Source organism: Marinomonas sp. 5E14-1, assembly GCF_039939215.1.
In the GTDB taxonomy this organism is placed as follows: domain Bacteria; phylum Pseudomonadota; class Gammaproteobacteria; order Pseudomonadales; family Marinomonadaceae; genus Marinomonas.
This window is the reverse complement of record NZ_JBDXMW010000015.1, coordinates 1-57,671: the sequence shown is the minus strand read 5'-3', so window position 1 is coordinate 57,671 and position 57,671 is coordinate 1. Positions and strand designations below refer to the sequence as shown.

55 protein-coding genes and 1 pseudogene are annotated in these 57,671 nt (G+C 41.3%); 18 read left to right on the top strand and 38 right to left on the bottom strand.

Annotation, left to right across the window (positions count from 1 at the left end):
* Window position 1 precedes the first annotated feature (1 nt).
* The 3 genes from ABFY09_RS13125 to ABFY09_RS13115 are packed head-to-tail and all read left to right on the top strand — an operon-like array spanning window position 2 to window position 1,028.
* Window positions 2-361: a DsrE family protein gene (locus ABFY09_RS13125; RefSeq protein ID WP_347984766.1), complete on the top strand. Its 360-nt coding sequence runs from the start codon at window positions 2-4 to the stop codon at window positions 359-361.
* 2 nt (window positions 362-363) lie between these two features.
* On the top strand, window positions 364-651 hold the full coding sequence (locus ABFY09_RS13120) for a DsrH/TusB family sulfur metabolism protein (protein WP_347984765.1): 288 nt from the start codon (window positions 364-366) through the stop codon (window positions 649-651).
* Between the two features lie 56 nt (window positions 652-707).
* The gene (locus ABFY09_RS13115) at window positions 708-1,028 is read left to right on the top strand and encodes a TusE/DsrC/DsvC family sulfur relay protein (RefSeq protein WP_347984764.1); all 321 of its coding nucleotides are present in this window, start codon (window positions 708-710) and stop codon (window positions 1,026-1,028) included.
* A gap of 19 nt (window positions 1,029-1,047) precedes the next feature.
* Here ABFY09_RS13115 and cobA read toward each other — a convergent pair whose 3' ends face one another.
* The 7 genes from cobA to ABFY09_RS13080 all read right to left on the bottom strand — a co-directional run bounded on the left by cobA (window position 1,048) and on the right by ABFY09_RS13080 (window position 9,435).
* On the bottom strand, window positions 1,048-1,791 hold the full coding sequence (cobA, locus tag ABFY09_RS13110) for a uroporphyrinogen-III C-methyltransferase (protein WP_347984763.1): 744 nt from the start codon (window positions 1,789-1,791) through the stop codon (window positions 1,048-1,050).
* A gap of 74 nt (window positions 1,792-1,865) precedes the next feature.
* Complete coding sequence (serS, locus tag ABFY09_RS13105) at window positions 1,866-3,167, bottom strand: serine--tRNA ligase (RefSeq protein WP_347984762.1); 1,302 nt, start codon at window positions 3,165-3,167, stop codon at window positions 1,866-1,868.
* 89 nt (window positions 3,168-3,256) lie between these two features.
* Window positions 3,257-3,628, bottom strand: coding sequence for a fluoride efflux transporter CrcB (gene crcB / locus ABFY09_RS13100; RefSeq protein ID WP_347984761.1), 372 nt, complete (start codon window positions 3,626-3,628; stop codon window positions 3,257-3,259).
* 41 nt (window positions 3,629-3,669) lie between these two features.
* Entirely contained in the window at window positions 3,670-5,001 is a 1,332-nt protein-coding gene (locus ABFY09_RS13095) for a replication-associated recombination protein A (RefSeq protein ID WP_347984760.1), read from the bottom strand.
* The gene (lolA, locus tag ABFY09_RS13090; protein WP_347984759.1) at window positions 5,001-5,630 is read right to left on the bottom strand and encodes an outer membrane lipoprotein chaperone LolA; all 630 of its coding nucleotides are present in this window, start codon (window positions 5,628-5,630) and stop codon (window positions 5,001-5,003) included. Before lolA ends, ABFY09_RS13095 begins: the two co-directional genes overlap by 1 nt.
* Window positions 5,631-5,674: 44 nt before the next feature.
* On the bottom strand, window positions 5,675-8,434 hold the full coding sequence (locus ABFY09_RS13085; protein WP_347984758.1) for a DNA translocase FtsK 4TM domain-containing protein: 2,760 nt from the start codon (window positions 8,432-8,434) through the stop codon (window positions 5,675-5,677).
* Between the two features lie 152 nt (window positions 8,435-8,586).
* Window positions 8,587-9,435: a hypothetical protein gene (locus ABFY09_RS13080; RefSeq protein WP_347984757.1), complete on the bottom strand. Its 849-nt coding sequence runs from the start codon at window positions 9,433-9,435 to the stop codon at window positions 8,587-8,589.
* Window positions 9,436-9,965: 530 nt separating this feature from the next.
* On the opposite strand from ABFY09_RS13080, the gene aat reads away from it, so the two are divergent.
* Window positions 9,966-10,709: a leucyl/phenylalanyl-tRNA--protein transferase gene (gene aat / locus ABFY09_RS13075; RefSeq protein WP_347984756.1), complete on the top strand. Its 744-nt coding sequence runs from the start codon at window positions 9,966-9,968 to the stop codon at window positions 10,707-10,709.
* Window positions 10,710-10,934: 225 nt separating this feature from the next.
* On the top strand, window positions 10,935-11,153 hold the full coding sequence (gene infA / locus ABFY09_RS13070) for a translation initiation factor IF-1 (protein WP_148831492.1): 219 nt from the start codon (window positions 10,935-10,937) through the stop codon (window positions 11,151-11,153).
* Window positions 11,154-11,267: 114 nt separating this feature from the next.
* On the opposite strand, the gene clpA is transcribed toward infA, so the two are convergent.
* Both clpA and clpS read right to left on the bottom strand, forming a co-directional pair.
* Window positions 11,268-13,520 (bottom strand): ATP-dependent Clp protease ATP-binding subunit ClpA, encoded by a 2,253-nt coding sequence (gene clpA, locus ABFY09_RS13065; protein ID WP_347984755.1) that lies wholly within the window; start codon window positions 13,518-13,520, stop codon window positions 11,268-11,270.
* Window positions 13,521-13,540: 20 nt separating this feature from the next.
* Window positions 13,541-13,891, bottom strand: a complete 351-nt coding sequence (clpS, locus tag ABFY09_RS13060) for an ATP-dependent Clp protease adapter ClpS (protein ID WP_347984754.1) — start codon at window positions 13,889-13,891, stop codon at window positions 13,541-13,543.
* A 244-nt stretch (window positions 13,892-14,135) separates the two neighbouring features.
* Here clpS and ABFY09_RS13055 point away from each other — a divergent pair, with 244 nt between their 5' ends.
* The 9 genes from ABFY09_RS13055 to ABFY09_RS13015 all read left to right on the top strand — a co-directional run bounded on the left by ABFY09_RS13055 (window position 14,136) and on the right by ABFY09_RS13015 (window position 23,445).
* Window positions 14,136-14,384 carry a cold shock domain-containing protein gene (locus tag ABFY09_RS13055; RefSeq protein WP_347984753.1) on the top strand — a complete coding sequence of 83 codons (249 nt, stop codon included), beginning with the start codon at window positions 14,136-14,138 and terminating at the stop codon, window positions 14,382-14,384.
* 150 nt (window positions 14,385-14,534) lie between these two features.
* Window positions 14,535-15,260, top strand: a complete 726-nt coding sequence (locus ABFY09_RS13050; RefSeq protein ID WP_347984752.1) for a pseudouridine synthase — start codon at window positions 14,535-14,537, stop codon at window positions 15,258-15,260.
* Window positions 15,196-15,606, top strand: coding sequence for an NUDIX domain-containing protein (locus ABFY09_RS13045; protein ID WP_347984751.1), 411 nt, complete (start codon window positions 15,196-15,198; stop codon window positions 15,604-15,606). The genes ABFY09_RS13050 and ABFY09_RS13045 overlap by 65 nt, the downstream gene beginning before the upstream one ends.
* Window positions 15,607-15,943: 337 nt before the next feature.
* Complete coding sequence (mnmA, locus tag ABFY09_RS13040) at window positions 15,944-17,065, top strand: tRNA 2-thiouridine(34) synthase MnmA (protein WP_347984750.1); 1,122 nt, start codon at window positions 15,944-15,946, stop codon at window positions 17,063-17,065.
* A 12-nt stretch (window positions 17,066-17,077) separates the two neighbouring features.
* Window positions 17,078-17,707 carry a high frequency lysogenization protein HflD gene (gene hflD, locus ABFY09_RS13035; protein ID WP_347984749.1) on the top strand — a complete coding sequence of 210 codons (630 nt, stop codon included), beginning with the start codon at window positions 17,078-17,080 and terminating at the stop codon, window positions 17,705-17,707.
* A 235-nt stretch (window positions 17,708-17,942) separates the two neighbouring features.
* Window positions 17,943-20,162, top strand: coding sequence for an NADP-dependent isocitrate dehydrogenase (locus ABFY09_RS13030; RefSeq protein ID WP_347984748.1), 2,220 nt, complete (start codon window positions 17,943-17,945; stop codon window positions 20,160-20,162).
* A gap of 184 nt (window positions 20,163-20,346) precedes the next feature.
* Window positions 20,347-21,720 carry an adenylosuccinate lyase gene (gene purB, locus ABFY09_RS13025; RefSeq protein ID WP_347984747.1) on the top strand — a complete coding sequence of 458 codons (1,374 nt, stop codon included), beginning with the start codon at window positions 20,347-20,349 and terminating at the stop codon, window positions 21,718-21,720.
* A gap of 102 nt (window positions 21,721-21,822) precedes the next feature.
* Entirely contained in the window at window positions 21,823-23,013 is a 1,191-nt protein-coding gene (locus ABFY09_RS13020) for a cupin domain-containing protein (RefSeq protein WP_347984746.1), read from the top strand.
* Window positions 23,014-23,028: 15 nt separating this feature from the next.
* Complete coding sequence (locus tag ABFY09_RS13015) at window positions 23,029-23,445, top strand: GNAT family N-acetyltransferase (RefSeq protein WP_347984745.1); 417 nt, start codon at window positions 23,029-23,031, stop codon at window positions 23,443-23,445.
* A gap of 98 nt (window positions 23,446-23,543) precedes the next feature.
* Here ABFY09_RS13015 and ABFY09_RS13010 read toward each other — a convergent pair whose 3' ends face one another.
* Complete coding sequence (locus ABFY09_RS13010; RefSeq protein ID WP_347984744.1) at window positions 23,544-24,164, bottom strand: FKBP-type peptidyl-prolyl cis-trans isomerase; 621 nt, start codon at window positions 24,162-24,164, stop codon at window positions 23,544-23,546.
* Window positions 24,165-24,352: 188 nt separating this feature from the next.
* Here ABFY09_RS13010 and ABFY09_RS13005 point away from each other — a divergent pair, with 188 nt between their 5' ends.
* Window positions 24,353-24,574, top strand: a complete 222-nt coding sequence (locus tag ABFY09_RS13005; protein WP_347984743.1) for a hypothetical protein — start codon at window positions 24,353-24,355, stop codon at window positions 24,572-24,574.
* A gap of 108 nt (window positions 24,575-24,682) precedes the next feature.
* On the top strand, window positions 24,683-26,674 hold the full coding sequence (locus ABFY09_RS13000; protein WP_347984742.1) for a DNA topoisomerase III: 1,992 nt from the start codon (window positions 24,683-24,685) through the stop codon (window positions 26,672-26,674).
* 19 nt (window positions 26,675-26,693) lie between these two features.
* On the opposite strand, the gene ABFY09_RS12995 is transcribed toward ABFY09_RS13000, so the two are convergent.
* The 9 genes and pseudogenes from ABFY09_RS12995 to folM form a co-directional block, all read right to left on the bottom strand.
* The gene (locus tag ABFY09_RS12995) at window positions 26,694-27,311 is read right to left on the bottom strand and encodes a LysE family translocator (RefSeq protein ID WP_347984741.1); all 618 of its coding nucleotides are present in this window, start codon (window positions 27,309-27,311) and stop codon (window positions 26,694-26,696) included.
* A 40-nt stretch (window positions 27,312-27,351) separates the two neighbouring features.
* Window positions 27,352-28,131: a hypothetical protein gene (locus tag ABFY09_RS12990; protein ID WP_347984740.1), complete on the bottom strand. Its 780-nt coding sequence runs from the start codon at window positions 28,129-28,131 to the stop codon at window positions 27,352-27,354.
* Between the two features lie 275 nt (window positions 28,132-28,406).
* Window positions 28,407-29,981 carry an inorganic phosphate transporter gene (locus tag ABFY09_RS12985; RefSeq protein ID WP_347984739.1) on the bottom strand — a complete coding sequence of 525 codons (1,575 nt, stop codon included), beginning with the start codon at window positions 29,979-29,981 and terminating at the stop codon, window positions 28,407-28,409.
* A gap of 256 nt (window positions 29,982-30,237) precedes the next feature.
* Window positions 30,238-31,620, bottom strand: a complete 1,383-nt coding sequence (locus ABFY09_RS12980; protein ID WP_347984738.1) for an L-serine ammonia-lyase — start codon at window positions 31,618-31,620, stop codon at window positions 30,238-30,240.
* Between the two features lie 215 nt (window positions 31,621-31,835).
* Window positions 31,836-32,062: pseudogene (locus tag ABFY09_RS12975) on the bottom strand (aldehyde dehydrogenase); the annotation flags it as partial.
* A 37-nt stretch (window positions 32,063-32,099) separates the two neighbouring features.
* On the bottom strand, window positions 32,100-33,308 hold the full coding sequence (locus ABFY09_RS12970) for an MFS transporter (protein ID WP_347984737.1): 1,209 nt from the start codon (window positions 33,306-33,308) through the stop codon (window positions 32,100-32,102).
* 191 nt (window positions 33,309-33,499) lie between these two features.
* Window positions 33,500-33,775, bottom strand: a complete 276-nt coding sequence (locus ABFY09_RS12965) for a hypothetical protein (RefSeq protein WP_347984736.1) — start codon at window positions 33,773-33,775, stop codon at window positions 33,500-33,502.
* Window positions 33,776-33,856: 81 nt separating this feature from the next.
* Window positions 33,857-34,534, bottom strand: a complete 678-nt coding sequence (folE, locus tag ABFY09_RS12960; RefSeq protein WP_317004817.1) for a GTP cyclohydrolase I FolE — start codon at window positions 34,532-34,534, stop codon at window positions 33,857-33,859.
* A gap of 71 nt (window positions 34,535-34,605) precedes the next feature.
* The gene (folM, locus tag ABFY09_RS12955; protein WP_347984735.1) at window positions 34,606-35,316 is read right to left on the bottom strand and encodes a dihydromonapterin reductase; all 711 of its coding nucleotides are present in this window, start codon (window positions 35,314-35,316) and stop codon (window positions 34,606-34,608) included.
* A 319-nt stretch (window positions 35,317-35,635) separates the two neighbouring features.
* Between folM and ABFY09_RS12950 the strand changes: the two genes are divergently transcribed.
* Window positions 35,636-36,556, top strand: a complete 921-nt coding sequence (locus ABFY09_RS12950; protein ID WP_347984734.1) for a dienelactone hydrolase family protein — start codon at window positions 35,636-35,638, stop codon at window positions 36,554-36,556.
* A 37-nt stretch (window positions 36,557-36,593) separates the two neighbouring features.
* Here the strand turns inward: ABFY09_RS12950 and ABFY09_RS12945 are convergent, their stop codons facing one another.
* The 9 genes from ABFY09_RS12945 to ABFY09_RS12905 all read right to left on the bottom strand — a co-directional run bounded on the left by ABFY09_RS12945 (window position 36,594) and on the right by ABFY09_RS12905 (window position 47,892).
* On the bottom strand, window positions 36,594-37,685 hold the full coding sequence (locus tag ABFY09_RS12945) for an MJ1255/VC2487 family glycosyltransferase (RefSeq protein WP_347984733.1): 1,092 nt from the start codon (window positions 37,683-37,685) through the stop codon (window positions 36,594-36,596).
* Window positions 37,682-38,197 carry a phosphatase PAP2 family protein gene (locus ABFY09_RS12940; protein WP_347984732.1) on the bottom strand — a complete coding sequence of 172 codons (516 nt, stop codon included), beginning with the start codon at window positions 38,195-38,197 and terminating at the stop codon, window positions 37,682-37,684. Before ABFY09_RS12940 ends, ABFY09_RS12945 begins: the two co-directional genes overlap by 4 nt.
* A 168-nt stretch (window positions 38,198-38,365) precedes the next feature.
* On the bottom strand, window positions 38,366-38,935 hold the full coding sequence (locus tag ABFY09_RS12935) for a hypothetical protein (RefSeq protein WP_347984731.1): 570 nt from the start codon (window positions 38,933-38,935) through the stop codon (window positions 38,366-38,368).
* Window positions 38,936-39,031: 96 nt separating this feature from the next.
* Window positions 39,032-40,015, bottom strand: a complete 984-nt coding sequence (locus ABFY09_RS12930; RefSeq protein WP_347984730.1) for a phospholipase A — start codon at window positions 40,013-40,015, stop codon at window positions 39,032-39,034.
* Between the two features lie 57 nt (window positions 40,016-40,072).
* Window positions 40,073-40,423 (bottom strand): 5-carboxymethyl-2-hydroxymuconate Delta-isomerase, encoded by a 351-nt coding sequence (locus tag ABFY09_RS12925; protein ID WP_347984729.1) that lies wholly within the window; start codon window positions 40,421-40,423, stop codon window positions 40,073-40,075.
* A gap of 76 nt (window positions 40,424-40,499) precedes the next feature.
* The gene (locus ABFY09_RS12920) at window positions 40,500-41,435 is read right to left on the bottom strand and encodes a glyoxylate/hydroxypyruvate reductase A (protein WP_347984728.1); all 936 of its coding nucleotides are present in this window, start codon (window positions 41,433-41,435) and stop codon (window positions 40,500-40,502) included.
* A gap of 112 nt (window positions 41,436-41,547) precedes the next feature.
* Window positions 41,548-43,116: an FMN-binding glutamate synthase family protein gene (locus ABFY09_RS12915; RefSeq protein WP_347984727.1), complete on the bottom strand. Its 1,569-nt coding sequence runs from the start codon at window positions 43,114-43,116 to the stop codon at window positions 41,548-41,550.
* A gap of 89 nt (window positions 43,117-43,205) precedes the next feature.
* Window positions 43,206-45,593, bottom strand: coding sequence for an EAL domain-containing protein (locus ABFY09_RS12910; protein WP_347984726.1), 2,388 nt, complete (start codon window positions 45,591-45,593; stop codon window positions 43,206-43,208).
* Window positions 45,594-45,987: 394 nt separating this feature from the next.
* A complete protein-coding gene (locus tag ABFY09_RS12905; RefSeq protein WP_347984725.1) occupies window positions 45,988-47,892 on the bottom strand; it encodes a PhoX family phosphatase in 1,905 nt (634 codons plus the stop codon).
* A gap of 243 nt (window positions 47,893-48,135) precedes the next feature.
* Between ABFY09_RS12905 and ABFY09_RS12900 the strand changes: the two genes are divergently transcribed.
* On the top strand, window positions 48,136-49,773 hold the full coding sequence (locus tag ABFY09_RS12900; RefSeq protein WP_347984724.1) for a methyl-accepting chemotaxis protein: 1,638 nt from the start codon (window positions 48,136-48,138) through the stop codon (window positions 49,771-49,773).
* A 93-nt stretch (window positions 49,774-49,866) separates the two neighbouring features.
* Here ABFY09_RS12900 and ykgO read toward each other — a convergent pair whose 3' ends face one another.
* The 10 genes from ykgO to ABFY09_RS12850 all read right to left on the bottom strand — a co-directional run bounded on the left by ykgO (window position 49,867) and on the right by ABFY09_RS12850 (window position 56,828).
* Complete coding sequence (ykgO, locus tag ABFY09_RS12895) at window positions 49,867-50,007, bottom strand: type B 50S ribosomal protein L36 (protein ID WP_347984723.1); 141 nt, start codon at window positions 50,005-50,007, stop codon at window positions 49,867-49,869.
* A 12-nt stretch (window positions 50,008-50,019) separates the two neighbouring features.
* On the bottom strand, window positions 50,020-50,265 hold the full coding sequence (locus ABFY09_RS12890) for a type B 50S ribosomal protein L31 (protein WP_317002938.1): 246 nt from the start codon (window positions 50,263-50,265) through the stop codon (window positions 50,020-50,022).
* A gap of 204 nt (window positions 50,266-50,469) precedes the next feature.
* Window positions 50,470-52,056, bottom strand: coding sequence for an ABC-F family ATPase (locus tag ABFY09_RS12885; RefSeq protein ID WP_347984722.1), 1,587 nt, complete (start codon window positions 52,054-52,056; stop codon window positions 50,470-50,472).
* 340 nt (window positions 52,057-52,396) lie between these two features.
* The gene (locus ABFY09_RS12880; RefSeq protein WP_347984721.1) at window positions 52,397-52,588 is read right to left on the bottom strand and encodes a hypothetical protein; all 192 of its coding nucleotides are present in this window, start codon (window positions 52,586-52,588) and stop codon (window positions 52,397-52,399) included.
* A 52-nt stretch (window positions 52,589-52,640) separates the two neighbouring features.
* A complete protein-coding gene (locus tag ABFY09_RS12875; protein WP_347984720.1) occupies window positions 52,641-52,979 on the bottom strand; it encodes a thioredoxin family protein in 339 nt (112 codons plus the stop codon).
* A complete protein-coding gene (locus ABFY09_RS12870) occupies window positions 52,976-53,263 on the bottom strand; it encodes a YkgJ family cysteine cluster protein (protein ID WP_347984719.1) in 288 nt (95 codons plus the stop codon). The genes ABFY09_RS12875 and ABFY09_RS12870 overlap by 4 nt, the downstream gene beginning before the upstream one ends.
* 15 nt (window positions 53,264-53,278) lie before the next feature.
* Window positions 53,279-54,367: an amidohydrolase family protein gene (locus tag ABFY09_RS12865; protein WP_347984718.1), complete on the bottom strand. Its 1,089-nt coding sequence runs from the start codon at window positions 54,365-54,367 to the stop codon at window positions 53,279-53,281.
* 247 nt (window positions 54,368-54,614) lie between these two features.
* Window positions 54,615-55,493 carry a porin gene (locus tag ABFY09_RS12860; protein ID WP_347984717.1) on the bottom strand — a complete coding sequence of 293 codons (879 nt, stop codon included), beginning with the start codon at window positions 55,491-55,493 and terminating at the stop codon, window positions 54,615-54,617.
* 412 nt (window positions 55,494-55,905) lie between these two features.
* Window positions 55,906-56,457, bottom strand: coding sequence for a DUF2058 domain-containing protein (locus tag ABFY09_RS12855; protein ID WP_347984716.1), 552 nt, complete (start codon window positions 56,455-56,457; stop codon window positions 55,906-55,908).
* A gap of 161 nt (window positions 56,458-56,618) precedes the next feature.
* On the bottom strand, window positions 56,619-56,828 hold the full coding sequence (locus ABFY09_RS12850; protein ID WP_024024079.1) for a cold-shock protein: 210 nt from the start codon (window positions 56,826-56,828) through the stop codon (window positions 56,619-56,621).
* Between the last annotated feature and the right edge of the window lie 843 nt (window positions 56,829-57,671).

Here is a 57,671-nt window from a genome sequence, read left to right as displayed (position 1 = left end):
AATGAAAAAGACTCTCATTCACTTAAGCAGCAGCCCTTATTCTAATTTATCATGTAAAGAAGGCTTGGATCTGGCGCTGGTTCTCGCCACATTCGAACAAGAAGTGGATATTTTCTTGTCTGGCGCAGCTCTTTCTCTGCTTAATACTGCTCAAACTCCCACAGCTGAACAAGGTAAAAACCTGCACAAGTTATTAGCCGGTTTGGAATTTTACGACATTGAAAACCTCTATGTTCACGCCAGCAACCTAGAAGCCGCAAAACAAGCCAATGGCGACAATCTGTGGCAAGGCACTAAACCGCTCAATCAAACAGAATGGCACGCTTTGTTTTCAAATTACCAACAGGTTTTTCGGTTTTAATTATGACGCTTCATCAAATTAATCAATTATCTTATCCAACAGAATTAGAAAGTATCTGGCAGAATGGCTTAAAAAAAGGCGATCAGTTATTACTCATTGAAGAAGGCATTTTACGCCTCAGCCAAGATCACAGTCAGCTAAAATCACTAATCGAAACGAAAGGCATTGAGCTTCTGTATTTACAAAGCGATGCTGTCGCCTACGGTTTAACACCGAGTTTAGGTAACATACTATCCGACGAAGAATGGGTACAAACGACGTTTTCCGCTAACGCCATTATTAGTTGGTAACTTCGCCAGACAAAATAAAGAAAGAGAAAGAGAAAGAGAAAGAGAAAGAGAAAGAAATGACAGAAAACAAAACACAGCTAGATGAAGAAGGCTATTTGCTAGACTTAAATGATTGGTCGCCAGAACTAGCAAACCAGCTAGCACAAGAATTGGAATTAGAATTGACTGAAGCTCACTGGGAAATCATTCATCTATTACGCGATTTCTACCATGAGTTTGAAGTGTCTCCAGCGATGCGACCTTTAGTAAAAGCCGTTAGCAAAAAGCTTGGAGCCGAAAAAGGCCGAAGCATTTATCTAATGACTCTTTTTCCTGGCAGCCCGCCAAAGCTTGCAGCAAAAATCGCAGGATTGCCAAAACCTGCGAATTGCTTGTAACTAAGCCAATGTTATCGACTTAGTATTTACCGTACCATTCAAGCTTATCCTGCAATGTCACTACTTCACCGATGATGAGCAATGCTGGCGATTTGGCTTCGTTTTTCATGGCAACGTCATAAGCTGTATTTATTGTGGAGGTAAAGACTCGCTGCTCTTTGGTTGTCCCCTTCTCAACGATCGCCACAGGCATTGACGGTTTCATACCAAACTTCATTAAAGATTCACTAATCTCTTTTAGGCCAGTCAACCCCATATAAATAACCAAAGTTTGTGCCGGGTGAACCAATTCATCCCAAGGCAAATCTGTCGTGCCGTCTTTTAAATGTCCAGTCAAAAAGCGTACCGATTGAGCATAGTCTCGATGCGTTAATGGAATCCCTGCATACGCCGCACAACCTGCAGCAGCAGTAACACCTGGAACCACTTCAAAAGGCACACCTTCCTCAATCAGTTCTTCTAACTCTTCCCCGCCTCGCCCAAAGATAAATGGGTCGCCGCCTTTTAGACGCACCACCATATTGCCTTCTTTCGCCTTAGAAGCCAGAAGAGTATTAATTTCGTCTTGAGGAAGACTGTGTAGAGATTTGGCCTTTCCTACATACATTTTCTCAGCGGTGTCTGGAATCAGCTCTATGATTTCTTTTCCCACTAACCGATCATACAAAACCACATCTGCTTGGGTTAATAGGCGATGCGCTTTTAATGTTAGTAACTCAGGATCGCCCGGCCCTGCACCAATTAAATAGACCTTGCCCGTCATAATATTTTCTGCCCACTACTGTCTATAGATAATAAAAAAGCCTCGATAGAGGCCTTTTTATTTAAAACAACGACTTATGCTTTTTTCAAAACCGTTTTACCACCCATATAAGGCACTAAAACATCAGGAACGGTCACGCTGCCATCTGTATTTTGGTAGTTTTCCAATACCGCCACTAAAGTACGACCTATAGCCAAGCCTGAACCATTCAGCGTATGCGCTAATTCTGGACGCCCTGTTTCAGGATTACGCCAACGAGCCTGCATACGACGCGCTTGAAAGTCGCCCATGTTAGAACAAGATGAAATTTCACGATATTTCGCCTGACCTGGTAACCAAACTTCAATGTCATAGGTTTTGTGTGCAGAGAAACCAAGGTCGCCACCACATAAAATAACCGTACGATAAGGTAAATTAAGCTTTTGCAAAATAGCTTCCGCATGACCAACCAATTCTTCCAGAACCTCTTCAGAGCGATCTGGGCGACAAACATGTACCAACTCTACTTTCTCGAATTGGTGCTGACGAATCATGCCGCGCGTATCACGACCATAACTGCCCGCTTCACTTCGGAAACAAGGTGTATGAGCAACAAATTTCTTATGCAAATCAGCGTCGTTTAAAATTTCATCACGCACTAGGTTTGTTACTGGGACTTCCGCCGTTGGAATCAGATAAAGGTCATTATTACCGCTTTCTTTATCCACTGGAACTTTAAACAAATCTGCTTCAAATTTTGGTAACTGCCCTGTGCCCTTAAGCGAGTGAGCATTTACCAAGTACGGTACATATACTTCACTATAGCCATGGAAATCCACATGTACATTAACCATATACTGAGTTAACGCGCGATGTAAGCGAGCAAGATCAGAGTGCATGACAGCAAAGCGTGAACCCGTCACCTTTACTGCGGCTTCAAAATCTAACATCTCCATCGCTTCACCAAGATCAACATGATCTTTTGGCTCAAACTCAAAAGTCTTTGGTTGTCCCCAACGGCGCACTTCAACATTATCGTCTTCAGTTTTACCTTCTGGCACAGACTCGTGAGGCAAATTTGGAATGCCTTCAAGCAAAGCATCCATTGCGATTTGAATCTCTGTTAGTTTCTCTTTTGCAGCGTTTAAATCATCACCCAAGGTTGCTGTTTCTATTTTTAATTCGGCCGCTTTGTCTTTGTCACCAGACTTCATCGCCAAACCGATGTGTTTGGATACCGAATTACGGATTTGTTGCAGCTGTTCAGTTTCAATTTGAATGCCTTTACGACGCTCTTCTAAGGAAGAAAAAGTCGCCACATCCAACTCGTAACCTTTCTTTTTAAGTTGAGCCGCTATGGCTTCTGGGTCAGCGCGTAATGCTTTAATGTCTAACATCTCTGCAACAATATCCTTTAACAATGAAATAAAAAATGCGACGGCCTGAACGGCAAATTTGCCCTTTAAAACACGTCATAAAAACGAATTTAGAAAAATCGAGTGACTGCCATTCCCACAGCAAGACCAACAACACCTAAAACGCAGCTCAATAATAAATAGCTTATGGCACTTAGCCAAGCCTGAGCGTTAATAAGTGTGACAATTTCTAACGAAAAGGTCGAAAAAGTTGTAAATGCGCCCAGAAAACCCACCATAACAAGAGGACGATAAGGTTCAAGTGATGACATTTTCTCTGTTACCACCACAAAAGCCACGCCCATTAGAATACAACCAAGCACATTAATAAGCATGGTGGCGATAGGAAAGGAATACTGCCAAGAATGATTGACCCATTTGGTAACACCAAAACGGCTCAGCGCCCCGAGCGCACCACCCAAAGCAATCATAAAATACATCATAGGTTTTTCCGTGACTGTTTCTGAGAGATCTTATTTGAATATTAGTAACGCTTTAGAGAACTAACTTCATCCAGCTCAGCCAACCATGACAGCTTATCTTGGATTTTTTTCTCTAAACCACGATCTGTTGGCTGATAATAACGCATTTCCGCCAATTCTTCTGGCATATAACGCTCGCCTGCTGCATAAGCATGCTCTTCATTATGTGCATAACGATAATCTTCGCCATGCCCCATATTCTTCGCTAATGATGTTGGCGCATTGCGCAGGTGGTTCGGCACATCATAACTTGGCTGAGACGCCACATCAGACATCACTTGATTAAAGGCCTGATAAACAGCATTACTTTTCGGCGCACTCGCCATATACACTGCCGCTTGTGCTATTGCACGATTCCCCTCACCAGGACCGACACGCTCAAATATATCCCACGCGTTAAGCCCGACTTGTAAGGCTCGCGGATCTGCATTACCAATATCTTCTGAGGCAATGGCCAATAAACGCCTCACGATATACAAAGGATCACAACCGCCATCCAACATACGTGCCATCCAGTATAAAGCACCGTCTGGTGAAGAGCCTCGAACGGATTTATGAAAGGCGGAGATTTGATCATAGAAAACGTCGCCTTTTCGATCAAAGCGTCTAACGCTTCCGCCCAGCACATCTTCCAACTGTTCTTGAGAGACTTCTGTCTTTGGCTCCACAAGATCGGACAGAATTTCTAAAAAATTCAAACCTCTGCGAATGTCTCCGTCTGCTGCATGCGCTAACACAGAAAGAAAATACTCTGAAATTTCAAAAGCGTATGAAGCAATGCCCTTTTCATGGTCTTTCAAGGCTTTCTCTAGAACCGATTGAACATCTTCTGCGGTGGGCGTTTTTAAGCGATATACGCGGGCACGAGACAACAAGGCAGAGTTCAGTTCAAACGCAGGATTTTCAGTCGTGGCACCAATGAATAAAAAAGTGCCATCTTCGATAAAAGGCAGAAAGGCATCTTGCTGGGATTTATTAAAACGATGAACTTCATCAACAAAAAGCACGGTTTGCGTTCCGTTCATCATGCGCAACTGCTTTGCTTGATCCACTGCGGCACGAATCTCTTTTACACCAGACATGACCGCAGATATTTCAATAAATTGCGCGTCTAGTGCATGAGACAAAAGCTGAGCAAACGTGGTTTTTCCTACTCCAGGCGGCCCCCAAAGTATAAAAGAATGACAATGACCTGTTTCTACCATTCGACGTAATGGCTTTCCCGGGCCAACCAAATGCGACTGACCAATATACTCTTCCAATGTCGAAGGTCGCATCCTTGCCGCTAGTGGCTGATAAGCCCTTGATGGTATATCCGAGAAAAGATCTTTCATTACTGACCTTCCACAATCACATCCACATGATCAGGAAGATCTAACACGAAGTTTTCTTTCGCGACACCTTCATGTTGCTCGACGTTTTGAAACTCCATCACAGTCGTTTGTCCTAAAGCATCCACAATACTCATGGAGGTAATCACCTCATTCTTAAAAGATAAAGTAAGAGTTTGAAACAAATCCTGTTCTTTTTTAGGCTCTAAACGAAACTTTTCCGGTCCCATTGTCGTCACACTGTAGCTAGGTAAAACCTCTTCGGCTGGCTGGCCAAGTAACGCTGCAGGAGAGTTACTAATAGAGGTCGCAAGAGGCTTAATCGTTGCCTGCTCTAAATCCACATCCCACACAGTAATGGTTGCACCATCCGATACAATTCTCTGTGCAAAAGGTGAAATACTGTCCCAAACAAACTGATTTGGCTTAGCTAATAAGAAAACACCTTTACTCACTTGAAGCTCGTGGCCTTTTTCATCGTACGTTACCTGACGAAATTGCCCTTCAATGTCACGACTCCCTTCCAGCAAATGCTCGATTCTACTTTCAACACTGTCTTCGGCTTGCACTGTTACCGCTTGAAAGCCAAATAAAATACTAAATACACATACAGCAACTAATTTATTGATCAAACTACCTCTCCAAACACTTCCAGTAAAACAGGAAGGTAAAATAATTATTCTGGAATCAAAATATCTCGCTGACCATTAGTGCCCATTGGCCCAACTAAGCCAGCCGCTTCCATTGCTTCCACCAAGTTGGCCGCTCTGTTGTACCCTATTTTGAGACGGCGTTGAATAGAGGAAATAGAAGCTTTACGCGTTTCAATAACAATTTTCACGGCTTCGTCATAAAGTGCATCCTTGTCTTCACTGTCACCACCAGACATTAAGTCTTCTGGGTTCACCACAACGTCTTCAATGTACTCTGGCTCACCTCTTTGCTTCCATTCTTCCACAACCGCATGCACTTCTTCATCAGAAACAAAAGCACCATGAACACGGATCGGCGTTGGCAGACCCGCTGGAAGATATAACATATCCCCCATTCCTAAGAGCTGATCTGCACCACCTTGATCCAAGATGGTACGAGAGTCGATTTTTGATGATACTTGAAACGCCATACGCGTCGGAATATTGGCTTTAATCAAGCCAGTAATAACGTCCACAGAAGGTCGCTGTGTCGCCAAGATCAAATGAATACCGGCGGCACGAGCTTTTTGGGCAATACGTGCAATCAACTCTTCCACTTTTTTGCCGACTATCATCATCATGTCTGCAAACTCGTCGACAACAATCACAATGTAAGGAAGAGGCTCTAGGTGCGGTACGGTACGCGCCACACCGTCTTCAGAGAACATCGCCATTTCAGGCTGCCATAAAGGATCTTCAATTGGCTTACCCGCTTCAATAGCGTCACGTACTTTTTTGTTATAGCCTGCAATATTACGCACACCCAACTTGGACATCAGCTTATAACGACGCTCCATTTCATCCACAGACCAGCGCAAACCATTCGCAGCATCCTTCATATCAGTAATAACTGGCGTCAACAAATGTGGAATGCCTTCATAAATAGAAAGTTCAAGCATCTTAGGGTCAACCATGATCATACGCACTTCGTCTGGTGTCGATTTCAGCAACATACTGAGAATCATCGCATTCACACCAACCGATTTACCAGAACCTGTTGTACCTGCAACCAAGACATGAGGCATTTTCGCTAAGTCGACAACAACTGGCTCACCCGAAATATCATGCCCTAAAGACAAGGTTAACGGCGAAGATGAGTGATCATATCCGTCGCAGTTAATTACTTCGGAAAAGTACACTGTGTCGCGAACTTGATTTGGAATTTCTATACCGATTGTGGATTTCCCAGCGATAACTTCCACAACACGAACACTCATGACACTTAAAGAACGCGCAAGGTCTTTCGCTAAATTGGTAATACGAGACACCTTAACACCTGGTGCTGGTTGTATCTCAAAGCGTGTAATGACGGGGCCTGGGTTCACTTCTACCACTTCTGCCTTGACGCCAAAGTCTTGCAGACGTTGTTCAAGAAGTTCAGACAAGGCCAACAACTCATCTTCAGTGTAGCCACCTTTTTTCGGTTTAGGCTTAGTTAATACTTCTCGGCTTGGCAACGAATAGGCTTTTTGATCAGACTTACTTTCAACATCGTTGGAAGAAGGCCCGCCAAGTGAATCCAACTGCCTAGCTTCAGACAAAGTACGAAAAGCTGGCTTATGCGCAGCAGGAGCCGAAGGCGCAGCAGAACCTGAAGGCGCCGCCTCGTCACCGAACAAAGCCGCATCCGCTTGCTCTGTTGTAATAGTCGCTGATTCCGACTCTGTAGCTTTGGGTTCTATTTCATCTGATTTCGCATCTGGCGTTGCGCCTGAATGGTCTGCATTAGAATCAGACCATGACTCTTCAATATACAGAGTGTCGCCAAAGTTGATGTCTGGCTCGTCAAACGACAAACTGTCTAAACTGCCAAAGTCTGGCTCTTCATGAACGACAGACTTTTTCTCTGTTGTTTCATTTTTAGATTTTGAAGGTTTAGCTCTTGAAAACAAAGAAGATAGTCGAAATTTAGACGCTTCAATTTCTTCTTGCTCAACGGCCAACTGCTCTGATGTATTAAGCTCTAACTGAGCTTCCTCAACTTGAGAACCTAACAAGACATCATCATTATCTTGCACTTTAATATCTGCCTTTTGTTTTCTTCTTTTTCGCAAAATAGCCGGCTCTTCAACCTCTTCAGAATCAAGAAATATGTCAGCAACACCTGATTCTTTATTAGCTTTCACTTCTTGACGATTAAGGTGCTTTTCACGAAAAAACAGTCCAAACCTAAAAAGAGTTTCTCCTAAGCGATCCATTAAACTCAGCCAATGTAGCTGAGATAATAAGGTAAAGGCCAAAACCACTAAAGCTAAGCTAACCAGCGTTGCGCCATCATAACCAATAAAGCCATATAACAATTTACCTAAACCTAAACCTAAAACCCCTCCTGCACCATACTGAAGGGTCGAGTCTCCCATTGTGTGCAAAAAGCACAGTACAGAACCAAAAGATAAATACAAAATACTGCCCAACGTACAGAGCAAGGCATTATTAATAGGGAGAAGGGAGTGTGGATTGCGCCATAAAATAATGGCAACCCAAAAAAACAAAGGAGGCAGGGAGTAAAATAAAGATCCAAAAAAGCCAGACATTAAATCAGCAATCGTCGCACCAATTGGCCCCATGGAGTTTTGGATCGCTTGGCCGTTGCCAGAATAAAACCAGCCGGCATCGTTTGGGTTATAGGTGTAAGTTGCTAACCCCAAAAAAAATAAACACAAGAGCGCTGCAATAAACGCCGCTTGTTTAGCAAACATATTCCATATTGGTGAGTGTCCAGACTCACTCGCTTTTTCTGACAAAACACGCCTTCCTATTTTATGCTAACCCGAAAAAATACATACTCTAAAAAAAACAGAGTGACAATTTCGTCAAGCTTACCATAAAAAAAGCCAACCCAAAGGGCTGGCTTTCGCTTTTACACTAAGTAAACATTTCTAATAATAGAAAGATCTTAGAACGATGCTTCTACACCAACATTTGTTGAGTCAACATCATTAAGAGCGCCACGGTAGCCGTTTACATAGTAAGTCAAGTCACCTACAGCGTATTGAGCGATAAAGTAAGAACCACTCTGCTCTGCTTCTAAATCACTTACGACTTCAATTGCGAAAGATAATGCTTCAGTAGCTGCAAAAGTAGCGGTAGTAGTTAAACGCTCAATATCTGTCTCACCTTCAGCACCAGATGCACCAACACCATAGTCAAGAGAAAGTGTAAGTGGGCCAGCAGTCGTTGCAACACCAACGTTAACTGAGTTTGCATCACCAACAGAACCACCAGAAATACCTACTTTAAAGCTGTCAAAGCTAGTTACATATGAAGCAGCAACACCGATATCAGAATCTTCAGTATCAGTAGAATCTGTTGCTTCTACAGCAACAGTAAATTCAGGAGTAACTTTGTAGCGAACACCTGCATCATCAGTGTCACCAGTAGTTGTCAGATCTACACCACCAAACTGCTCATCAAGAGCACCCATGAAAGCGCCTGTTGAAACAGAACCATCAAAGCGACCAAAAGAAACAGCGCCTTGTTTTACGTAAATTTTTTCAAGGCCGATATCAACGTTTTCATCATCTTGTGTACCAGCGATTTCAAGCTCAGCGTAAACAACACCAGTGTCAACTGCTAGCTCGATTTCACTAAGATCAGTACCGTCAACAGTATCAGCTTTATCAGTTGTAGTGTACTCAATACCCGCTGTACCAGAAAAAACAGCTTCAGCAGCCATAGTAGTAGTAGAAACAGCAGCTGCAACAGCAGATACTGCAAATACAGAAGCAAGTTTAATAGCTTTCATTCAAGATTCCCCTTTATATTATATTATGTGGCCTTGTAGACCGATTTGATAAGTTTCTGTCAACCTAAGAAACGTTGTTAAATCAACGACTCATGTATCTTAAAACCAATCAGTTTCACTTTTGTGACAAATGCCAAAAAAGCTAGTTATTCTGCAGTTCCTAATGTAGTAACTCTAAGGTCACTTCAAATTTCAGTTTAGGACTGTATCGATTAAAACCAAGTTTCAAGGTACTGGTCAAGCGTTCCTTGCGCTTTTTTTCTTTTTTTTTTCATTTTATGCTCCCTTCTGATCGAAAAACACTCAATAAAAGTAAAAAAAAGTCATTCCCTTGATTTATTCCTACACAATCACGAGAATCCATCTTGATAATGTGTCAATTTATTGCAAGCTCAGCACCTTTTCTTGCTTAATTGATATATCGGAATATAAATAAATATCTTTAGTTTTTTTGTATAATTTTCCTGAGTTTTTATTTCACCTAAAAAAACACGTCATTGATCCCAAACTAGCTTTAGGAACCCACTTCAGTGCAAGCACCTTCAGAAGATAATCAACCAGAACTAATATTGCTAACTGAATCGCCTTACGACACACCACTTCCACATAAGGCATTACAAGATCCAGAGGGGTTATCTGCTATAGGTGGTGATTTATCGTCAACACGCTTAATACACCTTTACAGTAAAGGCTTTTTTCCTTGGTTCAGCGACCCAGATCCTATTTTGTGGTGGCACCCTGAACAAAGGTGCGTACTTACTCCTAAACAATTCCATTTTTCGAAATCCTTAAAAAAGGCGGTTAAAAAAGGCAACTGGCAATTTTCTGTTAATAAAGCCTTTGAAACCGTAATTGGTCACTGCTCTTCTTTACGGGCAGATAAGGAAGGAACCTGGATATCAGAAGACATAAAAACCGCTTATTCTGAACTTCACCACCTTGGTTATGCCCATTCTATTGAAATATGGCAGGACAACACATTGGTAGGCGGATTTTACGGCGTCGCAATAGGAAGAGTATTTTTCGGTGAATCAATGTTCTCACTTGCACCGAATGCATCAAAAATTGCTTTAAGAACCTTCTGTGAGCTAGCTCAGAAATGCGACATTGAATTAATAGACTGCCAAGTTGAATCTGAACATCTGCTATCTCTTGGCGCTAAATTAATGCCAAGAAAGAATTTTGTAGAAATTTTACAGCAGCTTACACCCAACACTCATACCAATTCAGAGCTTATAACGCTTGGTCAAAAAACAGAGAAATGGACAATTTAACCAGAAAAGAGACAAGAAAACCCAACAACTAAGTTTGCCTTACGATGCTTTTTTAGGCAAAATATGCTCGATCAAAATTCAGACGTCGCTAAATTAAACTTTATGATTAGTAAATTTAGCGCTCAATTGGATAAGAAAAACATGAATTTCTTTTCCTGTAGACCTTCGAGTAATCCATGGTCGGCGTCTACTAAATATACAAGTTAACACCATAGGACACATATTGTGGCAAAAGAAGAAGGTTTAGAAATGGAAGGCACTATCATTGATACGTTGCCTAACACCATGTTCCGTGTCGAACTAGAAAACGGACACGTTGTAATTGCTCATATTTCTGGAAAAATGCGTAAAAACTACATCCGTATTTTGACTGGCGATAAAGTAAAAGTTGAGTTAACACCTTACGATCTTACGAAAGGCCGTATCGTTTACCGAGCTCGTTAATTTAGTAGTTACGCTAAACCAGCAGCAAACATCTAAATTGAAAACATAAAAAAACCGGACATTTCATCTTACTGAATTGTCCGGTTTTTTTATGTTCAGCGGTGATATTATTACTTAATGAACCACAGCTTCTTTTATTACTTCGAATTTCAGCTCATCACTTTTCTCATCCAGCGACACTTTAACATGACCGCCATCATGTAAATCACCGAATAAGATTTGATCTGCTAATGGTTTTTTCAAATGCTCTTGAATCACTCGAGCCATTGGACGAGCGCCCATCTGGCGATCGTAACCCTTATTAGCCAACCATCCCCTTGCTGTGTCAGATACTTCCAGCATAACGCCTTTAGGATCTAACTGAACCTGCAACTCAACCAAGAACTTATCCACCACACTAAAGATAATACGCTCATCAAGTTGCTGGAATTGAATCACAGCATCAAGGCGATTTCTAAACTCTGGTGTAAAGGTACGATTGATCACCTCCATACCATCAGTTGAATTATCCTGATTTGAGAAACCAATCGAGCGACGAGCTAACTCCTCTGCTCCAGCGTTGGACGTCATTACCAAGATCACATTACGAAAATCCGCCTTACGACCATTGTTATCCGTCAAGGTACCGTGATCCATAACCTGCAGCAGCAAATTAAAGACTTCGGGATGTGCTTTTTCTATTTCATCAAGTAAAACGACACTGTGAGGATTCTTAGTCACAGCCTCGGTTAACAAGCCGCCTTGATCAAAACCAACATAACCTGGTGGCGCACCAATCAAACGAGATACCGCGTGGCGCTCCATATATTCAGACATATCAAAACGAATCAACTCCAAGCCTAACTGCTTAGCAAGCTGTTTCGTCACTTCTGTTTTACCAACACCTGTCGGCCCAGCCATTAAAAAAGAGCCTATGGGTTTTTGCTCTGCTTTTAAGCCTGCACGAGACAGTTTGATCGCAGCAGAAAGGGAATCGATAGCGTCATCTTGACCAAACACTACCATTTTCAGATTGCGCTCAAGATTGGACAGAACTTTTCGGTCATCAGAATTAACCGCTCGAACTGGCACTCTGGCGATCTTAGAAACGATATCTTCAATCTCTTGAACCGTGATAACTGACTTACGAACGTCCTCTGGCTGTAGGCGCTGATAAGCTCCTGCTTCATCAACCACATCAATCGCTTTGTCTGGCATATGACGATCTGTCACGTAACGCTGAGCAAGCTCTGCTGCCGCTAATAAGGCCGGCTCTTCATATTTGATTTGATGATGCTCTTCAAACGCACCAATGATGCCTTTTAAAATCTGATAAGTATCATCAACACTTGGCTCATTCACATCAATTTTCTGGAAGCGACGAGCCAAGGCGTGATCTTTTTCAAATACACCTCGAAACTCTTGGAAAGTCGTCGAACCAATACAGCGCAAGCCACCGGAGCTCAGCACAGGTTTCAATAAATTAGAAGCATCCATTACGCCACCTGATGCCGCGCCAGCACCAATAATGGTGTGAATCTCATCAATAAACAAAATGGCATTGGGCATTTTTTTCAATTCACCCAACAACTGCTTTAAGCGCTTCTCGAAATCACCGCGGTATTTTGTACCTGCCAATAAAGCACCAAGATCCAAGGAGTAAACCACGCCATCAGAGATCACATCCGGCACTTGCCCATCAATAATGCGCTTAGCCAAACCTTCAGCGATGGCCGTTTTACCTACTCCAGACTCACCTACCAACAATGGATTATTCTTACGACGACGAGAAAGTGTTTGTATTACTCGTTCTACTTCGTATTCACGACCAATCAATTTGTCGATTCTTCCAGCTTTCGCTTCTTCGTTAAGGTTAGTTGCAAACTTTTGCAAAGGCGCTGTATTAGTATCTTCTGCGTCTTCATCTTGCTCGGCTTCTTGGGAAGCATCGCCTGTTTTAGAAATACCGTGAGCAACGTAATTCACCACATCAATACGTGCCACGCCGTGACGTTTTAGCAAGTAAACTGTTTGACTTTCTTGCTCGCTGAAAATCGCCACCAGCACATTGGCGCCCGTCACTTCTCGTTTACCAGACGACTGCACATGAAAAACAGCACGCTGTAAAACACGTTGAAAACCAAGCGTTGGCTGCACTTCACGCTCTTCGTCGTCTTCAGGAATTAAGGGTGTTGTACTGTTTACAAAATCTTCCAATTCCTTACTTAGAACATCTAAGTTTACACCGCACGCTTGAAGGACGCTTGAGGCAGCGTCGTTATTGATCAGAGCTAATAGTAAATGCTCTACCGTCATGAATTCATGGCGTTTGTCACGCGCCGCTTTAAAAGCTGTGTTTAGGGTTTGCTCTAGTTCTTTATCTAACATTGCTATTCCCTCACTCTGAATCAGTCGACTTTTTCCAAGTCACACATTAAAGGGTGCTCATTCTGTTCCACAAATTGCTGTACCATTGCTACTTTCGTTTCTGCTATATCAAAAGGATAAACACCGCAAACGCCTTTTCCTTTTTGATGCACTTCTAACATTACCTGATTAGCCTTCTCCCCATCCATCGAAAAAAAACGCTGTAGAACAAATACGACAAAATCCATTGGCGTATAATCATCGTTAAATAATACCACCTGATACATGGAAGGTGGTTTTAACTCTGTTTCCTCTGGAGCAATCGCAATATTCGTGTTGCCACGTTGCTCGTCATCTTCTGATACTAATCTAATTTGTTGATTTACAATCATCCCATGCCTCTGAGGCTAAAATTCTTCACGTAATACGTCAAATTTGACTCATTACTGCTTATACGTCGTATTTTGTATTACAGACTACCACTTAGATTTTACAAATTCCAAAAGGACTTCTACCTTCATTATTGGGACTATCATATGTTCAATCAATCTTTATGAGTGAAATTCTCATATTAATAGCTCAAATTAATAGAAATTAAACGCTTTACAGCGATTAGAGTGGATAAGGAGTGACTCAATGCATCAAGGCTCAGTGAAGTGGTTTAACAATGCTAAAGGCTATGGCTTTATCGTATCGGAAGATTTTAATGAAGATTTATTCATTCATTATTCAGCGATCAATGTAGAAGGCTATAAAACTTTAAAAGCAGGCCAAACAGTTACCTTTAGCGTTGAACCTGGAGAACGAGGCTTACACGCCATAGCAATTAATCCGGTGATCAGCCTAACAGAGGAGCCTTCCACACAAAGCAGCCAACCGGCATAAAAATACTACTGTAAACAAATAGCCTCATCGCTATCCAAACTCGAATTTGTTACCTTACCCTTCCAACACGAAGGGTAAGGTGTCTTAGTTTGGTATTTTGATATCAGCAACACCTAATTAAACGAACACACTTGATCGTAGCTTATACGCATGTCTTCCAATCTAATCTTGCTTAATAAACCTTTTAAAGTTCTTAGCCAGTTCTCACAAGAAGGTGATAAAGAAACACTAGCCACCTATATAAAAGCGCCTAATTTTTATCCTGCTGGGCGTTTGGATTATGACTCTGAAGGATTATTGTTACTCGCTAACCAAGGAGCACTCCAACACCTTATTGCTTCTCCGACTTTTAAAATGCCCAAAACATACTGGGTGCAAGTGGAAGGAGATATATCTGACGAGGCACTTAATCAACTAAGGCAAGGTGTCGAGCTCAAAGATGGTTTAACTAAACCAGCTCAAGCAGAGCATATAGCAGAACCTAAAATCTGGCCGAGAACACCACCAGTCAGACACAGAGAAAGCATTCCGACTAGTTGGATTGCACTGCAAATTCATGAGGGAAGAAACCGCCAAGTACGCCGTATGACAGCCGCCGTCGGCTTCCCCACTTTACGTTTAATACGCTATGCTATTGGGCCTTACACGTTAGATAATATCGCCGTTGGTGAGTGGCAATACATAGAACCAACTGCAAAACTTACTCAACAGGTAATTGAATTTGAACAACAAAGAAAGAGAAAGACTACCTCATCTCACCGTCGCCGCCCTAGTCAAACAAGACATTCAAAATCAACCAACAAAATATCTAATGGTGAAAGAGTGGCAAGACAAACAACTGGTACTCAACCAACCCGCCGGTCACATAGAAAATAATGAAAGTGCAATAGAGGCGGTTGTAAGAGAAACGTTAGAAGAATCTGGCTGGAGAGTGAAACCTATCGGTTTGCTTGGTTTATACAGTTTTACACCATTTGAAGGAGCCGATACCTATCATCGACTTTGCTTCATTTGCGAACCAATAGAAGAAGCAAACAAAACACTTGATCCAGACATAGACTCTAGTCATTGGCTAACACAAGATGAAATTATGACTTTGCCTCATCGTAGCCCATTAATTAAAGCATGCATTGAAGATTCACTTCGCAACCCCATATTACCTTTATCCTTTATCTCTGATGAGTTTCTTAGACCTATCCATAAAGAGAAAGTGATACAATAATGGCAATTACATTTATCTGAGGCCTAGGGAAGGTGCGATTAAGTCTTCTAAACTTCAGTCTTATCAGAGAAACCGTCTATCAAGGCAAGAGTGAGCAGGAATGTTAATACCTTTCAATCACTCTTAACACAGAGAGGCTGTTTCTCTGAAAGACGCGGAGGGCGTGGGCTAAACTCTTTTTATTCTTTGTTAAGCTTCTTGACAATATGTTCAATATTGGACTGCGAAGCTTGCCTCGAATAATAAAGATTTATCCACACGCTGAAGCAAGTGGACTTGTTCGTACCTTCCCCAGCCTCTTCGTTTTACCAAACCGTCTTATGAGTAACCATTGGTCATGAAAGAAAGCAGTGCTGCAAAGAACGTAAATAATACACAAAAAGTCATTGTAGGCATGTCAGGAGGTGTTGATTCCTCTGTATCTGCCTTGATTCTGATGCAGCAGGGTTATCAGGTCGAAGGTTTGTTCATGAAAAACTGGGACGAAGACGACGGCACAGAATATTGTACCGCTAAAGAAGACCTTGCTGATGCCCAAGCGGTATCTGACAAACTTGGCATAAAGCTTCATACAGCAAATTTTGCAGCCGAATATTGGGACAATGTATTCGAGCACTTTTTAGAAGAATACAAAGCCGGCCGAACACCAAATCCTGACATTCTGTGTAACAAAGAAATTAAATTCAAAGCCTTTTTAGAATACGCCTTAGCATTAGGTGCCGATTATATCGCTACCGGTCACTATGTACGCCGTGGTGAAAAAGATGGCGAGCCTCTTTTATTAAAAGGTTTAGATGGCAATAAAGACCAAAGTTATTTCCTTTATGCAGTAGGGAAAAACGAAATAGCCAAAACACTTTTCCCTGTGGGCGAATTGGAAAAACCCGAAGTACGCCGCCTCGCAGAAGAGTTTGGTCTCGTCACGCATAACAAAAAAGACAGCACAGGCATTTGTTTCATTGGAGAACGTCGCTTTAAAGACTTCTTGGAGCAATATCTGCCTGCTCAACCGGGCAACATAGAAACACTTGAAGGTGATGTGATTGCTCGTCACCATGGCTTGATGTATCACACTATCGGCCAGCGTCAGGGGCTGGGCATTGGTGGCTTGGCGAATTACTCTGATGATCCTTGGTACGTGGTAGAAAAAGACCTCAAGCGCAATGTGCTTATTGTTACTCAAGGAGGCCAACATGAATCACTTTATAAAACACATTTAATTGCAGAGAACTTTGATTGGGTTGCACGTCAAACGCCAAGTTTGCCTATGACTTGCACAGCGAAATGTCGCTATCGCCAGCCAGATCAAGAATGTACTGTATATCTGAATGAAAAAGGCCAAATTGAAGTATCTTTTGTTGAACCACAAAGAGCCATTACCCCAGGACAATCCATTGTTTTTTATCAAAATGAATTGTGTTTAGGTGGCGGCATCATCAACATCGCCTTTAATAAATAGAGAACATATCACGTGACTAGCAAAGAAAAAGAACAAACTATTGCACTCTCTGCTGTGTTTCAAGCAGCAGAATTGGTGGCGATTTTAGCTAAGACAGGAAAGGTCGATAATGCCTCTTTACAACCCATGATCGAGAGTATCTTGCTCGTCAACGCACCTTCCACTGAAGATATCTATGGTGGACAGTGGGATTGCCAGAGCAATTTATCACTTGGTCGTAACGTCACTAGAAAAGCATTAAGCAAAGATCGCAGTAGCGTGAACCCTGATACATTGCGATACGCTCTCAGCTTAGTCCACCTTGAAAGCAAGCTCGCTAAAACACCACAAATGCTGTCCACTATTGGCGAAAAGATTTCTCAAATAGAGCAAAAGAAAGCCCATTACGATAGCCTACTTCACGAAAACATCATTGCTGCTATTTCAGGCATGTATCAAGAAACACTAAGCACTTTGCCTTTCCGTATCCAGGTACAAGGCGATAGTCGCTTTTTACAACAGCCACACATTGCTAATCAAGTTCGCACTCTTTTAATGTCTGGTATTCGCGCCGCTATGTTGTGGCGTCAGCTAGGTGGTAAACGCTGGCATTTGATTTTTAAAAGAAAGACACTATTAAAAGCACTAGAATCTCGTAGCTAATCACGTATTTTAGCTAGGCTAGAGAGAACAAATCCATAGGATAACTGAAATCAATTTTGAGTATATCTTAGAGCCAATATCTCTACCTTGGTTTTTTAGGTACTATGTTGAACAAATTTTTAACCTGTGCAAGATTTTATGCACAACCAGTTAAAACCTAGGGAATGGCGGCTAAAAGTCACCTTAGATTCAATGGACTGTCTATTTAAGCAGTCTGAAACGTTAGGGGAATTACATGTCAAAACAAACTATTTACTACACGTTGACTGATGAAGCACCAGCATTAGCGACGTCTTCTTTGCTTCCTATCTTTGGCGCTTTTGCAAAAGAAGCAGATATCGAACTACAACTCACTGATATCTCTTTAGCAAGCCGTATTTTGTCAGGCTTCTCTGACCTTCTTCCTGCCGATAAGCAAGTAGAAGATGGCCTTCAATTCTTAGGTGACTTAACAGCCTCTCCTGAAGCAAACATCGTAAAGCTGCCTAACATCAGTGCTTCTTTGCCTCAGCTTAATGCGGCAATCAAAGAACTAAACGCACAAGGTTACGGGCTTCCTGAGTACCCAGAAAACCCAACAACTAACGAAGAAAAAGACATCCAAGCGCGTTATGCAAAAGTACTTGGTAGTGCGGTGAACCCAGTTCTACGTCAAGGTAACTCTGACCGTCGCGCACCAGCAGCAGTTAAAGGTTTTGCTCGTAAGAACCCTCATTCAATGGGCAAATGGAAAAAAACGTCTATCTCTCATGTAGATCACATGCGTGATGGAGACTTCTACTCTTCTGAGCAATCCGTGACTATGGATTCGGCTCAAACCGTGAACATTGAATTCGTCAAAAAAGACGGCTCTGTTGAACTGAAGAAATCGCTTCCTCTTCTTGAAGGCGAAATCTTAGACAGCATGAACATCAGCTGCACGAAATTACGCGCATTCTTTGAAGCGTCTATGCAAGAAGCGAAAGAAGACAACATCATGTGGTCTGTGCATTTGAAAGCAACCATGATGAAGGTGTCTCACCCAATCGTATTCGGTCATGCTGTGACGGTTTTCTACAAAGACGTATTCGAAAAATACGGCGAATTGTTTAAAGAAATCGGCGTTAACCCAAACAATGGTTTAGGCAGCGTATACGACAAGATCCAAACGCTTCCTGAAGCAAAACAAGAAGAAATCAAACAAGCGATTCAAGATGTTTACAACACGCGTCCAGAATTGGCGATGGTTGATTCCGACAAAGGCATCACTAACTTACACGTACCAAGTGACGTAATCGTTGATGCCTCTATGCCAGCGATGATCCGTAACTCTGGTAAAATGTGGGGCCGTGACGGCAAAGCACATGATGCAAAAGCGGTTATTCCTGATCGCACTTACGCTCGTATCTACCAAGAGACTATTAACTTCTGTAAAACAAACGGTGAATTCGACCCAACAACAATGGGTACGGTTCCAAACGTTGGTTTGATGGCGCAAAAAGCACAAGAATACGGTTCTCACGACAAAACATTTGAAATCGCTGAAGCTGGCACAATGCGTGTTGTAGATGCTCAAGGTAACGTTCTTATGCAGCATGCGGTAGAAAAAGGCGATATCTGGCGTGCATGTCAAACAAAAGACGCTCCAATCCGTGACTGGGTAAAACTTGGCGTTACTCGTGCTCGTCAATCTGACACACCAGCTGTGTTCTGGTTAGAAGAAGACCGTTCTCACGATAACGAACTTCGTAAGAAAGTAGAGCTTTACCTAAAAGATCACGACACAACAGGTCTAGACATTCGCATCATGCCTTACAACGAAGCGATGCGTTTCTCAATGGAACGCATCATTCGTGGCGAAGACACGATTTCAGTAACAGGTAACATCCTACGTGACTACCTAACTGACTTGTTCCCAATCTTGGAACTTGGTACGTCTGCGAAAATGTTGTCTATCGTTCCAATGCTAAATGGCGGCGGCATGTATGAAACAGGTGCTGGTGGTTCTGCTCCTAAGCATGTTCAGCAACTTGTAGAAGAAAACTACCTACGTTGGGATTCTCTTGGTGAATTCTTGGCTGTGGCGGTTTCTTTTGAAGAGCTTGGCATCAAGAACGACAACGAGAAAGCAAAAGTACTAGCGAAATGCCTAGATAAAGCAACGGGCAAATTACTAGATACTAACAAGTCTCCTTCTCGTAAAGTTGGCGGTATCGACAACCGTGGTAGCCACTTCTACCTAGCAATGTACTGGGCTCAAGAGTTAGCGGCGCAAACTGACAACGCGGATCTTGCTGCGAAATTCGCGCCATTAGCAAAAGAGCTAACAGAGAAAGAAGACACAATCGTTGCTGAATTGGCTGCAGTACAAGGTAAGCCTGCTGGCTTATCTGGATACTACCATGCTGACCTAGACGCGGTTGAAAAAGTAATGCGCCCAAGCGCAACATTCAACCAAGCTTTAGCGACACTGTAAGACTAAACCTTCTCTCGATTTAGAGAGGTTTCAGTAACACTAAGCCCAGATGACGTTTAGATATTTTCATTTAAACGAAGTCTGGGCTTTTTTATGCCCATACCACTCTCAACTCCCTGTATTACCTCGCCTCTTTTGCCTATAATAGCGGCTCCCTGAAAACCATGCTCGAGGCGTTATCTCAATGGAATTAACTAGCTTAAATGCAATCTCTCCTATCGATGGCCGTTATGGCTCGAAAACAAACGTATTACGTCGCTCTGTAAGCGAATACGGCTTGCTGCGTATGCGAGTGATTGTAGAAGTTCGCTGGCTACAGGCGCTTGCCAGCCACCCACAAATCATTGAAGTGCCTGCACTTAGCACTCAAGCAAGCGCCGTATTAGACCAATTGGCTGACAACTTCAGTGAAGCGGATGCTCAAGCCATCAAAGACATTGAGAAAACAACCAATCACGATGTAAAAGCAGTGGAATACTTCATCAAAAACAAAATGGCTGACAGCACGGAATTAGCGGCTATTTCTGAATTTGTTCACTTTGCCTGCACATCGGAAGACATCAACAACTTGTCACATGCATTAATGCTGCGTGAAGCACTAGAAGAAGGCATTACTCCAGAGCTGAACAATGTGATTAAAGCGATTCAAGATCTTGCGATTGAACACGCTGAGCAACCAATGCTGTCTCGTACTCACGGTCAAACAGCCTCTCCTTCTACCGTTGGTAAAGAAATGGCGAACGTCGCTGCGCGCCTCAGCCGCCAGCTTAAGCAAATCGAAAACGTAGAGTTCTTAGGCAAAATCAACGGCGCTGTCGGTAACTACAACGCACACCTTTCCGCTTACCCTGATGTGGATTGGCAAGCGCACGCTGAGAAGTTTGTCACGTCTTTGGGCTTAACCTGGAACCCTTACACAACACAAATTGAACCACACGATTACATCGCAGAACTGTACGATGCCATTGCTCGTTTCAACACTATCTTGATCGACTTTGATCGTGATGTTTGGGGCTACATTTCAATGGGCTTTTTCAAGCAAAAAACCATTGCAGGTGAAATCGGTTCTTCTACTATGCCGCACAAAGTCAACCCAATTGACTTCGAAAACTCTGAAGGTAACTTGGGCATTGCGAATGCCATTATGGGCCATTTGAGCGCAAAGCTGCCTATTTCTCGCTGGCAGCGCGACCTAACCGACTCGACGGTTCTACGTAATCTTGGTGTTGGCTTAGCACACAGTTTGATAGCTTACCAAGCGACCCTAAAAGGCATCAGTAAATTAGAAATTAATGCACCTCGCCTAGCCGCAGACTTGGATGCCGCATGGGAAGTCTTGGCTGAGCCAATTCAAACAGTAATGCGTCGCTACGGTATCGAATCGCCATACGAGAAACTAAAAGAATTGACTCGTGGTCGCACTATCGACCAAGCAACAATCGAAGCGTTTGTTGATACACTAGACATGCCAGAGCAAGCCAAAGCCGAATTGAAGACGCTGACACCAGCGACTTACATTGGTAATGCGGTTGCTCAAGCCAAAGCAATCCGTGACTGATTTTTAACTAAAATTCGTTATCAATAAAAAAGGGCCGATTCATCGGCTCTTTTTATTTAAGATCCACAAAACGCTTATAAGACACTATATTTCGAGACCTTTATGACAGATATGAACACGCCTTTAACCATTCTTGGCGGCATGACAGCACAGACTTTTTTAGATGAATACTGGCAAAGAAAGCCATTATTAATTCGTGCTGCACTCCCCAATTTTGAAGCGCCATTAGACGCGGATGAATTAGCTGGTCTGGCAATGGAAGAAGAAGTGGAATCTCGTATTGTTATCGAAAATGGCAACGCACCTTGGGAAACACAACAAGGCCCATTCCGAGAGTCTGACTTTGAATCTCTGCCTGAGAAAGAATGGACACTGCTGGTTCAAGCCGTCGATCATTGGGTACCAGAAGTTCAAGAACTCAAAGAACAATTTCAGTTTTTACCGAGCTGGCGACTCGACGATGTGATGATCAGCTACGCTACAGAAGGTGGTAGCGTTGGCCCACATTATGATCAATATGATGTTTTTTTAGTTCAAGTTTCTGGAAAGCGCCGCTGGCAAGTTCTAGCGCCAGAGGAATACAAAGACTCTGCCCTTGCGAATATCTCACTGCATATTTTAGATAATTTCCCAGTAAACCCAGAGATAGATTGGGAACTAGAAGCCGGCGATATTTTATATTTACCACCGAATTTCGCCCATAACGGACGCGCTTTAGATGACGACTGCATGACTTATTCAGTTGGCTTTCGTGCACCAAGCATGCAGGACGCTCTCACTGGCATTCGTGATAAATTATGCGAAGAAATAAACGCCAAAGACCGCTTCTCAGCACCTGAAACAGAAGCACGGGAACATATTTCACACATCAGTGAAGACGATGTGTCTTATCTACAAGCTCAACTAACACGCCTGATTAGCCAGCCAGATCTACTCGCAAACTGGCTAGGCGAAACCATGAGTGAAACAAAGTACCCAGAATTTCTCGCGCCGTTGAACACCCAAGAATTAGATGTCGCCTTTAACAATGCAATTCAAGGTAACACCTTTATTCGCCCAGGCGACGCTCGAATTTGCTACTATCTCGATAACAAAAAAAATCAAATGACGGTCTTCTGCAATGGTGAAAGCATGAATCTGGACAATGAATTAGCCCCATTCGTTCAAGCAATTACAGATCAGGTTGAATTTGATTTTTCTGGTTTAGACTTAAGCCAAAACAATGACTTAGAGCCGCTAGTGCGATTTTTTATTCGCCAACAAGGTGTTATTGAACTCATCGTGCCAGAATAAAAACAGGAGAACAAAGTGAAGGTATTAACTTCGGACTGGAACAGCAGCAAAGACCAAATAACTTTTGTGCGTAAACAAGTCTTTATTATTGAGCAAGGCATCGACCCAAAAGACGAATGGGATAAACACGATGAAGATGCCATTCACTTTGTCACCTTTGGTACGACAGCCGTACCAACGGGAACTTGTCGGCTAACAGAAGAAGGTCAATTAGGGCGTTTAGCAGTATTGCCAGCTTATCGACACCAAGGCTACGGTGAAATGCTGATGACTAGAGCCATTAAAGTCGCAAGAGAAATGGGACTCAGAAAAGTTTTTCTCAATGCCCAAGTCGATGCCCAGCAGTTTTACACAAAGCAAAACTTTCGTTCTGACGGAAAAATTTTTCTGGAAGCAGGAAAAATGCATGTTCGAATGGAGCGGGAAATCTAGCTAACCCTTGCTCTTAAGTTCAATTTATTGTTTTTTAGACATAAAAAAACGAGCTTTTCTGTATTAGAAAGCTCGTTTTTTTCGTTCTAAATCGCTAATTAAACAACAGCAATTAACTCAACATCGAACTGTAGAACAGAGAAAGGCTGAATCATTGCGCCTGCACCTTGTGCGCCGTAAGCCAATTCAGCTGGAATTGTTAGACGATATTTCGCGCCTTCTTTCATCAACTGAAGCCCCTCAGTCCAACCAGCAATAACGCCAGTTAGCGGGAATTCAATTGGCTCGCCACGAGCAATTGAGCTATCGAATACTTGACCATCAATCAAACGACCTTCGTAGTGAACACGAACCGTTGACTCAAGACTAGGAGTTGCGCCAGTACCTTCTTCAAGAACTTCGAACTGCAAACCGCTTTCCGTTGTTTGAATGCCATCTTTTGCTTTGTTTTCCGCAAGGAATGCTTCGCCTGCTTTTACTGTTTCTTCAGATCCAGCGCGAGCTTTTTCTTCCATTTTTTGCTGAAGTTCTGCAAAAGCTGCTTCCAATTCTTCACCTGGAACGCGCATTTCAGTTTGACTCAAAGAATCTTCAATCGCAGCAAAAAGATGCGTTAGAGATAATTCTCCAAGGTCACTACCACGTAATTGATCACCAATTTGGCGACCAATACCGTATGCGATTTTTGCTTCATTCGAATCGAACGACAGTTCTGACATGTTTACACTCTCTTATTCGTTACACATAAAATTGAGCGCAAATTGTAACATAGCCAGAATCACATGGGCTTATTTTTCAAAACCATTAAACTACCGCTGCTGGATTAATATTTTTTATATTATATCGATAGATTTATTAAATGATATGCATTATCATTTAATAAATTCATTAGGTGAAGGAACCCATTATGAAAACGAAGCGTTTTATACCAGCAACCATACAAAATAGAGTCAGCAAAAAATCTTCTGACTATTGGGGCATGCTATTCATCAGCTTCTTATTTTTATCGGCTATCAGTAGCTTTTTATTTGCAAACCACATTGATCGCCCTCAACTTGATAATGTTTCAAGTACATCACACCAAACAAATACGATAGTGGTGAATACAAATCAGAAAATAAAAAGCTAAACAGACGTACCTTTCATTTCTCTCAGCGGACCAATAAAGCAACGCCACTCTAGTCAAGATTATATTTGTTCGATACACTTACTGTATATATAAACAGTAAGAATATTCATGATCCTTTATATTGCAGAGAAACCAAGCCTTGCTCGCGCCATCGCGGCCGCCCTCCCATCACCACAGAAAAAAGAAGACGGCTGTATTTGGTTGCCTAATGGAGACTGTATTAGCTGGTGTATTGGGCATTTGCTCGAGCAAGCTGAGCCTCATCAATATGATCCTGTTTTTAAATCATGGAACCTAGATCATCTACCAATCATCCCAACCGACTGGCAATGGCAAGAAAAAACCAACACAAAAAAACAGCTAGGAGTTTTAAAGAAACTCATTAAAAAGGCAACACATCTTGTCCATGCAGGTGACCCAGACCGAGAAGGTCAGCTATTAGTTGATGAGGTGATCCATTTCACCAAAGTACCTAAGCTCAAACTGAAAAATACTCAACGCCTCCTGATTAATGACCTAACACCAAGCGCTGTCAAAAAAGCGCTAAACAACTTACGCCCAAACAGCGAGTTCGCAGCTCTTTCTCGTTCAGCCTTAGCAAGAGCCAGAGCCGATTGGTTATTTGGTTTAAACCTTACCAGAGCCTATACTATTAGAGGCCGACAAGCTGGCTATCAAGGTGTTCTATCCATTGGTCGAGTGCAAACGCCAGTATTGGGTCTTGTAGCGACGAGAGACAAGGAACGAGAGCACTTTATTCCGAAAAATTACTTCCAAGTCTGGGCTCAATTAGAAACAGATCAAAAAGTAAGGTTTCAAGCAAAATGGCTGCCGAGTGAAGCTTGCAAACCGTATATCGATGAAGAAAACCGCGTTCTAAATCGAGCTCTAGCCGTCAATGTCGCAACGCGTATCACCAACCAACCAGCCGATGTTATTGAGGCGAGCTATAAACAAAAGAAGCAAGCGCCTCCTTTGCCTTATAATTTATCTAGCCTTCAAATCGATGCGGCGAAGATTTTCTCGTTATCTGCTCAACAAGTTTTGGATACTTGCCAAACCTTGTATGAACGTCATCAAATGATCACTTATCCAAGGTCAGATTGTCGTTATTTACCAAGCCTTCAACACAAAGACGCTAAAGGTATTTTAAACTCGTTAGGTAAGACCACAACAGAACTTGCACAAGGTGCTGAGAATGCAAATCCAGCAATACGCAGCAAAGCATGGAATGACAAACAAGTTACCGCTCACCATGCGATCATTCCAACTAGCCAAGCTCATAAAGCAGGCTCTCTCGGAAAAATCGAATCGCAAGTATTTGGGCTTATTGCTCGCCAATATTTAATGCAGTTCTATCCCGATTATGATTTCCTCGCTTCTTATATCAAACTCAATATCGCTGGAGGTCAGTTCGAAGCAAAAGGTAATACACCAATTTCTTTTGGGTGGCGTGCACTGCTTCCTCAGAAATCAAGCTCGAACAATAAAAGAGAGCAAAACGGTGAAGAACAAAATGAATTGCCGAAACTCCAAAAAGGCGATTCGCTTTGGTGTCATGAGGGAATTATTCATGACAAAGTCACCACGCCGCCAGCCGCTTTTACTGATGCTACCTTGCTTTCAGCAATGACAGGAATTAGCCGCTTTGTCACAAATAAAGACATAAAAGCCATTTTGAAAGACACGGATGGACTGGGAACAGACGCCACAAGAGCGAGCATTATTGAATTGTTATTTAAACGAGGATTCTTAATCAGACAAGGGAAACAAATACACGCTAGTGAAACAGGCCGAGCGTTTGTAGGCTGCTTACCTAGCCAATTGGTCACGCCTGACATGACAGCTCAGTGGGAATCTACATTAAATAGAATCAACCTTGGGGAAATGAGCTACCAAAACTTTATGTCCCATTTAGAGAGCAATCTAATAGAATTGTTAGACGCCTCGAAAAGCTTGTCTTCAGCTTCATTGAAACATTTACCGGCACCTGCTAAAAAAGCTTTTTCAAAGCGCTCAACAGGTAAAAGAAAGTCCGCATCGAAACCCTCAAGCAGCACATCAAAAGCGAGAACAAGACGATCCACTGCAAAGCGTTAGATCAATTAAGCTCAAAAAGCTAGCCTATTGCTAACCAAGCTCCGACACCAATCATTAACGTTCCAGCAATGCGGTTCATTATGCGGACATTGCCACTTTGCATAAGCAAAGACTTGAGCGTTCGACCGCCCGCTGCGTAGATAAGTAAACAGCTGAATTCAAGCATGAGAATCACACCAATCAATATGACTAACTGACTAGCTAGTGGTTGAGTCGCATCTAAAAAAGGCGGTAACAATGCCACAAAAAACGCCCAACCTTTAGGGTTAGCAATAGCCGTTACAAAGCCTTGCGAGATTAAATCAATACGAGAGGCTGGCTCTTCTTCAGATTCCATTTTAATGGCCATTTTGCCTTTAGATAGCCACATTTGAATACCGATATACGCCAAGTAAGTGCCGCCCAAGTATTTTAAAACGAGAAAAATATTCGGATAATTTAAAAGCAAAGCTGCAACGCCAATAGCAGATAAAGTAGCAACAGTAGCAACACCAACAAGCTCACCAAACATCATCCAAAGTGCGCGTTTAATGCCGATCGTCATACCAAGCGTCATGGCAAGAGTCATGCACATACCGGGCGTGACAGAAACAAAAAAGAAAGTAGGTATAAAAGCAGAAAGAAGCGCGAGGTTCACACAATATCCTTATCTCAAATAAAAGTTCAATTCACACAAATTAAAAACGTTTTTTCTCTTTGAAGTCAGAATCTTCAATAAACTTATTCCATTCATCATTCATTTCTTCTTTTTCATTTTCTGCTTTTTGACTCATTTCTTTCTCTGCTTTCTGCAGAGCTAACTTCTCTTCTAGTTCTTGAATAACATCTTTTAATTTTAGAATTGCAGACTGCGCTTGGACAGAGTCTTTTAATGGTGATAACTGAGACAAAGCTTCTTTGTATTGCTCTAACGCCTTATCTATTCTTCCGCTCAGAAAGTCTTTTCGAGCAAGATAAGCATAATGATCAGCATTAATTTTATACTTAAAAAAGTTCATAAGCTGAATATAGCGATAAGCTAAATCGGAATCGATTTCTTTATCTCTTTGTGCCATAGTCAAAAACGTCTCAAAAGAATCAAACAATCGCTTCACTTCAACAATCAGTACCTCATCATTCATCGGTTTAGCACGGCGCTTTTGCTTACTTGATTGGAACTCTTCTATTTCTTCAGCAAGATGACTTCGCCGACGAGTCAAAGTAGTATCTGGCTGTAACGCCAACAGTTTATCGTGAAGCTGAAGCATGCGAGAAAATAACCACAAACGCATGTCTTTTGGTTGGTATTGTGGAGGCATTTCATCTAAATAACGACGCACCTGACGTAATTGATTGTTCAAAGCGGCTATTTTTCGCAACTTAGCCAATCTTGCCTGCTCTTTTAGCTGCAATACAATGGCGAAGACTATAAATCCGCCTATAACAAGTAAAAGTACAGTGATACTAACCGCAGTCATTGAATGAATGTTTACCTTAATATTGCAAACTGGATAATACAAAAGGATATTAAACGAGCCATAATACAATAATGCGAAAAAAATTACTTCACATTATACAAGCCCTATCTGTAATCGAACGCATACGTCTTCAAACCGTAAAGGCCGCCAGCTTATTAAGCTTTTATCCCTAGACATTTGAAAAAGCAATTTTTATATATAACACAGAGCAGAACGGGAGTACAAAAAAAGACCAGACAAGCTGGTCTTTTTTTGTACTCTTAATACAGCAAAGTTTAACGAGAAACAGAGAAACCAAGCAACATATAAAACAACATAGCAGAAAGTGTTGCGGACGCAGGCACAGTAATAACCCAAGCTGCAGCAATCCGTAATAGTGCAGAGCGCTTAACTAACTCTTTCTTCGTCGCTTTTTTCAATCCTTTACGCTCAGCAGATGAAATCGGCGAAGATGCTTGAGCCTCTTTCAACTCTTTCAAGATCAAACGTTTTTCATCAACATCAGCATCCTGAAAACGTTTCACGAACTCTTGAGTTTGATAGCCATCATGGCCCGCAGATTCAGAGTGAGCAACAATAGATTTCAACTTTTTCTCATAAGACTGCTTTAGATACTCTCGCAAGAAGCCAACACCAAAAACACCACCAACAGCAATATGTGTTGAGCTAACAGGTAAGCCTAATTGAGAAGCAACAATAACTGTAATTGCTGCCGCCATAGCGATACAAAATGCTCGTATTTTATCTAGCTCTGTAATTTCAGAACCAACCGTCTTAATAAGCTTAGGACCAAATAAAGCAAGACCAACAGCAATACCTATTCCACCAACGATCATAATCCACAGTGGGATGGCTGCTTTACCCGTAACTGCGCCCGTTAACAAAGCTTCATTGATCGCAGCTAATGGCCCAATAGCATTGGCAACATCATTTGCACCATGGGCGAAACTCAATAACGCGGCAGAAACAATTAATGGAATCGTAAATAAGCTGTTAACGGAGTCTTTGTTGTTTTCAAGTGCTGCCGCTGCTCTATCAACAATAGGACGGACAACGAAATAAGCCGTTAGAGCAATCGCGAAAGCAATCATTGCTGCTGTTACGAAATCCAAAGCCCAGATTTTCTTTAGGCCTTTAAGAATCAAATAAGTAGAGAAAGCCCAAACCATGACCCCAACTAACAAAGGAACGGCTTTCTTAGCTGCAGCAATCATATCGCTTTTATATGTAATAGCACGCTTTATGTACATTAAGAAAAGTGCCGCGATAATACCGCCTAATAATGGGGAAATTACCCAACTAGCAATAATGGCTGTCATCTTGTCCCAGTTCGCAATATCCCAGCCACCGGCAGCAATACCAGCACCTAATACACCGCCAACAATCGAGTGCGTTGTGGAAACAGGAGCACCAAGATACGTTGCTAAGTTAAGCCAAATCGCTCCTGCCAATAATGCCGCCATCATGACCCAAATAAAGATGCCTGAATCGCCAATAAAGTTAGGATTTATAATTCCGTTTTTAATTGTACCAACAACTGTACCACCCGCAATTAAAGCACCAGAAGCTTCAAAAATTGCCGCAATAACAATGGCGCCAGTCATGGATAAAGCTTTTGCCCCTACTGCTGGCCCCACATTATTCGCTACATCATTTGCACCGATATTCACCGCCATGTAAGCACCAATCGCTGCAGCGATGGCTAAAATAGATATATTAGAAACTTCCACTCCATTGGTTGTAGCATAAAAGCCGACAGCTAAAACAAACGCTAACGCAATCAGAACACGAATATATTCATGACCATTAGCCAAAGCTGCACTTTTTTTTGAGGTATTTGTAAGATCCATAAGGGCTCTTCTTCATAGAATTAATCAGTATCAAGGGCCATTAATAAAATTTTATTAACAGCCTACTTGTCCAAAAGGGGCTATATTACATCTTAGCCATTGCTTGTCATATTTCTGCAACACAATTTTGGCGTCATTCTACACGGGCTTTTTATAGATAAAAAGACCTAAAAACCTCAAATATTCAAGGCATATACAAACAAAAAAAGCGCCTTTAACAGCGCTTTTATTAAAAACAATAAATCGTTACAAAGCATCAACACTCGATCACATTCACAGCCAAACCACCGCGAGAGGTTTCTTTGTATTTATCATTCATATCTCTTCCTGTATCTCGCATGGTTCTAATGACTTTATCTAGCGATACATAATGATTTCCATCACCACGCAATGCCATAGACGCAGAGTTAATGGCCTTCATCGCTCCCATTGCATTACGTTCAATACATGGCACTTGCACCAATCCACCAATAGGGTCACAAGTTAGCCCTAAATTGTGCTCCATACCGATTTCAGCCGCGTTCTCAATTTGCTCTGGCGTTCCTCCTGTAGCCGCAGCCAAACCTGCCGCAGCCATGGCACAAGCTGAACCAACTTCTCCCTGACACCCGACTTCGGCTCCAGAGATGGATGCATTTTCTTTAAAGAGAAAGCCAATAGCCGCAGCCGTTAGAAAAAATTCAATAACACCTTCATCATTAGAGCGAGGACAAAAATCCCAATAATAATGCAAAACGGCAGGAATAATACCTGCGGCACCATTGGTTGGTGCCGTAACAACTCGTCCTCCTGCAGCATTTTCTTCATTTACCGCCAACGCATAAAGGTTCACCCAATCCATTGCCCCGAGAGAAGGTGTAATCATATCCATATTCGCTTTTTTCATGAGATCTTTATGAAGGCTAGAGGCTCGACGCTTTACCTTTAAACCGCCAGGTAAGATTCCCTCATTGTGAATACCTTGCTGAACACAGGATTTCATCACGGCCCAAATCGACAAAATCTCCTGCTTTATCTCTTCTTCTGTTCTCCAGATTTTCTCATTTTCCATCATGATTTGAGCAATGCTTTTCTCTTCTTCTCGACAAAGCTTAATAAGCGTCGCTGCATCATGAAAAACATAAGGAAGCTCTGTCGTATCTTCAACTAAAGCAACATTACCCTCTTCATCTTCTTCAACAATGAATCCACCACCAACGGAGTAAAATGTCGCCTTATGGATTTCATCATTGTTTTGATTAAAGGCGGCTAGCGTCATCCCATTAGCATGAAAATCAAGGCGATCAATACGGTGAAAAATAAGATCATTAGCAACATCTATAGAAATATTGTGCTTTGAAAGTAAGCTCAGCTGCGATGTCTGATTAATACGTTCAACACGCTCACTAACCAAACTAGGATCAATAGATTCCGGAAGCTCGCCTTCCAGCCCCATCAATACAGCCGTTCCTGTACCATGCCCTTTGCCCGTCGCGCCTAGAGAACCATATAAATCTATTTTTAGCCTGCATACCTGTTTCAGCAACTCACCTTTTAGCAATTGATAAGCAAACTGGTTCGCAGCAACCATTGGCCCAACTGTATGAGAGCTAGAAGGACCTATACCTACCTTAAAAAGATCAAATAAACTGATTGCCATGCCTTATCCTCTATCACCGCCCCATGGAACATCATAAGTACATTAGCAGAATAGCTAGCTAAGAAAATCATCACTTACGACAAAAAGTTTCCAATAAGAAACATATTCATGAGTGATATGAAGAAATGAGTCAATAAAACACATCAAAGTTAGAAGGTGTAACAACTCAGAAACTGAGAAAACGAAAAAGCCAAGGGACTGGCTTTTTAAAAAGGCTAGAAAAAGCCCATTGGATTAGTATTGCAGCTCACAAGCCTATTCTTCGTTTGCTGATAATGCTCTAACGCAACCTTAATGCGCCTCACAGTCAATATCTGATTTTTTATACCCATCGAAGACAGAATGAGCAGTTTGAATGTAATACCAATTCATCCAGACTCGACCCTAGAGTTCACCCCATGCGATAAGCAAGGTTGGTATCTCGTGTCCGTAGACCATTGCCACCTCGAAAGAAAGAGCCGCTCAGATCTTTGATCGAATTAACCTAGCTTTGATTTACAGTAGCTGGAGATCGATAATATCAACAGTAACCCAAAAATTAAGGCAAAGAATGGCACTAGCTGTCCGACTTGATACAAAGATGCCAAGGCGACTGGACCTAACGCTGCTCCTAACCCTTGCATCGAAGCATTCATACTGGCCAAGCGGCTTTGTTGATCGTCTTTCACCAACAAGGTTTGCGCCGTCACAATACCTGGAAACAAAAAGCCGACACCTGTACCAAACAAGCCCATAGCAAACAGCACACCTGCATAGGAATCTAAAAATATAAACGCCAACTGCGCTGATATACCAATGCTTGAGCCTGTGAAGATTAAAGTAATCACGCCGAGCTGAAATCTCGGCACAAGTATCATTTGCACAAAAATGCTGAAACAAGACATCGTCATCATGGCAAACCCAACTTGCTTTGTAGTTGCAGCCACATCCAAATGGAATCTGTCTTGGATCAGAAAGGCCATAATTTGCTGAACGCCGGTAATAGAAAGAATCACCAAGGTCGACATTCCTAAGAATGGCACAACTCTTTCTTTAAACCAGTTAATGGCAGGAGGCTTTTCAAATTGACGAACATGTTTCGTGTCTTTCACATAAAATGAAGCCAATACAGCGGCGCCACCAGCCAGAAAAGCAATAATATAAAACGGTGTAGTTAAACCTAATCCACTTAGCAAAGATGCGTATGCTGGCCCTAAAATCATACCCACACTAAAAGATGCACCTATTTTGGCTATGGTTGCACTACGATGCTTAATGTCTGTGTGCGCAATCAAATAAGTCTGCACGGACGGTAAAATCCCAGCAATTCCCAAGGCAAATAACATGCGCAACGCAAAGACAAAATAGTAGGTTTGCTCGGCCGACATGTTGCGCTCTAACGCTTCATGCAATACAAAGCCAGTCATTCCGATGGTAACCGCATAGCAGCTCATACCAATAATGACTGAACGAACACGACCGATTCGATTAATGATGCCTCCCCAAAAGAAAGCGGCGACAACAAACGTCGCCGCACCAGCCGTGATCAAGGTGCTGATACGAACATCAGCCAGACCAATTTCACGACCAATTGGCGGCAAAGAAGTAAAGATAAAAGATTGACCGATGCCGACTGCAACAAGGCAAAAAAGCAATAATCCACGTGAAAGGTATTCAGAAAAAGAAGTGTTATTATCCGTAGTAGTCAATGTGAGTCCCTTGTTTTATCAAGCCAAAAGCCAAGTAAAGATAATTCGTCGCTGACTTTCAATAAGGCTGGTAAAGTAACATATTCTCGACCACCTAATGCGTTAATGTCACTTTATTAAGGTTATGAAAGATAGACGAGATAGGCTATATCTAAAGAAACCAGACAAGACTTTAAGATAAACTTTAGAGGCTATTTAAATAATCGACGTTTTTCTTTATCAATTTTTTTCCACTTCCAATTAGGTGCTTCACCTTTCACGTAATACACCACAAGCAGAATCACAGTGCTAATAGACACCAATATTAACCATGTAGAAAGTTCCTCTTTTGGGTCTACAAAAAAGCTAATTAGACCGACCGAAAAAAGATAAAACATTTGTACAAACCAACCTTGCCAAGCAGTTGGGCGACTCCATCCAAAGCCATTCTGTTTAGCAGGAAACCAAACTGTTTTCTTATCTGTCATTGTGTTCGCCTTTCTATTATTTATACAGCAACAAAAAAAGCCTTCTGAAAGGCTTTTCGTTCCACGGATGTCATCAAACCATTATCGAGCAAGAAACTCACTACGAGTTTTATCACTACGCTTAAATAATCCACCAAGCGCTGTCGTTTGAGTCGAAGAGCTTGCGTCCATAACACCACGCGATTTCACGCAATAATGAACCGCATCCATAGTGACCGCGACATTATCGGTTTCCAACAAGGTTTGTAATGTCACCAATACTTGCTGAGTCAAACGCTCTTGAACCTGAGGACGTTGTGCGAAGAAACGAACAATACGGTTAATTTTTGATAAACCAATGATTTTTGTTTTAGGTAAATAAGCCACTTTTGCCAACCCGTCAATCGTCACAAAGTGGTGTTCACAGGTACTGGTAAAACTAATGTCGCTGACCTTTACCATTTCATCGACTTTCATCTTGTTTTCAATCACTGTAATTTTTGGAAACTGAGTGTAGTCCAAACCAGAAAAGATTTCCTTCACGTACATTTTGGCAATGCGATGAGGTGTTTCCGCTAAACTATCATCAGCTAAATCCAAACCCAAAGTCGTCACCACATCTTCAAAGGCACTTTTGATACGCTGATACTTTTCTTCACTGGATAAGCCGTTATCAATCATCGGGGTTTCTAAGCCCTTACTGATTAGGGCGTCACGAACTTTTCGCGCCCCATCGGATAGGCCAAGAGTTGTTACATTATTTGATTCTGCTGTGTTCATTTCTGTATCCTAAATTGCTTGGCCCTGTCACATGACACAGAGGCATTCAAAAAGAAGTCGCATTTGGTGCATTAGACCAGATGCCGACCTCCGTCGAGAGACAAGGTTCGCCCTGTCACGTAACGACTATCTAATAAATATTGTACAGCTTGCACACCCTCTTGCTCGCCTGGCTCTTTACGCAGCAATGATTTATTGAGCGCCTTTTGACGATACTCTTCATCGTCTTCTTCATTAAACATGAGAAGTGACGGTGCAATTGTGTTCACTTTTATTTTCGGTGCAAAACGCTTGGCAAATGACAAGGTTAAATTAGCCAAGCCTGCCTTACTGGAAGCATAAGCAATGTGATTGTTACTGCCTTTTTCTGCGACATAATCTGTCATGTGAATAATATCAGCAGCGCCACTTCGTTCAAATCCCGCCAATAATAATGCCTCAAAGGCCAGATTTATACGGTAAGGCGAAAATACATGTATTTGCCACATTTTTTCCATCAATAAAGCAGTGTCTAAATCTGTGCCTTCCGACTCCCACTCTGATGCATTGTGTATAACGCCTCTTAGCGCTTGATAGCCAGTTTGTACCTTATTAATGAAATTATCTACACCGCTCTGAGTCGAAAAATCCGTTTGAATACAATCCACTCCTAGTTTTTCCAATTGCTGAATGCTTTCTCGCATCGTACGATAGGTGACAACCAGATCGTAACCTTGCTCAACCAACGCTTTTGCGCAAGCCAAGCCAATGCGCTGCCCTCCGCCAGTGATAACTATTGGCATTTTAAGCGTCATCCATCTTTCTCCATTAATTCATCCGTTCATTTCGCTCAAGCTCTTAATGCTTGTATTAACGATGCTTGTCAATTTACACCGTCCCCCTTGTTTTTACGGTTAAAACACGAAAAGGGATTGATGCCTGGTCCATATTTAAACCAATTATATCCTTACACAAAAGATTCTACTCATACCCAAAAAGTCATCTAATATTTATTTTGCATCGTAATGATTGAACTAATTTTGAACTATCACATCTAAAGAAAGCGTTCGAAGATCTTTATGACTACCCACTTTAAAGTAGAAAAAGTACAAAGGAGTTGAAATGAGCTTACAAACAGAAAAAACGGCCCTTGCTTTATCGGCAAAAGACATCCCTCAAGAAGCATTTGATTGGTACGACGAATATGCTCATGGAGACATTGACCGTCGCACCTTCCTATCTCGCCTTGGCACACTAAGCGTAGCAGGATTAACCCTATCCGTCGTTGCTGGAGCACTTACACCAAATTACGCGTTAGCAGAGCAAGTCTCTTTTAATGATCCGGACATTACAGCAAGCTACGTAGAATTTGACTCGCCGAACGGACACGGTAAAGCGCGCGGCTACCTAGTTGTTCCAAAAGGTGTTGATGCAAACAATAAAGCCGCAACTGTTTTAGTGGCTCATGAAAACCGCGGTTTGAACCCATACATTGAAGATGTTGCTCGTCGTTTGGCGAAAGCTGGCTTCATCGCTTTAGCACCTGACGCTTTGTTTCCTTTAGGTGGTTACCCAGGAAATGATGACGAAGGTCGCGCAATGCAAAAAACACTAGATGGCAGCAAAATTGAAGGAGACTTTAAAGATGCCGCAACTCTACTTAAGAACCACGCGTTCAGTACGGGTAAAGTAGGCATGGTTGGCTTCTGCTTTGGTGGTTACTTAACCAATTCTCTTACAGCAAATATGCCAGACACAATCAATGCCGGTGCGCCTTATTATGGCACGCCAGCAAAATCTAATATTGATAAAATCAAAGCACCGCTACAAATTCACTTTGCGGAATTAGATGATCGAGTTAATGCAACTTGGCCAAGCTATGAAAAAACACTGAAAGCCAACAAAGTTGATTACACTGCTTATGTTTACCCGAAAGCGAATCACGGCTTCCATAATGACTCGACAGGCCGTTATCAAGAAGATAATGCAGAGCTTGCTTGGGAGCGAACCATTGGATTCTTTAAACAGAACCTGAACGCTTAAGAAAGGAAGAAAAATAAAAAAACGTTACAGCAAAAAATTATGCTGTAACGTTTTTTGTATTTAGTGATGCCGATTTTTGGCTGTATTTAAAATCAATTCCACGCACATTTGGCGTTTGCTGCCATAAAGATTCACACAAATCTGAGACACTCACATCGTTGCTCGATTGCAACCAAGAAACCACAGCACGAGCCACATTAGGGTAAGAGATCTGCACGACTCGACCAGTTTCCAGCCACTCTTGAATAATCCCAGAATCTAAAGTCTCTGTTGTTTTCGCAACACCTAATTGCTCCAAGGCAATGGCATTGGAATGTTGCTCAATTTGTCCTTTAAGCGGTTTCGCCAATATTCTTCGACCTAACTGCAACGCTTCAGAATTCAGTTCAAAACCCGCATTACAAAGAACAGATTCACATTCGCTCAGGTTCTTCTGAAACTCTTCTCGGCTAAATGGAAAAACTTCAACCTTGCCATACACACCTGGCTCAATGTCTTTGCAATGCAATCTGAAAGAATAATCCGGCACACCTTCCAACCAATCCATGACGTCTTCACTGTTTTCAAAAGGCAAGTACACAAGCACGTCCATAGAGTCTGGCGTGTTTTGTCTTTCTTCATTGTGAATTAACGGAGGTAAAATTGAGTAGCCAAAGTGATGCCAATGAGCACCAAGCTGAATCGCAGCTGGCGCAAAATTAGACATAATCCATTGTGCAATAAAGTTCTTTTTATAACGAGGTATGTCATGCTTAAAAGCGTATTGATGCCCAAACCCAATACAAGGAATACCTTGGGATTTTGCGGCCCAAGCAACAATAGGCTCATAATCTGTAATAACCAGATCATAACCACGAAGATTTAATGAGCGGATATCTCGAATGAGCCTAAAGAAATTCGCATTTCGACAAGTCGCCAATAAATCCAGCTTGCCATTACGAGCAACAAAGCTCAGCCCTTGAAAGGTTCGATAATCGCCAAATACCGACATATCGAAATAATCTTCAGGCGGACGACCGGAGAAAATAAAATCAACTTCTACACCAGCCGCATTCATTTCAGCAGCCATGGCTCTTGCTCTGGTAATATGACCATTTCCTGTTCCTTGAACGCCATATAAAATCTTCATACCAGAACTCCAATCATAAAGGCCGCACAGGCACTTCCTAATAAAGCCCCAATCACTGTGTCTGTTGGGAAATGCACACCCAAAAAAATACGCGACAAGCCAACGTGCGCCGCCCAAAAATACAAAATAACATTAAAACTTGGAAACCATTCGCTTAGGCAATACGCCATAAAGAAAGCCCCTGACGTATGGCCTGATGGAAAAGAAAACTGGTCAGACGGAATAATAAAGCTACGAAAGTCATCAAGCGCATCAGCTGGACGATTACGCTTAAAACCACGCTTTAAAACAAAATAGACAATACGCTCAAGCAAGAAACCAAAAGCTAAAACGGTGACTAGAGTTTCATAACCCGAAAACCAAAACATGATTGCGGCAGCGGCATAAAGAGGGCCATCGGCTGTAAATGAAATAGCACGCCCAATACTGGTTAATTTCGCTCTGTGTTTACGAGCCATAAACCAGTAAAAAGTCTGTACATCAAATGCATGTATATTCTGAAGTATGTTCATGCCATCACCTCGCTGTTTATCTTATTCTCAAACATAGACGAGTAAAATGTCAGTCAGGTTGCACTTAAATGACAACTTGATGACATGCCACCTAAACAAAAATGCCTCGCATAAAGCGAGGCATCATTTGTCGTTACTTCAAGCTCAAAGTTTGAAGTAAACACCTTCTTAAAGATCATTCATCTTGTGGAACTTCTTAATTATGGCAACAGGTTTAACGCTCTTGTTGTTGCTGTTTAACGCATAAACAACAGTTTCACCATTTGGGCCAGCACCAATTTCTGTATAACGTAATGGCACTTCACCAACCAAACGAGCGTTGTTCATTTCAGCCAAAGAAGAGAAAACAAAAATACGGCCTTCAACGCGCATTTCACCGTAGAAAGGCGTAGCACCTTCTAACGTCCCATGATACATATCCATAGAAGCAATGCCTGATGTTTTCTTCTTGTCTTCGTTTGTTAAACCGAAAACAAGCGTCTCACCTTTTGGCCCTTCACCGATATGAACTTTACGGAAAGAAGTCTCACCTACTTCAAGGAAGCTTTCGTATGTTGCGCGGTCATCAAAAATATGAATTCGACCATCGTGATGAACTTCATATAAGTCTTCATTGTTTAAAGATATCGCTTCAGCAACAGACGCAGTGTCACCACTTTTCACAGACTCATTACCACAAGCCGTTAGAAGAGTTAGTGCTACTAAACTTGTTGTAACGGGTAAAAACTTCAATTTCATTTTATAGCTCCTAGGTTAGATTTATAAACACCTTAGAAGCAGAAAATGACAATATGATGACAAAACCTTTTCAATAACAATGCAAAGACGATTAAATTACAGCCAATTCGACAACATAATGCCAATCCCTAAAGATTGCGTTTGATGATTGTAATCAAGTAATGATTGACCATAACCATTAAAATATTGGATGTAACCTCGAGTTTTACCCCACAAAGGGAAGTTAAAACCAACCTGCAAAGCACCTTTATTATTGGACGCTTTGAGATTATTCCTCAGTATAAAATCAATACTGTAATCATCAATAACATGGATGACACTCAGCTCACCGTAACCATAATATCTTTCTATATTCGGGTTATCGTCATTGTCTGAGCTTTCAGGAATACGATACCAAGGCTTAAAGGAAAAAGCGGTATTGCCTTTCTCAAACAAAAAATCCACGTAAAACCGGTTCCACGATCGAGAAAGATCACCGGATTGGCCATTCGACTGATGATTAAAACCGTAAGTAATATAACTAGGCTTAATTCCTAAAAAACCATTCTTTGGCTTATCTACAATAAAGACTTCTGGTTCATGATTCGTATCTCGAAAAGGCGCTGAAATATCACTATTATAAGCTTGCCAGAAAGCTTGTTGAGTATAGGCAAACCATAGGCTGGAATTACGTCCTACAACATCGTAAACAACGGGAAACTTCACACTCAACTGGAATTTAAATTCCACGCTTTGCAGGCTTTCAGTCTCATCGTCCCCTAAGAAAGCTCTGTTATTAGGGTTAGAAGTATAAGCAATAGGTAAGAAATAGTTTGGTTTATGAGGTGTTAAAACGAATGGGTTGTCTACTGTTACGACTTCTTTATCTACTCGCTGCTGAAATAAGCCTTTAGCCTTCTCAGCTCGTTTGGAAATGGACTCCGGCACTGCAGGCTCTGTTGGGGAAAAAGACGTTTCTTCTTCCTCAGCAACAGCCACGTTTTCAGCAGATTCCGTTGCAATATAATCCGGCGTGTTTATTTCGGTTTGAGCCAAAAGCAAACTAGGAAATAATACCATCGAATAGACTATGGCTTTCATTATTTGAAACCTTATCGAGTGACATAAGCCACATTAACGACTTTAGACAAGCCTCAGTTATTGAGACAACACAACTCTTTTGGCGTAAGTATCACGATCCATATCGCATAATTCAACAGACAAGCTAACATCTTTTAATGAAAACTCTGTTAAAGCATTCAGCATCAAAGTGGACAACTGCTTCTTCTCTTCTTTTGTGCGACCCGACAAGAGTCTTATCATCACGTGTATGAAAGCATCCTCTTGTCCGCCAGTAGTAAAGCTTTTATAAGCACTGCTTCGTAATTTAATATCTTCCACGGAGAATAAATTAGATGCGACACAGGCTTCCTTCGCAGCCTCAAGTAATTCCGCAGGTGGCACTTCTTGCTCTAAATTCTGGCTGTATTCCAAAATACAATGTGGCATGCTTTTCTCCATTGTTTCAGTTTATCAAATACAAATAGTTAAGAATCTTATCGATACCAACTCTACTCATCAATATCTAATAGCCTAACTCCGGATTCACAAACGCCGGAAGCGTTCCGTCCAATCGGTAACGCCGCACATTTTCAGCCACCGTTTTACTCGCGCTCATGGGATGCGTTGGAGCAGATATGTGAGGTAATACCGTCACATTAGCATTTGCCCAGTATGGGTGCAGCTCAGGTAAAGGCTCTTGCATAAAAACATCTAACACTGCGTGAGATAGGTGCCTTTTTTCCAGCTTTGCTAGTAACGCCTGATCATCAATAATAGGACCACGCGCAAAATTAATGATGCTAGCGCCTTCTGGTAAATGAGACAAACTCTGCTCATTCAACAAACCTCTAGTGTCTGGCGTTAAAGGTAAAAGGCATACAAGTATATCACTTTGACTCAGCAATGATGCCAAGCCATCTTCACCATAAAAGCAGTTTATACCGTCAATTTGTTTTGGATTGCGACTCCACCCTGCAACAGAAAAACCATTCTGCGCCAGCCTTTGCGCACTAACACGACCTAAAGCCCCTAATCCCAAAACACCGACTCTTCGGTCTTGCGCTTTTATCATAGGCTGCTCTATCCATAATTTCTCACGCTGTTGGCGAGCGTATGTTGGCATGTCACGGTGAAGATACAAAGTCCAAGCTAACACAGCTTCAGACATGGCCTGTGACAGCTCTGGATCTGACAATCTGACAATAGCGAAAGGAGGTGAAACTAACTCGTTCATTATGCGCTCAATACCTGCCCACAAACTATGAATCCATTTTAAATTAGGAAGTGCCAGTAAATCTTGAGGGTTAGGATTAGCTACAATGGCGATTTCACAGTTTTGTTTCTGTGCATCCGTTAAATCTGCAAAAGCAACTATCGTTTCATCTGGCATATTGTTGGATAACCTTTCTATCCACATGGCTTGTTCTCGCTCATCAACACGGCCAAGAAAGGGGATCATAAAGCGTACTCCATAGTTAAATTCAGATAAAAAATGAGAACCTAATAAAAGGAAATATAGACAAGCTAGAAAACTAAGATACGATCAAAAAATAACGTGCCGTAGAAAAGCGCTATTGCAAGCGCTCTTCTACTGGTGTTGAAGCACCTTGAGAAGGTGGTGACATAATATTGATGTATTCAGTCTGAACATTCGGAACTGGATTCGCTTCAGAAAACAGTGTTGAACGGCTCTGATTTTCTATAATGCGGACATGTTCTCTGGTTAACTCTCTTGGCTCTTTGACACCACAAGAATGAGCAATCATCTCAATACTGTGCAAAAGTTCCTGTGCGTAATTGGCAACCCGAATCGCTTTTTCTTCTGCCACTAGGCCACGCTGTAAATCCGTATTATGAGTGGTAATGCCTGTAGGACAAGTGTTTTTATTACACTGTAATGCTTGAATACAGCCTAACGAAAATAAAAAGCCTCGTGCTGAGACAACAAAATCCGCTCCCGCACTCAAAGCCCAAGCCGCTTTTCCAGGAACGATCAATTTTCCTGAGGAAATAATCTTGATATAAGGCCGTAAACCGTAAGAAGTAATAATATTAACCACTGTTGGTAGGCTTTCCCGTAGGTGCATACCAACGTAATCCATAAGTGGCTGTGGGGCCGCTCCCGTGCCGCCATCAGAGCTGTCGATGGTAATGAAATCAGGGCAATACCCTATACCTTTTTTGTGTATTAATTCACACATTGTATTGAAAAAGCTCAAATCGCCCACCACCATTTTAAACCCGACAGGCTTAGAAGTAACTTGGCGAACACGATGTATCATATTCAATAAGTCATCAATGGATTTCACATCTGGATGACCATTTGGGCTGTTTGAATCCTTACCAACAGGAATTCCACGGATCTGAGCAATTTCCTCTGTTACTTTCTCACCAGGTAACATGCCACCTTTACCAGGCTTGGCTCCTTGGCTCATTTTGATTTCAAACATTCGCACATTTTCGTGCTGAGCAATACTTAATAGCTTTTCGTCATCCAAATGACCTTCATGATTACGGACACCATATTTAGCCGTGCCAATTTGAAAGACAATATCGCAGCCACCAGCAAGGTGATGAGGAGATAATCCGCCTTCGCCTGTGTTCAACCAAATTCCTGCTTTGGCAGCGCCTTTTGATAAAGCTTGAATTGCTGGCTTGGACAAAGCACCAAAACTCATTCCTGAAATGTTCACAACCGAACTCGTTCGATATGGCGTCTTTGCCGTATATTGTCCGATACAAACTTCTTTCGGAGACTGAGCATCTTCTTCTAATGTTGGAAAAGCCCCATTTAAAAAGAAAATATCTCCCGGTGTTTCTAGAGACCGAGTAGAGCCAAAAGCAATTGTAGAATCTACTTTTTTAGCCGCACGATAAGCCCAAGAACGCTCTGCTCTATTAAAAGGCAATTCTTCTCTGTCTTGAGCAAAAAAGTACTGTCGAAAGAACTCTCCCATATGCTCAAAAAGATAGCGAAATCGACCGATAACAGGATAGTTGCGTCTAATGGTGTGCGCTGTTTGATTCTTGTCGATCCAGTACATTGTCGCGACAGATATGATGGCAACGAGAAGACAAAAGGCTAATAGCAAGGCTCCCCACTGAATGGTTAGAGAGGCTAACGAAGACAAATAATCCATAACTGGCCCTTATGGTATGTGAAAAAGACTTATTCTGTATTAGATAATAATCTAGAGAGCAGAATAAGTCTTTTATATCATTCGCGGTATTACTTGCTTATAAAGTCAGTAACAAATTGACTGGGCGGTACAGGACGGCCGAAATGGTACCCTTGATAGTTATAGCAATGAATTTCCTCTAAACGATTATGATGTTCTAAGGTTTCTACACCTTCCGCGAGTACATTCATGTTTAAAGCATTTGCCATAGCGATAACGGCTAACACAATCGCCTCATCACTTTTATCCGTTAATAAATCTCGCACAAAAGATTGGTCGATTTTCAATCTATCCACTGGCAATGACTTTAAATATTTCAGAGAAGAATACCCAGTACCAAAGTCATCAATGGAAAGATAAACACCCAGATCTTTAATTTTATTCATCTTATCTAAACTAGATGACAAATCGTTCAGTAGCATATTTTCTGTAATTTCTAAATCGACGCAAGCTGGTGGAACGTCATGTTTTTCTAACAAAACTTTTAACATGGGTAAAAAGCCTATCTGTTGAAACTGTATAGGGCTCACGTTGATTGATATACGCCATGATTTCTGCCATTTGCCTTCTTTCAACCAAGTCGCGACTTGTGACAAAGCTTCCTCTAATACCCATTCACCGATTTCTACAATTAAGCCAATCTCTTCTGCAACGGGAATAAACTCCGCAGGAGAAATAAATCCTCTGTGCTCATCTTTCCATCGAATCAAAGCCTCTGCACCAATTAGTTCATTTTTATGGTTCATCTGAGGCTGATAATAAAGTTCAAACAACTTCCTCTCTGTTGCATTGTGAAGCGCTTTTTCCATTTCTAGGCGAGCATCTGACGCAACTTGCATGTCAGGCTCATATAAAGAGAAAGTATTTCGCCCCGATTCCTTAGCTCGATATAAAGCCGTGTCTGCTTGTTTCAAAATCACTTCGGCAGAATCATCAGCATTCTTAAATAAAGTAGCGCCAAAACTAGCGGTAATATGGACATCATGGTTGCCTGCCTGCTTCACCTGCTGACAAGCGAACTGAATACTCTCCACAAAATTTTTAAGGTCTTGCTCGACTTGAGACCTGTCTGAGCCAAAATATTTCAGTAACAAAACAAATTCATCACCGCCCATCCGAGCCAATGTAATGTCACTCGAGATTTGTTTGGATATTTGCACCGCAACACAACGCAGTAATTGGTCTCCTACGGAGTGCCCTAAAGAGTCATTAATGACTTTAAAACGGTCAATATCCATGAATACAACCGCCGAATATTCTTGCTGCTGTTCCGTTTCAGATAACAAGTTATCTAACTGCTCTATGATATATTGGCGATTAGGTAGTTTGGTGACTGAATCGTAATAAGCTAAATGGTGTATATGCGCTTCTGCTTCCTTACGCTCGGAAACATCACGCACCAATAGCAAAATTTCAAACTTATCTTTTATCGTATATTTTGCGATTCGTATCTCTACAGGTAGTGCAGCACCTTCTACTTGATAAGCGGCCTCAAATGTTTGAGGCATCACCTGCAAACCATCAAGTACTTTTGAAAGCCCGCCCCAAGAAGAGACTGTAAATAAACTCTCTAACGAGCTGGATATAATGTCTTCTGAGCTCATCTTCAATAAATGCTCAGCGGCTGCATTCACGCGAGTAATTTGATAATTTTCATTTAATAGAAAAATGCCATCCGCAGCATGTTCAATGACCGCGCGATTATGGCTATCGCTGCGCTCTAGATCACCTAACGCAATATTTAATTTTTCAAGAAGTTGTGAAAAGGTAAAATGAAGGCGACCTAACTCATCGGACTGATGGTATCGAAAAAAAGATTTAGGTAAGGAAAGTTTTGCGTTACGCCCAAGTGTCGATAAAGCATCGTTTAAGCGCGTTAAAGGATAGGTAACTAAAAAATAAAAAACCAAAGATATCAAGGAAGCTAACAAAACATCTTTAAACAAATTGTACGTCAGAATAGGCAAATGCTCAGCGAGTATATTGTCCAGTAGGTAACGCTTCTCAGGAATAACAGATAAAGTGCCAGCATAGAATTTAGGCGCTTCCATGTACAAACCGCTCTTATACTCTTCCAAATCAGAAAGTACAGAATCCGCTAGCGATTGTGAAACGGTAAAATCTCGCACCTTCTCCTTTGTTTTAACCAGCAAAGCTCCACTTTCATCATGCACTTCAACATAAGCAATGGAAGGACTCAGAGACAAGCTATCAACTTGCTGTTGAGCAAACGCTATATCCAGACGGAACAAAGCTTCAGCAAGAGGTCTTTCAACCACCGCCAATAATTCGTCAAAATTTGAGTTTATTTTCTCTTTTCGAGCCTCAACGCTTTCTACAACTTGAAAAACGCTACCCAGCAAACTCAAAAAAACAGCCAATATTAAAACGAGAATAGCCTGCTTTATAAATAACGATTTAGATAACCCAACAGCCATTATTACTCACTTAAAGCGTCCCTAGTTTGAATGTATGCCAAAGTGCTATAAGAAACTAGCACGATAGATCTAGAGTATAAGAATACTTTATAAATAAAAGTACTCCCTTCATTTATAAACTGATTTAGATCAAAGTATTTACTAATATCTAATAAAACGGCTATTTGCTCACCATAACGTTGAGAGTGACAGCATTTATAAATAGTTAACTTATTAATATAGTTAAGAAATATATAAAAATAGCGTGTATCACTAAGACTATGACACAAAATATGAAAAAGAAAGAGTTACATCAATCGAATAAATTTTCCTTATAGTGAAAAAATACAAAAAAACCAGCATGAGTACCATACTGGTTCTTTTCGTGCCTCAATGATCGACTAACAGCAAATCATTAACCGATTACCGCACCATCTTTACGAGAGATAGCAATCACACTTGAACGAGGCACAGAATGACCACCATCTGGCCAATGAGAATCACCTTTTTCACCTGGGTGCTGAACACTGATAAACATAGTAGTACGCTCAGTATTCCAAGTAGCACCAGTAATTTCACACTCTTTTGGCCCTACTAAGAAGCGACGAATCTCACCTGTTTCAGGATCACCAACCAACATTTGGTTGTTACCTTGCCCCTCAAAGCCTTTCGCATTGGAATAGTTACCATCTGTTTGGATCCACAACAAGCCTTTAGAGTCAAACTTCAGGCCGTCTGGCGAGTTGAACATGTTATCTTGATTTACATTTTGAGAACCTGCATTTGCATCGTCATATACAGCAGGGTTGCCTGCTAACACAAACAAATTCCACTTAAAATCACTGCTTGTGTGGTCTTCATTCATCGGCGTCCAACGAACGATTTGACCAAAGTTATTTTCAATACGAGGGTTTGGCCCACCAGCAGGCGTTGCATCACCACCCGCATTTGGTTTAACTCCGCGGTTTTTGTTATTTGTCAGCGAACAGAATACTTCCACTTTATTTGGATTCGATGCGACCCATTCAGGACGATCCATTGTCGTTGCACCAACTTTAGAGGCTGCAATACGAGTATGAATTGAAATCTCTGCTTCTGTCATACCCGTTGTTTTTGGCGTTAACGCTAACCACTCACCGCGATTGTTGTCGTGAAATTTAGCAACATACAAGGTACCTTCTTCTAATAGATCACGGTTGTTTCCGCCCGCTAAATATTTATGTTTAGAAACGAAACGATATAAAAACTCGCCACGCTCATCATCCCCTAAATACACGACAACATGACCATTAGAAGCAATAGTTAACTCTGCATTTTCATGTTTGAAACGACCAAGAGCAGTACGTTTTTTAGGGCGAGCTGTAGGGTCTAATGGATCAATTTCAACAATGTAACCTGCTCGATTTGGCTCATTAGGCTCTTTTGACACATCAAAACGAGAGTCTGACATTGCCCATTTGTACCCCCAATCTTTATGGCTGATACTATAGCGCTTCATCTCTGGAGTTAATGAGAAGTTTTCGTCGCTTGAAGAGAAGTAGCCGTTGAAGTTTTCTTCACAGGTTAAGTAAGTTCCCCAAGGAGTTTGACCATTACCGCAATTGTTCCAAGTACCTTTTGCAACAACACCTTTAGAATCAGCTGAAGTACGCAGCAATTTATGACCACGAGCAGGACCTGTGATGTCCATTTCTGTATCGGCAGTAATACGGCGGTTAAACTCCGAATCTTTCACTATGCCCCATTGATTATTTTTATGTGCTATTTCAACTACGCTGACACCATGAGCCGCTTTGCTTTTGCGGATATCATCTGCTGTTGTTGGCACACCACCCGTACGATTGGCATGAAGTGTTTTTAAATTCGTATATTCGTTATTTACACATAAAATCTGGCGGCCGTGATGGGAAAAAAGTGCCATACCATCACAATGATCTCCAAACGCAGCTTCTTGAGATGAACCCGTACCACCAGTAACACCATTGAAGTTTGGAGTGCTGGAAAACATAGGCTCACCCCAAGACGCCAACACTTCCCACTTATAACCTTCTGGGACAGTCACAGTATCAAGAGCATTTGCTTTCACCATTTTGAAAGCAAGACGAGATTCTTTTGATCCAGCGGCAAGCGCTTTACCTGCGGCTAATGAGGTTGACCCCATAACAAAAGCACCAGCACCAACAGCTACGCCACCACCCAAAAAGCCACGGCGAGAAACCATCTTATTCGATACTTCTTCAAACTCTACAACCTCTGGCGCTGGTCGTACTAATTCATCTAACTCATCAAAGCTTAAATCATGTTTTTGCACGGTTTTCATAATACTGCCCTATAATATTGTTAATAGATGACTGCCGCTCAGCAAAACTGCTTTCTGCATTAGCCTCTATAAATACTGACTGTTAAAAGAAGACTTCCCCCTGCTAAAGGAAGTTATACATAAAACTACCGTTAAAAGATGGCATTAAAATGACAGATAGATTGCATTATGGTTATATGAGGAAAAGACAACATGTTGAGACCAGTTGCTTATAAAAATAATAATGCTTTTGAGGACATTGACATGATCAACACTCTACGTAAATTCTCGATAAATCTACGCTTAATCAGCTTAGTTTTCTTTTTCTCCTTAGGTTTATTACTCGTTATTTATTTAAGCCTAACAACTAATAAACAATCTCTTCTCAATGAGAAATACTCACAAACAAAGCATGTTGTTGAAACTGCTACAGGCGTGTTTGAGTATTTTTATACACTCCAACAAACTGGAGAACTAAGCAAAGAGCAAGCGCAACGCTTTGCTATGGAAACCATCAAAGATACCCGTTATTCAGAAGTCGAATATTTTTGGATAAATGACTACTCAGCAACAATGGTAATGCATGGCGCAAATGCTTCATTAAATGGGAAAAATTTATCCGGCCTTAAAGACCCAAATGGCAAAAAACTTTTTTCTGAATTTGTAAGAGTTGTAAAAGCGCAAAACGCAGGATTTGTTGACTATTTATGGCCAAAACCTGGCAGCGAAGAGCCAGTTGAAAAAATCTCCTATGTTCAAGGCTTTGAACCGTGGGGCTGGATTATCGGCTCTGGCATTTACCTAGATAATGTTGATGCTCAATTTAATAAAGAAGTCATCAAACTCAGTATTATTGGTGGCGTAATTATTTTAGCGGCTTTATTTATCTCGTTCTTAATTATGCGCTCGATTCTGCTTCCGATAGGTCAAATACGCCTAGCAATGGAGAACATTTCACATGGTGACGGTGATTTAACCGCTCGTTTACCTGAAGCAGGCAATGACCAATTAACCAAAATTGCAGCTCACTATAATACTTTTGTAAACCGACTTTCAGGAACACTCACAAAAGCAGTCACGCTCAACCAAGAAGTTGAAAATAAAAGCCAAGGGCTAAAAACTGTTGCCTCAAAAACCAAAGCAATCACCCAAGAACGTGAAGGCATGTTTGCTCAAATGACAGACACAATTAAAGAAGTCGATAGCTTTAAAGATGAAGTGATTGAAACAACGCAATCCACTATCACGTCTGCACAAGACACAGCTAACAGAACTCAAACAGGCCAAGAGTCGATCAAACAAACCGTTGAATCATTAGATAAATTATCTAATGAACTTGAGTTAGGGCTTAAAACTGTCGTCCAGCTTGCCGAGCAGTCACAAACAATTGGTTCAGTACTGGATGTTATCAGCGCCATTTCCGAGCAAACTAATTTATTGGCCCTGAATGCTGCAATTGAAGCTGCCCGCGCAGGCGAGCAAGGCCGTGGGTTTGCTGTTGTTGCAGATGAAGTTCGTGGTTTAGCCAGCCGAACTCAAGCATCAACAGACGAAATTCAGGCTATGATCAACACATTGCAAGATGGCGCGAAAGAAGCGGAGTCTCGTATCACCGAAAGCCATCAACAATCACAAAAGACCACAGAAGAAATGTCACGTACCTCCCAGTACCTGCAAGAAATCGCAAACTCAGTTAATGACATAAACACAGCCAGTAACACGGTGATACAAAGTGTTTCTATGCAAAGTGATGCAGTACAAAGGCTGAACGACTTGAATACAAAAGTGGCTGAGCTTTCCGCTCAAGCCAGTATGCAAGTTCAGAAGAATAACCAAACAAGCGAAGCTCTCGCTGAAACATCAAAAGAAACTCGCAAGGTGATGTCTACGTTTAAGCTATAAAAAAACTAGCTGAAACAGCAACATCCGCGCAATAAAAAAAGCAGCCTACTAATATATTAGCAGACTGCTTTTTTCTACTGATTATCTCCTCTCTTAGCGTATACTTTTAACGCCTTGAGAAGCTTTGAAACGAGGGTTTGATTTGCAGATAACAAACAGACGCCCTCTTCTTTTTACAACCTTACAATCTTTGTGACGATGTTTAGCACTTTTTAAAGAGCTGAGAATTTTCATGACCATCTTCCTTTATTTGCTTTTACGGTAACGACGTTTGAACTGTGCGATACGACCTTCAGTGCCATGCGTTCTCTGTTCACCTGTATAGAAAGGATGAGACGAACTAGAAACATCAATCGCCATGTAAGGGTACTCTGTCCCATCTCGTACAATCGTTTGCTGTGTTTCAACGGTAGACCCAATGAAGAAATAAGTATCAATTTGAGTGTCATGGAAAGCAACCGTTCGGTAATTTGGGTGGATATTTTTGCGCATTGGATACTCCTTATAAAATGTTATGATATAACATATCGTGAGTATAGAGCAATACTATCCGTTATCCGCTGATAAAATACTTACTTCTCACCTCAATTGATCACTCAAAAGACCAAAATAATTGTAAACACCAACAAAAATGCCGCTTCTAAAAGCGGCATTAGGTGTAATCTTTTGCATCATCAACATATGTCAATGAAGGCCTTAAGAAATATGCGTTAGATACTCGTCATAAGTACCTTGGAAATCAATGATCTTATTATCTTTGATTTCAATCACACGGTTCGCCAAAGAAGAGACAAAGGCACGGTCATGGCTGACAAAAATCAGCGTGCCATCAAAATCCATTAAAGCATTGTTCAAGGCTTCGATGGCTTCCATGTCCATATGGTTAGTTGGCTCATCCATGATCAGGACGTTCAAGTCCATCATCATAAGCTTGCCGAATAATAAGCGGTTCTTTTCACCACCAGAGCAAACGCGCACTTTCTTGTTGAAGTCATCTGCTGTAAACAATAAACGACCTAACATGGCACGAACTTTCAAGTCATCATGTTTCGCGGTACGCCATTTAGACATCCAATCAAACAAGGTTAAGTCACAATCAAAATCTTCTGTGCTGTCCTGTGGGCAATAACCTATCACCGCATTTTCCGCCCATTTGATCTCACCTTGTTTGGCTTTCAATTCATCCATCAAGCAACGGAGAAAAGTAGTCTTACCCGCGCCGTTTTCGCCGATAATCGCTAATCGCGCGCCCGCATCAAGAATCATACTGCCGCCCGTAAACAGCATTTCATCTTCAAAGCCATGACCCAGATCTTCTAATATCAGAACTTGTCTATGCAGCTTCTTATCTTGCTTGAAATTCAACGACGGCGTCATTCGACTTGATTGTTTTACTTCTGATAGTTCAATTTTTTCTAGCTTCTTCGCACGAGAGCTAGCTTGCTTGGCTTTCGATGCATTGGCAGAAAAGCGGTTTACAAAAGCCTGTAAGTCATCCATTTCAGCACTTTTCTTCGCATTCTCTGTGAGTAATTGCTCACGAATTAACGAAGAAGCTTCCATAAAATACTCATAGTTACCTGGGTAAATTCTCAATTCGCCAAAATCGATGTCCGCCATGTGAGTGCATACTGTGTTTAAGAAGTGACGGTCATGGGAAATAATAATCATGGTGCACTTACGTTGGTTCAATACACCCGCTAGCCAGTTGATCGTGTGGATGTCCAAGTTGTTGGTTGGTTCATCCAACAATAAGATATCAGGATTCGCGAACAAAGCCTGTGCCAATAGCACACGTAATTTCCAACCCGGTGCCACTTGGCTCATTAAACCAAAGTGGTACTCTTCTTCAATACCGGCTTCAAGCAAGATATCGCCAGCGCGACTTTCGGCACTATAACCATCCATCTCCGCAAACTCGGCTTCTAATTCACCCGCTCGCATGCCATCTTCTTCGCTCATTTCTGGCTTAGCATAAATCGCATCACGCTCTTGCTTCACCTTCCAAAGCTCTACATCGCCCATAATCACTGCATCAACGACAGAGTATTCCTCAAAGGCGAATTGATCTTGGCTCAAGGTGCCGACTTTTTCACCTGGTGTAATGGAGACATTGCCTGATGTCGGCACTAAAGCACCACTCAGAATTTTCATGAAAGTCGACTTGCCACAGCCATTCGCGCCAATCAAACCGTAGCGATTACCGTTACCAAATTTAGCAGAGATATTTTCGAACAATGGCGTTGCGCCAAATTGCATGGTGATATTAGCTGTGGAAATCAAAAGAAAGTCCTGAGAGTAAGTAATGAGAAAAGTGGTTTATCAATGCGACTTAAGCAAGCGTACAAAAGATAAACACAAAGGGGTGCGAATATAGAGAGTTAAAGCGATAAAGTCGAGGAATAAAAAGAGTATTTAAAACCAAACATCAGTGACTCATTTATCATCTCTGAAAAATAACAGCGATTCTATCCAGCTCTTTTTGAATGTCCTTATTTCTATCCAACCGCTTCTAACGAGAACGGGCACTGGCGTGACGAAGTAACAATTTCCCCTCTTTGCGTATCGTAAACCTCTGATGGGAAATATTCATATTTATACCGATCATCCATTGTTGAAGCTCTCAATTTGGTCGTACCATGCTAATCACGCTACCAGAAGGAATCCGATCTAAAATAGATTGATTGACTATAAAACTGCCACCATCAAACTTGTTTGATGGTAAATAAAGTACGGTTAATGGAACATAATCAAGGCTGGCAACTTCTGGCAAAAAAACATCGTCTTCGCCTAAACCACCGCCAACATAAGTCACACCGAAAAATATTTTATTTAAAGAATTAATGCGTTCTTCTGGTTAGATAGGATCATGAAAGTGATAATAATCGACAGACTTCCTCTTCTGATGTGAAACGAACAATACGCTCAACCTCTTTACCATCATGCAATAAAATCAAAGTAGGCCAAAGCTTTATAGCGAACTGCCGCCCTAATCGTTTACCCTTTCCATCAAGTATCTTGATGTGTACCAAGTCAGAATGTTCATCGATGGCTTCTTTTACGGCATTACAAGCAGCCTGACAATAACCACACCAAGGCGTACCAAACTCCAATAAAGTTAAACCTGATAAGCCATGAATCTCTTCAAGGCTTGGCGCATCTTCAGAGTACTCTGTATTAAAGCCGATCGTTGCCGCTTGCATCATACCTTCTTAAATTCATCTCGACATTCATAAGAACCCATCTCAAATTCTCGACAAATCCAAGGGCGATTCTCATAAATTGTACAAAAATAAGTTTCTCGATCCACAGCAGAGCACCAACCATCTTCTAGTCTCAGCATAGTTTCTCCGCCCCATTCATCAACAGAAATATGTTTTTCAGGAACGCCAGTATCACTGATTATCATAACTTCCATCCGACAGCAGGAGGCTTGGCAGTTGGAGCAAGCAACTTCAGGTTCTAAAATGTTGTTTAATTTAATGTCCATAAATTGCAGGATACCTTATAAACAAACCGCTGGTGCCTGATAATCCAGATTTAGCAATTTAAAATAGTTTACTCCCAATGCAATGTTACGAAACGCATCATCATCAAGGTACTGATGTATCCTACTCGTAACATTTAACTCCTCTTGATACACCTCATAAGTATTATTTCGAAAAGCGACAAAGTCTGAACCTGGAAGAATTCGCTCCGAATATTGATTTATAAAATCAACGTACAATGGTTGATTGCCAGGTCGGCTAAAATAATAGTCATCCAATATTCGCCATGAAATATCCAACATCAAATTAGGGTATTGATCTAGTAAACGGGACAAAATGGAAATATGCTCATGGGCATTCAATCTAATTTGCTCATAAGAGACTCCCATGTGCGCCCAAACAATTTTATTATCAGGGTAACGCTCTAAGGCTTTTTCCATTAAATGCAAATAATAGGTTGGATGAGCGTCGTTACCGATATCTGAATGAATCGTAATCGGATAGTTTCTTGCCCTTAGCTCTGCCATAAAGTCCGACCATTGCTCAATATTTTGAGGGCTAGCAGGAACATGGTGATTATTAAACTGAGCTTGTTTGACTAGATTGACCTCTCCCATCCAATGAAACAAACCCGGATATTCTTTTTCATACAATGCCATCAAAGCCATAGTTGACTCAGGGTTTGATAAATCAGTAAAGGTCATTGATAACGTCAAATGCAGATCATCAGGAACTGAGGCAATCATATTCTCTGCATTGACAAAATCATTCCTTGTCGTCGGTAAAACAGGGACACCAGGGCATTGTGAATAATTAGAACAAGAAGACTGAGCTGGTAACATTTGCCCGATACCGTAAACATTGACGAAACGTACACTGGTTCGAGACAAATATTCATTCATCTCGTCAAAAGGAATGGCTTTACCATCGAAAGGTCGATAATGCAGGTGTGTATCTACAATAGGAGTATAAGGCTCTGTTTCCCTGTCATAGCAGGCAGACTCTCCACGGAAGGAGTCAAGTGTTCTATTAATGGTTCTTTCTTGTGAAGAAACACACCCCATTAACAACAAAGTATTTAGGGCAAGATAGAAAAAGTGCCTCATAAATTTTTCCAACACATCAAACAGTTAAAACAAGAACAATAATTAGATATTATAGCAGCTTAGTTATAAAGCTATTTGAGGATTGGAAACAAAATAAAAAAGGCACCAAATGTTGCCATTTGATGCCAAAAGAATTCCAACAATCTGTCTACAAGAAAAGAAATATGGAACCTTGAATGATCTGACTTAACATAAGGCTCCTTATAATCAGAGCCTTAGAGTAAATAAAATCATTTAATTAATGATCTTAGAAATCGTAGTAAACACCTACAGCAGTTGTAGTGTCTTCAGTTTCACCAAGCTGGCCCACTTCTCCATAAACATACATGTTTGAAGCTAGGCTATAGCTAACGCCAGCAGCATATTCGTTGTAATCATCAGAGCCATCTTCAGAAACAACTTGAGCTGAAGCATAAAGATCACCTGCACCGTAACCGTAACGAGTAGACAAGCCTGTAATATCTTGATCATCGTTGTTTTCTAGTTTCGCAGAAACAGACAGTGCTGGCGTTACTTGGTAACCGATAGAGAAACCAATTGTTTCTTCCGTATAATCAGAAAGTGAATCATAACCAGCAGCAAAGGTAAGCGCATCAACACTGTACTTAGCAACAGCTGTTGTCGCATTTCCAGCACCTTCTGCAGTATTAACTTGTGAAGAAAGTTGCAGTTCTAAGCCATTAAAAGACGGAGAGAAGTAAGCAATCGTATCACCTTCTTCCGTAGTGTCAGCTCCTTCGAAACCAATAAATTCAAATTGATCTACGGCATCTTGAATTGCATCATTATAAATACTGTCGAAAGAACCTACTTTTACTGTACCAAAGTTACCTTTTAAACCAACAAATGCTTGGTCAAGTTTCGCTTCGTTATCTTCGTCACCATCTTTATCAGCATCGAACTCTAGTTCGTACTTGAAGAAACCAGTCAAACCATCATTGATTTTAGTCTCACCTTGTACACCCAAAGTCGAACCATTGTCAGCAAAGTCACCAGTACCTTCAGTATCAGTGATTGCATACTGAATATTACCGTAAACATCAAATGTTGAGCCTTCTTCTGCAATAGCAGAAACAGAAGTCAATGCCGCGCTAGACACAGCAAGAGCAATAATCGATTTTTTCATTCTCGTTTCCTTTTTATAGATGCAATTTCTTCTTCTTTGTAAAAATGCACGATACGTGCAAATAACAGAATAATAATCTAAACATTTCAAGATAATTAACAACAGTATGAAACTTACTTGCACAGTCTTATCTTTTAGAGTTCTTTATTTTTGAAAAAAGCTAAATAAAAAGGAAAATCAAGATTTTAAGGCTGAATAATGGAAAAAATAAATCTTATTTTTCAATAAGTTGAAAATAAATAAGGTGTTAATGTGCAAAAATTAGAAAAATGTGAGGAGAAGAAATCAGCTCATTTGCAATTAGAGTGTAAATTGCAGACTTGAACTTGGAACCAAGGAGGTGAAAACGGAAAAGAAAGAAGGAAAAAATAGTGAAAATGAGTATAAAAGGCTCACTTTCACTAAGAGCTGATCACCACATTAGATCATCAGGAATTTTGAAGTCTGCATATGGGTCATCTTCATCAACAGCGTCATCAAGTCGGTTATTACAAACAAGAACATAAGCTTCGTCTCGTTCTTTGATTTTAGCTGCGACTGGTTCAGCTACTAATTCATAAGCTTGATCAAGTCTCACAATAGCAAGACGACCACGACTCAAATCATCATGCATAGTCTGGCTAATATAGATCTGCTTTACTACTTTATCGTCAGTAAAGTGATAAGCAATATCGCCTTCCTCTTTACGAATTCGATTCTGTTCTATCATCTGGCGGATCTGACCTTGAATAGCCTTTTTCTGAGCTATTTTTTGCTGCTCTAAATTAAGAATGCGATCTCTCTCGGCCTTTTCTTCACGCTGGCGCTTCAATTCTTCTAAACGCGCGCGCTCATCTATTGGTGCAGCCTTGCCATTCTTTACCTTTTGCTTGTGTTGCATCTGCTCAGTTTTTATCTTTTTTGCCTTTTTTTTATCAATAAGACCAGCTCCTAACAGCTGTTCCTGCAATGATTTGGCCGCCATTATCTTCCCCTAATTAATAGAATTTTCTGTAATTAAAAATTTCAGAGAATATTAAAAAGCTCTCTGTTATATATGCCTATTAAGTACAAAAACAAAAAAAGCGACTGAAAAGTCGCTTTTTTAGCATTCACACAACTGAGAAAACTCTCAGAAACGTTACCTTATAGAGGTGTAACGTTTTGAGCTTCAGGGCCTTTTTTGCCTTGAGCTACTTGGAATTCAACTTTTTGGCCTTCAGCCAAAGTTTTAAAACCAGAAGTGTTGATTGCAGAGAAATGAACAAAAACATCAGGACCTGAATCCTGAGTGATGAAACCGAAACCTTTAGTTTCGTTGAAGAATTTTACTGTACCAGTTACTACGTCAGACATGTCTGTTTATCCTGTAGGTTAAGTTAATTTATACGTTGATGTAAATCACCATACGTTATAGTGCTAAAAAAACTCGGTATTACTTATGACTTAACAGGACCGAACATACATAACGTAGTATTCGCAACTCTGGACATAAATATTGCCAACTCTTTTAAACGAAATTGATTGTAGTCCGCTTTCTGCCACTGGGTCAATCAAGTTTTAAACAATTTTTCATTCATTTGCTATAAAAGGATAAAAAAAACTTTTATAGCAAATAGTCGCCATATGTTTCTTACGGTTAGAGACTATAAAGATGTTTACTAGATTATCGAAAAATAAAACTAAGGAGTAAAGAATAGATAAGGATTTTCTGCTGCATCCATGCAGCTCTGAATCATCATGAAAAGAAGACAGGGCCTCCATCCTGGAGGCTTAGGCAATCCATCACCCCCTGCCTATAAATAACACTACCAAATAGTGAATATATTATGCAAGAAAAAATATACTTTTTCTTGTAAATTAATCCTTCCATACTTATAAGCGCGAAGTTAAAAATTATTTATTGAAAGAATGGAAATAATAAATAAACGGTTTCTTGCTTCGTATTTGAACAAACGTATTTAAAGAGAAGACTTAGAGTGTCTTGATTGTCATTTACACAGACTCGTTGAGTTCACAAAACAGGCGCAAGTAAATGGAACATAAGAAGCCGTATGCTGGAGATCTGAAGCGAGAGTTTTCATTACCTACAGACGAAAAAAAACCCCACACAGCATTGGCTATGTGGGGCTCTCGTGTAATAAAGCTTGACGACGACCTACTCTCACATGGGATCTCCCACACTACCATCGGCGATGG

Excerpts from the sequence above, each read along its gene's own strand:
- ABFY09_RS12905 (WP_347984725.1), bottom strand. The coding sequence starts at position 47,892 with ATGAAAACCGTGCAAAAACATGATTTAAGCTTTGATGAGTTAGATGAA.
- ykgO (WP_347984723.1), bottom strand. The coding sequence starts at position 50,007 with ATGAAAATTCTCAGCTCTTTAAAAAGTGCTAAACATCGTCACAAAGAT.
- ABFY09_RS12910 (WP_347984726.1), bottom strand. The coding sequence starts at position 45,593 with ATGGCTGTTGGGTTATCTAAATCGTTATTTATAAAGCAGGCTATTCTC.
- ABFY09_RS12875 (WP_347984720.1), bottom strand. The coding sequence starts at position 52,979 with ATGATGCAAGCGGCAACGATCGGCTTTAATACAGAGTACTCTGAAGAT.
- ABFY09_RS12860 (WP_347984717.1), bottom strand. The coding sequence starts at position 55,493 with ATGAAAAAATCGATTATTGCTCTTGCTGTGTCTAGCGCGGCATTGACT.
- ABFY09_RS12930 (WP_347984730.1), bottom strand. The coding sequence starts at position 40,015 with ATGAAAGCCATAGTCTATTCGATGGTATTATTTCCTAGTTTGCTTTTG.
- ABFY09_RS12890 (WP_317002938.1), bottom strand. The coding sequence starts at position 50,265 with ATGCGCAAAAATATCCACCCAAATTACCGAACGGTTGCTTTCCATGAC.
- ABFY09_RS12850 (WP_024024079.1), bottom strand. The coding sequence starts at position 56,828 with ATGTCTGACGTAGTAACTGGTACAGTAAAATTCTTCAACGAAACTAAA.
- folM (WP_347984735.1), bottom strand. The coding sequence starts at position 35,316 with ATGCCAATAGTTATCACTGGCGGAGGGCAGCGCATTGGCTTGGCTTGC.
- ABFY09_RS12920 (WP_347984728.1), bottom strand. The coding sequence starts at position 41,435 with ATGATCCCCTTTCTTGGCCGTGTTGATGAGCGAGAACAAGCCATGTGG.
- ABFY09_RS12985 (WP_347984739.1), bottom strand. The coding sequence starts at position 29,981 with ATGGATCTTACAAATACCTCAAAAAAAAGTGCAGCTTTGGCTAATGGT.
- ABFY09_RS12855 (WP_347984716.1), bottom strand. The coding sequence starts at position 56,457 with ATGGCGGCCAAATCATTGCAGGAACAGCTGTTAGGAGCTGGTCTTATT.
- ABFY09_RS12950 (WP_347984734.1), top strand. The coding sequence starts at position 35,636 with ATGAGCTTACAAACAGAAAAAACGGCCCTTGCTTTATCGGCAAAAGAC.
- clpS (WP_347984754.1), bottom strand. The coding sequence starts at position 13,891 with ATGATTGTAAATCAACAAATTAGATTAGTATCAGAAGATGACGAGCAA.
- ABFY09_RS13000 (WP_347984742.1), top strand. The coding sequence starts at position 24,683 with ATGATCCTTTATATTGCAGAGAAACCAAGCCTTGCTCGCGCCATCGCG.
- crcB (WP_347984761.1), bottom strand. The coding sequence starts at position 3,628 with ATGATGTATTTTATGATTGCTTTGGGTGGTGCGCTCGGGGCGCTGAGC.
- ABFY09_RS13045 (WP_347984751.1), top strand. The coding sequence starts at position 15,196 with ATGGTGAAAGAGTGGCAAGACAAACAACTGGTACTCAACCAACCCGCC.
- ABFY09_RS13125 (WP_347984766.1), top strand. The coding sequence starts at position 2 with ATGAAAAAGACTCTCATTCACTTAAGCAGCAGCCCTTATTCTAATTTA.
- ABFY09_RS12925 (WP_347984729.1), bottom strand. The coding sequence starts at position 40,423 with ATGCCACATTGTATTTTGGAATACAGCCAGAATTTAGAGCAAGAAGTG.
- cobA (WP_347984763.1), bottom strand. The coding sequence starts at position 1,791 with ATGACGGGCAAGGTCTATTTAATTGGTGCAGGGCCGGGCGATCCTGAG.
- ABFY09_RS13095 (WP_347984760.1), bottom strand. The coding sequence starts at position 5,001 with ATGAAAGATCTTTTCTCGGATATACCATCAAGGGCTTATCAGCCACTA.
- clpA (WP_347984755.1), bottom strand. The coding sequence starts at position 13,520 with ATGTTAGATAAAGAACTAGAGCAAACCCTAAACACAGCTTTTAAAGCG.
- ABFY09_RS13030 (WP_347984748.1), top strand. The coding sequence starts at position 17,943 with ATGTCAAAACAAACTATTTACTACACGTTGACTGATGAAGCACCAGCA.
- ABFY09_RS12865 (WP_347984718.1), bottom strand. The coding sequence starts at position 54,367 with ATGAGGCACTTTTTCTATCTTGCCCTAAATACTTTGTTGTTAATGGGG.
- ABFY09_RS12940 (WP_347984732.1), bottom strand. The coding sequence starts at position 38,197 with ATGAACATACTTCAGAATATACATGCATTTGATGTACAGACTTTTTAC.
- ABFY09_RS13080 (WP_347984757.1), bottom strand. The coding sequence starts at position 9,435 with ATGAAAGCTATTAAACTTGCTTCTGTATTTGCAGTATCTGCTGTTGCA.
- ABFY09_RS12945 (WP_347984733.1), bottom strand. The coding sequence starts at position 37,685 with ATGAAGATTTTATATGGCGTTCAAGGAACAGGAAATGGTCATATTACC.
- folE (WP_317004817.1), bottom strand. The coding sequence starts at position 34,534 with ATGAACACAGCAGAATCAAATAATGTAACAACTCTTGGCCTATCCGAT.
- ABFY09_RS13005 (WP_347984743.1), top strand. The coding sequence starts at position 24,353 with ATGAAAACGAAGCGTTTTATACCAGCAACCATACAAAATAGAGTCAGC.
- ABFY09_RS13115 (WP_347984764.1), top strand. The coding sequence starts at position 708 with ATGACAGAAAACAAAACACAGCTAGATGAAGAAGGCTATTTGCTAGAC.
- purB (WP_347984747.1), top strand. The coding sequence starts at position 20,347 with ATGGAATTAACTAGCTTAAATGCAATCTCTCCTATCGATGGCCGTTAT.
- ABFY09_RS12935 (WP_347984731.1), bottom strand. The coding sequence starts at position 38,935 with ATGAAATTGAAGTTTTTACCCGTTACAACAAGTTTAGTAGCACTAACT.
- ABFY09_RS13120 (WP_347984765.1), top strand. The coding sequence starts at position 364 with ATGACGCTTCATCAAATTAATCAATTATCTTATCCAACAGAATTAGAA.
- ABFY09_RS13050 (WP_347984752.1), top strand. The coding sequence starts at position 14,535 with ATGTCTTCCAATCTAATCTTGCTTAATAAACCTTTTAAAGTTCTTAGC.
- ABFY09_RS13010 (WP_347984744.1), bottom strand. The coding sequence starts at position 24,164 with ATGTCAGAACTGTCGTTCGATTCGAATGAAGCAAAAATCGCATACGGT.
- ABFY09_RS12990 (WP_347984740.1), bottom strand. The coding sequence starts at position 28,131 with ATGACTGCGGTTAGTATCACTGTACTTTTACTTGTTATAGGCGGATTT.
- serS (WP_347984762.1), bottom strand. The coding sequence starts at position 3,167 with ATGTTAGACATTAAAGCATTACGCGCTGACCCAGAAGCCATAGCGGCT.
- ABFY09_RS12965 (WP_347984736.1), bottom strand. The coding sequence starts at position 33,775 with ATGACAGATAAGAAAACAGTTTGGTTTCCTGCTAAACAGAATGGCTTT.
- ABFY09_RS13055 (WP_347984753.1), top strand. The coding sequence starts at position 14,136 with ATGCATCAAGGCTCAGTGAAGTGGTTTAACAATGCTAAAGGCTATGGC.
- ABFY09_RS12900 (WP_347984724.1), top strand. The coding sequence starts at position 48,136 with ATGATCAACACTCTACGTAAATTCTCGATAAATCTACGCTTAATCAGC.
- ABFY09_RS12980 (WP_347984738.1), bottom strand. The coding sequence starts at position 31,620 with ATGGCAATCAGTTTATTTGATCTTTTTAAGGTAGGTATAGGTCCTTCT.
- ABFY09_RS12915 (WP_347984727.1), bottom strand. The coding sequence starts at position 43,116 with ATGGATTATTTGTCTTCGTTAGCCTCTCTAACCATTCAGTGGGGAGCC.
- ABFY09_RS12870 (WP_347984719.1), bottom strand. The coding sequence starts at position 53,263 with ATGGACATTAAATTAAACAACATTTTAGAACCTGAAGTTGCTTGCTCC.
- mnmA (WP_347984750.1), top strand. The coding sequence starts at position 15,944 with ATGAAAGAAAGCAGTGCTGCAAAGAACGTAAATAATACACAAAAAGTC.
- ABFY09_RS13020 (WP_347984746.1), top strand. The coding sequence starts at position 21,823 with ATGACAGATATGAACACGCCTTTAACCATTCTTGGCGGCATGACAGCA.